Origin of the sequence: Microbulbifer sp. GL-2 (assembly GCF_007183175.1) — a bacterium.
GTDB lineage: Bacteria > Pseudomonadota > Gammaproteobacteria > Pseudomonadales > Cellvibrionaceae > Microbulbifer.
This window is the reverse complement of record NZ_AP019807.1, coordinates 1,052,672-1,110,342: the sequence shown is the minus strand read 5'-3', so window position 1 is coordinate 1,110,342 and position 57,671 is coordinate 1,052,672. Positions and strand designations below refer to the sequence as shown.

Here is a 57,671-nt window from a genome sequence, read left to right as displayed (position 1 = left end):
ACCTGCCTGAGCATCCGGAGTCTGTCCCGATCAATATGCTGGTAAAGGTGGCTGGCACTCCGCTGGAGGAGCAGAAGGATCTGGATCCCTTCGAATTTATCCGTTGTATTGCGGTGGCTCGTATCATGATGCCCATGTCTCACGTGCGCCTGTCTGCCGGCCGTGAGCAGATGAGTGATGAGATGCAGGCCATGGCTTTCCTGGCCGGTGCCAACTCCATTTTCTATGGAGAAAAACTGCTGACTACTGCCAACCCCGAAGCCAATAAGGATATGCAGTTGTTTAATCGCCTTGGAATCCAACCCGAAGAGTACCAGCAGTACACCGATGAATCCGGGGTGGAAGCGGAGCTGAGCGCCCAGATCAGCGAGCAGCAAAATGATGCTTTTTTCTACGATGCGGCCAAATGACCCTGGATCAAGCTCTGCGCCAGCGCCTCGATGAGCGGCGCCGGCGCAACCTCTACCGGGAAGTCAAAACCCTGGATTCTGTACCCAGTCCCCTGTTCAAGTTGGGTGCCCGCGAAATACTCGCTTTTAGTAGTAACGATTACTTGGGGCTGGCAATCCACCCCGAGGTAATTGCCGCACAGAAAGCCGGTGCCGAGCAGGGTGCCGGCGCTACCGCATCCCATCTGGTAAACGGACATTTGAAGATCCATCAACAGCTGCAGCAGAGACTCGCCGAGGTGACTGGGCGCGAGGCTGCGCTGGTTTTCTCCAGTGGTTATATGGCCAACGTAGGCACACTCTGTGCACTGTTGGGCCGCGCCGACAATATTATTTCTGACAAGCTCAATCATGCCTCTCTGATCGATGGTGCACGCCTGTGCGGCGCCAACAGTTTGCGTTTTCCACACAGCGACCTGAAAGGACTGCATCGCCAATTGCAGCGTGCTGCTGGGCACGGCGGTAATACCCTGGTGGCGGTGGATGGTGTCTACAGTATGGATGGTGACCAAGCGCCCCTTATCGAGATTGCCGGTCTGTGCCGGGAGCATGGCGCCTGGTTATTAGTGGATGAAGCGCATGGATTTGGAGTGATGGGCAGCGAGCAATTTCCCCTGGCTGGCAGCTGCGCTGCGGCGGGTCTCGATCAATCACAGGTGCCGGTCATTATGGGCACTCTGGGTAAGGCCGCTGGCAATGCCGGGGCTTTTGTCGCTGGCTCCCGTGTATTGATCGATTATCTGGTGCAGTTTGCCCGCCCCTATATCTATACAACCGGTATGCCACCGGCGGTGGCCGCTGGCAGTATTGCAGCAGTCGAGCTGATGTGTCGCAAACCCGAGTTAACACGGCGTCTGGAAGAGAATATTGCCCATTTCCGCCAACGAGCTGCACAGCTAAATTTGCCTCTGGCAGATTCCTCCACTGCTATCCAGCCCTTAGTACTTGGCTGTGAAGAAAAGGTTATGTCGGTGTCCGCAGAGCTGGAGCGTCGAGGTTTTTTGGTGGGGGCTATTCGCCCACCCACAGTGCCTGCAGGTACTGCTCGTCTGCGAATTACTCTGAGTGCCTTACATACTTACAGCCAAATTAATGCACTGCTCGATGAACTGGTATCAGTATTGCAGGAGAATACGGCGGTGCATTCGTGAGGCAGGTTGAAAACCTGGTATTCCTGCATGGTTGGGGGGTGATAACGGCCCTTGGCAGCCATTGCTTGAAGCCGTGCGCGAACAGCTGGGATTACCCCTGCGTTGTATCGAACTGCCCGGGTTTGGCGAGCGCAGGGATGAGTCCTGGCCGCACCTGGAAGTGCTTTTACAGCAACTCTATCAGGTGCTGCCGCAAAACTGTGTTCTGGTAGGGCACTCTCTTGGCGGTATGCTGGCCTTGCAGCTGGCGACCAGAGCGCAACAAAACAAAATCTGTGGAATTGTCACTATCTCTGCGAATGCATGCTTCGTGGAGCAGGATAACTGGCCGGGTATGCCCCGGCGTACCTTTGAGCGTTTTCGCGCCGCCTTTGTACAGGACCCCTACGGGACCTGGGAGCGATTTTGTGCCCTGCAGTCCCATGGTGACAACGCCATGCGAGCCTTGCTCAAGCACTTGAAAGGGCGCAGACCCAATATCAATGCCGATTCCTGGTTACATGCCCTGGATTGCCTGTCCCGGTTGGATAATCGCTACCTGCTACAGCACTTAGCGGTGCCCGCCTTACATCTGTTTGGCAAGCGGGATGCTTTGGTGCCCCTAGCGGCTGTGGAGGAAATTCAAGCCACTGGTGCCCAGGTAGAAATAATGGAGGGTTGTGGTCATAAGCCACACCTGTCGCAACCTTATCAGGTGGCTAAGCGATTGCGGCATTTTGTAGAAAGCCTGTCCCCAGCTGGAACCTCAGTGACAGAGCCCTTCGATAAGTCTGCGGTAGCCCGTTCATTCGGCCGCGCCGCCGCCAGCTATGACAGCAGCGCCCATTTGCAGCGAGCAGTGTGCCGCCAGTTGATGAAAATGTCGGAGCGTCACTGGACTCCCAGTACCATTGTCGATCTGGGCAGTGGTACCGGTTTTGGCAGTAAACTGCTGCGCCGGCATTTTCCCGAGGCGCGTATTGTTGCTTTGGACCTGGCGGAGGATATGCTGCGTTTTGCCCGCAATGAAAGGCCGCAGGCCGATGCTTATATCGCCGCAGATGCAGAGCTATTGCCCCTGGCGGACGGCAGTGTGGATCTGCTGTTTTCCAGTATGGCGCTGCAGTGGTGTTACCGGTTGCCGCAGCTATTCGCCGAACTTCGCCGGGTACTCTCTCCCGAGGGACGCTGCCTGGTGGCTACATTGGGGCCCGGTACCCTGGCAGAATTACGCGATAGCTGGGCGGAAGTGGATAGCGGCGTGCATGTTAATCGCTTCCTGCCATTGGCCAATTGGCGTGAAGCTGCGGCGCAGTCGCAACTAAAGGGTGAGGTGCTCGACGAACAGCGCCTGCTGTATTTCGATAACCTGCGCCAGTTGATGCGGGAATTAAAAGGCGTGGGTGCGCATAACATCAATCGTGCCGCCAAGCGCGGCATGACCGGTCGCACCAGAATACAGCGATTGGCGAAAGCCTATGAAGTCCTCAGGCAGCCCCAGGGGCTGCCGTTGAGTTATGAGGTGATTTACATGAAGCTTGTCCAGGAGACTAATCAGGGATAGATATCGATGGGGATGGGGGTCTTCACCAGGGCCCAGATTTCGTCCATCTCGCGGTTGGAGGCCACCGCGATGCAGCCATCAGTCCAGTTGTTGCGGCGCAGATGCCTTTCCATGTAGGCCCACCCGGGCTTGATGCCGTGGATCATGATGTCGCCGCCAGGACTGACGCCCATCTTGGCCGCCCGTGCACGGTCCTGTTTGTTTGGATAGGACACGTGAATAGATCGATAGAAGCGGCTGTTGGGGTTCTTCCAGTCCAGGGTGTAGCGCCCTTCGGGAGTGCGCTCATCCCCTTGGCGGACCTTGTGTCCCCTGGGATTATCGCCGAAGGAAACGGTGTAGCTTTTCACTACTCGGCCGTCGCGAATCAGCTGCATCAGCTTCTTCGACTTGTACACAACAACATGGTCGACAGGAGTTACTTTCGCTGAGGCGAGCAGTGGCATCACCAGCAGCAGGGCAAGAGTCAGGTATCGCATGGTCTCTAAGCTGTTTGAATGTTTTCAGTTATTTCGAGATTTTCCGCGTCCCTGCAGGGCAGTTTCCCCTTTTGGGGGAGTTATTTTGTCAGCGCAGCCCCGTGCCTTTGTTATCAGTGCTCGGCTTGATTTGTTCAAAATCTGCGCTACCCGTCTAAATTATCACCAACTGGGTGGCATGAAAAGTCACCACAAGAAAAAAATTAAACTTTTTTGATGAGGGGGCAGTGGCCATGGGCAGAACCTATTTTGTAGCCGGTACTGATACCGAAGTGGGTAAGACCTTTGTGAGTGCAGCCCTGCTCACTGCAGGCGCAAATGCGGGGTTACAGACCGCCGCAGTAAAACCGGTAGCCTCCGGCTGCGCGCGAACAGAAGAGGGGCTGCACAATGAAGATGCCCTGCTTCTGTTGGAAGCTATGACCTTGCACTTGCCCTATCAGCAAGTGAATCCTTTCGCCCTGGAACCCGCTATTGCCCCCCATATTGCCGCCATTGAGGCGGGCAAGCAGCTGAGCGTCTCGCGTATGGCCGGTGTTTGTCGTGGAGTGATGTCTGCCGGAGCCGACTTGGTACTGATTGAGGGTGCCGGAGGTTGGCGTACGCCGCTGGGGCCGAGGAGCTTCCTGTCCCAGCTGCCGAGGGAGCTGAATACTCCGGTGATCCTGGTCGTGGGTATGCGGCTCGGTTGTATTAATCATGCCCTGCTTACCGCCGAAGCTATCCGCCGTGACGGCCTGCCATTAGCGGGTTGGGTGGCCAACTTTGTCCGTGAGGGCATGACGCATGCGGAGGAGAACCTCGCTACTCTGGAGGCTCTGTTACCTGCGCCTCTGCTCGGTGTGGTGCCCTACAGCGAGGAGCGCGATTATCGCGAAGTGGCGAAGCACCTGGATATTCGACCACTGCTCCCCAACTGAACCCTTTTCCCCAGACTGTCTCCGTGGATCCGGATCGGCCCCAAACCAGTTGACTTTGCGCGTCTTCGGCCCTAGATTCAAACAAGCGTTTGAAACACTTGGATGAGGATTGGAAGCATGGCCGACTACAAGGCGCCCCTGCGGGAGATGAACTTCCTGCTGCATGAAGTCTTTGCTGCAGAAAAACTCTGGACGGAACTGCCCGGACTGGCTGGGGCTGTAGATCGCGAGACCGCCGATGCGATTCTCGAAGAGATGGCCAAGTTGGCTTCCAATACCCTGGACCCGATTAATCGAAGTGGTGATGAAGAGGGGTGTCACTGGAACGATGGCGTAGTGACTACGCCGGGCGGTTTCAAGGAAGCCTATGCGACCTTCTGTGAAGGCGGCTGGGGCGCCCTGTTAGGCAATCCTGAGTACGGTGGCATGGGCATGCCGAAGATGCTGGGTGCGCAGGTTGAGGAAATGATCAACGCCTCGAATATCTCTTTCGCCCTCTACCCAGTGTTGACCAACGGTGCCTGCTTGGCGATTGATGCCCATGCCAGCGAAGCGTTGAAGCAGAAGTTCCTGCCCAAGATGTACGAGGGTACCTGGGCCGGCGCCATGGATTTGACTGAGCCCCATGCCGGTACCGACCTGGGAATTATTCGCACCAAGGCAGAGCCCCGCGAAGATGGCAGTTACAGTATCAGCGGCAGCAAGATTTTCATCACGGGTGGCGACCAGGATTTATCCGAAAATATTATTCACCTGGTGCTGGCCAAGCTGCCGGACGCCCCCAAAGGCCCCAAGGGAATCTCCCTGTTCCTGGTGCCAAAATACAAGGTGGGTGAAGACGGCAGCATCGGTGAAAGCAACAATGTGAGTTGCGGCTCTATTGAACACAAAATGGGCATTAAAGCCTCCGCAACCTGTGCGATGAATTTTGATGGCGCCCAGGGTTGGTTGGTCGGTGAAGCTAACAAGGGCCTCGCCGCCATGTTTACCATGATGAACTATGAGCGGCTGGGTGTGGGTATCCAGGGCCTCGGAGCCTCTGATCGCTCCTATCAGAATGCCCGGGAATACGCTCGTGACCGTATTCAGAGCCGCTCTCCGGCTGGTGCCCAGCAGCCAGAGAAAGCAGCCGATCCGATTATCGTACACCCTGATGTGCGCCGGATGCTGCTCACCCAGAAAGCTCTGGTTGGCGGTGGCCGCGCTCTGTCCACATATGTGGCCCAGTGGTTGGATATTTCCAAGTTCGGCGAAGGTGACGAGAAGAAGAATGCCGAAGCGATGGTGGCCCTGTTGACCCCGGTGGCCAAGGCTTTTACCACCGATATGGGCCTGGACTGCACCGTGCTCGGCCAGCAGGTATTCGGCGGTCACGGCTATATCCGCGAGTGGGGCCAGGAGCAGCTGGTACGCGACGTACGCATTACCCAGATCTACGAAGGCACAAACGGTATCCAGGCTCTGGACCTGGTGGGCCGCAAGACTGTCGCCAACGGCGGTGCCCTGTTCGAAATCTTTGCCGCGGATGTGCAGAAATTTATCGACAGCCAGGTGGATCGAGAGGCAATGTCAGAGTTTGTACAGCCGCTGGCGGCTGAACTACAGCGTCTGCGTGCAGCGACGGAGAAAATGGTCGAAGCCAGTAAGCAAGATTCCCACGCTCCTGGGGCGGCCTCAGTAGAGTACCTGCACCTGTTCGGTTATCTGGCTTATGCCTTCATGTGGGCGAAAGTGGCCGCTGTAGCATTGGATAAGCAAGAGGCTGACAGTTTCTACAAGGGCCAGGTAAAGACCGCGCGCTTCTATTTTGCACGTCTGCTACCGCGCGCCCAGTCGCTGGCTTCCTGTGTCAGCGCCGGCAGTGCCACCCTGATGGACTTGGAGGAAGAGCTGTTCTGACAGACCTCCAGCCGAGTTCCATAAAAGCCCCGCATTGCGGGGCTTTTTTTGTGGAGTCATTTTTCGCTTTCTCCTAAACTCAGGGTAAAACAATAAATGAGCGAAAGAGCCAATGTCGGATATCCCCCAAAAAAAACTCTCTGAGGAAGACCAGGCCAGGGTTGACCATTACCTGCAGAGCGGTGTGAATAAAGTAGAACGCAAGCCCTTCAGGCCCTGGCTGTTGCTGTTGGTTGTTGTAGTTGCACTGACCATGTTGTCCCTGGTCAGTGTGTATATTGCAAAGACAAAAGGCGTGGTTTAAGGAGCCTGGTATGACTGATGAAAAGACTTTCCAGCCCCTGGATTTCACTCACCTTGATGATGATGAAATGCGCTTTCGCGCCGGTGAGTTTTTCCGGCTGATGCGGCGGCGGCGCTCAGTTCGCGACTTTTCTGCAAAACCCGTGCCCCGCGAGGTAATTGAGAATGCCGTGCGTGCAGCGGGGAGTGCCCCCAGCGGAGCCAATATGCAACCATGGCATTTTGTCGTGGTGGAGAGCGCAGATGTTAAACGCCAAATCCGCTTGGCGGCGGAAGAGGAGGAGCGTGAGTTTTACCAACGCCGCGCCTCAGAGGAGTGGCTTAATGCGTTGGAACCTTTGGGCACGGACGCGCACAAACCCTTTCTGGAAACCGCACCCTGCCTGATCGTAATTTTTCTGAAAAAATTTACCAGTGCGGGCAATGGTGAGCGGCTGAAGAACTATTACACTTCTGAATCGGTGGGTATCGCTACGGGTATGCTTATCGCCGCCCTGCACAATGCGGGTGTGGCAACTCTGACCCACACACCGAGTCCGATGAAATTTCTCAATGAAATCCTCAGCCGCCCGGTGGAGGAAAAGCCCTATATGATCCTGGTGGCCGGGGTGCCGGCGAAGGGCGCCCAGGTGCCGGCGATTGCCAGGAAGCCCCTGGATGAAATCGCAGATTTTATTTGAGTCTGAGTATTTTGCGCGAGGGGCTAGGCCCAGGCTAAAAATCAGTAAACTGGTAGGACTTGCGCTTAGGGTTCCATGTCAAAAATACTGATCTTAGAGGATGAAGGCGCTATCGCCGATTCCCTGGGTTACGTATTTTAGACTTAGGGCATTGCCATCCATAGGGTATCGGTTAGCAGGATATCAGCGGTTTTGAAGCAAGCAAGTGTTTGCACCGTTTCTCCGGGGTGCGGTAATTTTGCTAACCGCGCGCAATGCGGAAATAGAGGAGATGGTGAGTCTCGAAATCGGTGCTGACGACTACTTGAGGGGATTGCTTATGTATAACATGGGGCACCCCAAAAAAATTAGTTAACTTTAGAATGGATTTATGGTCGGATATTGGGCCTATGCAACGCGAAAAACCGCGATAGTTCCTCTAATCTTAGGAAGAGTGGTTTTTTTAACTCACCTGCACTGCCCATTTATCCGACTATATTATTGAAAGATTACTAATCCTGTTGCGCAATCTGTGCCGACCATTGCATCAAACGGCCTTGCGACATGTTTCTATTTTTTTCATCTCCTGTATTTATAAAGGTTGCCAGTTCAGTTACCAGGCCCCCCTTGCGCCATTCATAAAGGAAGCTCGCGAGTATATGGAAGGCTGCATCTGAACAGTTGGAAATAACTTGTAGCTGGCCGTTTGACCCCGCACCTTCCAGAGAGCTAAGTCTGTCCATCCATTTACCTGGAGCAAATGCATAATGAAATGTGGCTCCGCTATCATCGAGATGACTTCCAAAACCCTGGGTACCCAAAAGTTCTTGTTGCAGGAATCGCCTGAAATTGGTGTATTCTGTCTGGGTAACTTGCAAGCCATAATATTGCGCTGTCGGGTCTGCATTCATCCCCGTGTCATCACGCCAACGGCCTTCAATAGGGCGCATATTATTGTGACGTCCACCTACGGAGCCTGTGAATGCTTCCATCGAATTGTTTGGGTCCCAGCCTACAATTGTATCGATTACTCCGTTATTGCCGGTTATTAATGCAGTATGTCCATTCCAAGTTCTCCCCAAGGAGCTTTCTATTCCGCCGTTGCTTTGCCACTGGGCATAAAACCTGGAAAAAAAAGAACTGTATGATCGCAAACTGGACACAAAACAAATACCCGCAAAGTGCCCCTGACACGCTCTGGGATTAAAACCTCTTCCGCTCATCGCCTACATCCTCCATAATGACTGTGAATAAATTTCTTCAGTTTTGATGTTTTATTTTTGACGGTTTTATATCTTTCCAAAATTTCTATAGCAAACTCTGAATAATTATTTTTATTGATCAGAGCTAGATTGGAATTAATGGGTTCTATTTGTAATTTGAGATTATTTGATATCAAACTAAGACTGTCGTGTCAATAAGCGTAATGTCAATGGAGTTCTTTGAGGAGTATTTTGGTAGAGGGCAAAATCACGGATCTAGCATAGCTTGGAGGATACAAGGAGGCCATAGATATACCAGCACTTTGCAGATCAAACAGAAAGCCGTCATCAATTTGATGATACTAAATACATTTAGTAGAAAATATACGTCTATTTGCCACCATCTATAAATCATGGAGAATTATTAAAAAATTACACAGGCACTGTTAATTCAATATGCACATACTCAAAATATTCACTTAATTGATTTTTTCCCAGATATCCTGACTTTGGTGTGTTTTTGGAATTCGAAAATCCAAGATTAATTTTGTACAGCAAGTGGTCGAGTTCCATAGCGGTGGGTTGGCCATCGGCAGTACGTAAGTTGGTTAAGATGGTGTTGAAGTGCACCTGTTATTGCCTGAATCATCTGGTGCTCGAATCCGCCCATAAAAGTCCACGCAGTCCCCACACAATTTCCTTTTTAATTTCACCGGCATTCTATTTCAGGGGTTCCCATTCTACTGATAAAAGTTCGATACTGAGGTCTGACACATAAACTGAATTTTCGCCTTTAAATTAGGCGCTATTACTTTCCAGATGGTATTACTGTTGATTCCATTGACCATGATCGGAGGCTAATTGGACGAGCGGCAACAATACCGAAGGGAAGTATTGTGGGGTTTTACTCGCAGTTCGAGTTCTAGCCAGAAGATTATTGGGCCAATTCTGGTGCTGTAATATATCAGCACGGTACAGTATGAAAATTAGCGACTAGACTGGTGAGCATTGTCGGAAGTAGTGGTAAACCAGAGAACAGTTCTATTTTTCAGCGGAGTGTTTTGCTTACTATGCCGAACTGAGCACTGAAGGCCGCAAAGGGGAGTTTCTGAGGCGCTTCTGTACCACAGTGATAGCAAAATGAGTGATCAGTTTTACCTGCCACAGCGGTTAGGCTTGCGCGAAAACCTTGTCCAGAATCAACTTTCGATAGCTTTTCTCTCTGTTGTATCAGCGATATTCGCAGTATCTGCCACGATTTAAAATTACGCCTGAATGGTAAAACCTTGGGTCCGCTCCTGGCAATGCTCCTCCGATGACCAACCTATAGGGCGGGCAGACACTGGAATATGCCTTGGATTTGAATTTACAGGGTACGGACACTTGCAGCTGGCGCCGCTACTGTTTCGGGTTCCCGCCCAATTCTACGATGATCTCCCATTCATTTGCTTGAACCGGTTGTATCGACAAGCGTCCTTGCTTGAGTAGAACCATCTCCTCCAGGCCAGGATGTTTCTTGATTTCGGCCAGGGAGACTGGTCGTGTGAACTCAGCGCGCCAGGCTATATCCACACAGTACCAGCGCGGTTTGTCGTCGGCAGCCTTGGGATCGAAGTACTTGTTCTCGGGGTCGAACTGGGCTGGGTCCGGGTAGGCGGCACGTACCACTTCGGCGGTACCCACCACTGCTGGAACCCGACAGGCACTGTGGTAGAACAGCACCTCGTCACCTAGCGAAACCTTGTCGCGGAGGAAGTTACGCGCCTGATAGTTGCGGATTCCGTCCCAGCGGCCGTTGCCAGTCACTTCGGCGGCGAGGTCCTGCAGGCTGTATTCGTCGGGTTCAGATTTGAATAACCAGTATGTCATGCGGCAGTTTGTCCCTGTGCTGCGCCGGTTGGTGTTTCGCCGGCGATCGACGCCATTTAGTATGAACCCATACAAAAGTGTCAAATCGATGCCGTTATTTGGTGTCTTCAGCGGGAGATTATGGGAAACAAAGCATTTCAGTGGCTTTCACAGCGCCTTTCGAGCCATAAGTCCCAATATTGGGCCTTGCAGCTCAGTGGTTGGGCTGGTTATACCCTTGTGACCTTCATCAGCAGCTTTTTCTGGGTGAAGGACCACTGGGTCCATACGGGTTATATCGCTATGGCCACCACTGCCGGAATTCTGCTCAGTGGCTCCATGAGATATGGGTTTCAGCGTTTATGGAACAAACCGCCAGCGACACGCTTCCTGGGTTCACTGCTACTGGTTGTGCTTGTAGCAGTCCTGTGGGCGGCAATTAAGTTCGGCGGTTTTCTATGGCTCTACGGTAAGGCGAGCGATGAGCATCCAGTATGGCAGGCTACTTATTGGTTCTCCTACTCGTTTATGATCCTCACCACCTGGGCGGCGCTGTATTACGGCATCAAGTACTATCAGACCTCGCAGACACAGCAGGCCAAAACCTTGCGTGCCGAGTCCATGGCGCACCAGGCCCAGTTGAAAATGCTGCGCTATCAGTTGAACCCCCACTTTCTGTTCAATACGCTCAATGCCATCTCTACCTTGATTCTGGATAACGACGGGCGCACCGCCAACAATATGGTGACGCGGCTGTCACAGTTCCTGCGCCACTCCCTGGACAACGATCCTATGCAGAAAGTCACCCTGGCCAAGGAAGTGGAGGCGCTAATGCTCTATCTGGACATCGAAAAGGTGCGCTTTGCCGATCGCCTTGGGGTGCGCCTGGATCTACAGGGGGAGTCTCCGCAGGCGCTGGTGCCGAGTCTGTTACTGCAGCCTTTGGTGGAAAATGCGATTAAGTATGGTATCTCCCAGTTGGAGTGGGGCGGCGAGATCGGAATTAAGGCTCGGGTCTTTGCCGGCGAGCTTTTACTGGAAGTTACTGACAATGGCCCCGGTATGTCGGATAAGGAACTTGGCTTGATCGGCAAGGGGTACGGCGTTGGCATTCGCAATACCTGTGAGCGCCTGCGGGCATTGTTTGGCGATGATCAGAGAGTGCATTTCCGCAATCGGCCGGAAGGTGGCCTGTCGGTAAATATTCGCATTCCCTTCGAACAGGAATAATGAGATGAGTGCAGTTGAAAACCTGAGTGCAATTATTGTCGATGATGAACCCCTGGCGCGCCGCGGCCTTCGGTTGCGCTTGGAACAGATGCCGGGCGTCGAGGTGATTGCCGAAAGTGGCAATGGCCGCGATGCTCTGGAAAAAATTCTGGAGCTCAATCCCGATGTGGCTTTTGTGGATATCCAGATGCCGGGTATCAATGGTCTGCAGTTGGTACAGCAGATTCCCTTGGAAAAACTGCCCCAGGTAGTGTTCGTCACCGCCTACGACCAGTACGCAGTGGAGGCGTTTGAAGTCAATGCGGTGGACTATGTGTTAAAGCCTATCGAAGAGGAGCGGTTGGAGTTGGCACTGACGCGCGCTCGCGAAAAGATGTCCACCGCGGATATTGCCGAGCAGCGAGAACAGCTTCTTGAGGCCGTGGCTGATTTGACTAAGGAATCCCCCGAGGCGCTGGAGAAAAAACTGGTGAGTGGCCAGTTTGCCGGTAGTGCCTATCCAGACAAAATTGCGGTTAAGGACTCCGGTAAGATCACTCTGGTGCCGGCATGTGAAATTGACTGGATCGATGCCGCTGGCGATTACATGTGCGTGCACGCCCAGGGCGAAACCCATGTAATGCGCATTACCATGAAAGAACTGGAGCAACAGTTGGACCCGAAATTGTTTCAGCGTATCCACCGCTCTACAATTGTGAACCTGAGCCGCGTACGCGAAATTCGCGCGCACATCAATGGTGAATACCATCTGGTACTGGACAATGGCGAGTGCTTGAAAATGAGCCGCAGCTATAAAAGTAAAGTACAGCATTTCCTCTGACTTCCCTGCGGGCCACGTCATTAGAAAAGCATCGGGCGTGGCCTGGCCGACAATTCCGGGCACTTGATCGCAAGCCTCTTGTTTGCTGTTTTGAATCCTTTAGCTTTCATGCAGAATAATCCGGCGAGGGCCTCCTTGGACGAATAATGTGGCACAGGAAAGTGCAGCAACTGGGCCTGGGCCAGTGTGGACTTGGGAAGAAATGGTCTGTCCAAAAATCTGTTCAGCCTTTTGGGAATTCAATAAACAGGGGCGGGAAGCTCTATTTATTGTGTGGTTATAAATAAAAAATAAGGGCCTATGGGATGGCACTGACAAGAGCCGCGTTGAAGAATCCTGCAGCTGCCGGTGTGGCTGTGGTACTGGCCGTTTTACTGGGAGCTTTTCTCGCCAGTCGCCTGCCGGTCCAGCTCTTCCCCGATATTGAAAACCCGCGTATTGCGATCCAAGCCGGCTGGCGTGCTGCCGCACCGAAAGAGGTGGAGGCGGAAATTGTTGAGCCGATCGAATCGGTACTGCAGGGTCTCACCGGCCTGGAAACGATGGAAGTAAATGCCGGCCGGGGTGGTGCCTGGGTGAACCTGGAGTTCACTATGGGCACCGATATGGATAAGGTGCTGATCGATGTAATCAGCCGTATGAGTAGCCTGCCTCCACTGCCGCGGGATGCAGAGCCACCACGGGTGATGCTCGGTGGTTGGGGCGGAGATGCCACCGCACTCACTTATTTCTTTTTGCAGAAGCTTCCCGGAAATTCCAATAGTCTCGACGACTATGCCGGTTTAATTGAGGATATGTTGCGGCCGGAGCTGGAATCTGTGCCTGGAGTTTCCAGTGTAGAGGCCCAATCCGGGCGCGCCGCACAGGAGGAGCTGCAGGTTATTTTTGACCCCTGGAAGGCTGCCGAGCTGGGTATTCAACTTCCGGCGATCAGCCGCCAGCTTGCTTCGGCGCGGGATGTCTCAGGTGGTTTTACCGATGTCGGGCGGCGCCGCTACACACTGCGTTTTGTCGGTGAATACAAGCCGGCAGATTTATCCGAGCTGGTGCTGGAGTGGCGCGATGGCCAGCCTGTGCGCCTGGGCGATATTGCTGAGGTACGGGTGGGACCGTCCGAATCCCGCGGGGTGACTACGCAAAATGGTAATCCCGCGGTATCGATGCGTATTAATCGCACCAACGATGCCAATATGCTCGCCACCCTGGAGTTGGTAAAGCAAAAAGTCGCTGAGCTGAATGAAACCAAATTGAAGGATGAGCAACTGGTGCTGGTGCAGTCCTTTGATGCCTCTGTATTTGTATATCGCGCCCTCAATTTACTCGGCGGTAACCTGATATTGGGTATCCTGCTGGCCGTGGGGGTGCTCTGGTGGTTTATGCGTCGTATGCGTGCCACCTTGATTGTGGCCGCTGCCATTCCCATCTCTCTGCTCTCCACTTTTGTCGTGCTCTCAGCGGCAGGGCGCAGCGTAAATGTTATTTCCCTCGCCGGCTTGGCCTTCGCCACCGGGATGGTGCTCGATGCCGCTATTGTAGTGTTGGAAAATATTGTGCGCTTGCGCGAGAAAGGGCTCGGCCCTCAGGAGGCCTCGGAGCAGGGGGCAGGCCAGGTATGGGGCGCGCTGCTGGCCAGTACGGCTACTACTGTGGCGATCTTTCTGCCGGTCTTTTTCCTCAATAGTGTTGAGGGACAGGTGTTCGGTGATCTCGCCCTGACTATTGCTGTGGCTGTGGTGTTTTCCCTGCTGGCCGCTGTGGCCATTGTGCCGCTGGCGGCGAAACTGTGGTTGCCGCCAATTTCCAGCGAGGATCGCCTGGCCCATGTCTGGGAAAAAATCACTTCGCGGGTAATGGCCTTGACCAGCACTCGCACGCGTCGCTGGCAAGTGATCGGTGGTTTCCTGCTAGTGCCTATTGCCGCTACTTATTTCCTGCTGCCAAATCTCGATTACCTGCCGCCGGTAAAACGCGATGCGGTGGATGTGTGGATGAATTTCCCCTCATCTACCAATACCAAAACCATTGAAAAGGAAATCGTCAACGAGTTGGATCGGCGCATGGCGCCTTATATGAGCGGCGAGCGCGAACCAGCCTTGAAGAACTACTACATTATTTCCTGGCCCAACGGCGGCACTATGGGTGTGCGTGTTAAGGATATGGATCAGGCCAAAGAGATGGAACGGCTGTTGCGTGAGGAAATCCTGATAGATATTCCCGACTTCCAGGGTTTTGCCGCGCGCGGCAACCTGTTCGGCCAGTTTGGTGGAGACCGACGTATTGCCCTGCACCTGCAGTCCCGTGATGCGGATGGCCTGATGCAGGCCGCTGCCCGCGGTGTGGAAGTTATGGAGGAGGTTATGCCGGGGACACCTGTGCAGACCAATCCTGGCCTTAGCTTATCTGAGCCGGAGTTGACCGTGCGGCCCAACGATCGCGCCATGCTGGAGCAGGGCTGGAACCGCCAGGATATGGGCAGCTTGATCCGAACCCTTGGTAATGGTCTCTATGTGGGCGAATATTTCGATGGGGAAAAGCGTCTGGATGTGATTTTTAAAGCGCAGCCCTGGAGCACGCCTGAGCAGCTGCAGAACACTCCCCTGGTCACTCCGCGAGGTGAAGTTGTACCGCTCAACCAGCTAGCCAGTGTGGATCGCACTGTGGGGCCGGGTAACTTACGCAGAGTGGATGGCCGCCGTACCATTACCTTGAATATTGTGCCGCCGGATGATGTCTCCCTGGAGGAGGTGCGCGCACAGCTGGAGGAAGAAGTACTGCCGCAAATCCGCGAGGCCCTGCCCGATGATGGCAGTATCCTCGTGGGTGGTAATGCCAGTGACCTGGATAAGGCTTTGGTAACCCTGTCTCAGAATTTTGTCCTGGCCCTGCTGATCCTGTTCCTGCTAATGAGTGCACTGTTCCGCTCCCTGCGTGATGCCGGGTTGGTGTTATTGACGGTGCCACTGGCTACTGTGGGCGGAGTGCTGGCACTACAGTTACTGAATTTAATTGGCTTCCAGCCTCTCGATCTGCTCACGATGATTGGTTTTGTCATTCTGTTGGGATTGGTGGTGAACAACGCAATTCTGTTGGTACACCAAACCCGCGCTGCGGAGGATACCGGTGCCACTCGGGTAGAGGCTGTGGAGCAGGCGCTGCGTTTGCGTCTACGCCCCATCTTTATGAGCACCCTGACCAGTGTGTTTGGCATGTTGCCTCTACTGGTAGCACCGGGTGAGGGCAGTGTGATTTATCGTGGTCTTGCCGCGGTGATTGTCGGCGGTATGGCAGTTAGTACCTTATTTACTTTGATATTGTTGCCGGCCCTACTACAGACCGGACGTCTGCCCCTGCCGCAGTTCACCCGCCTGCGTCAGAGATTGGCCGTGAGGAGTTCCCAATGAAAAAATTATTTGCCGGTATTGCCCTAGCCGTGATTTCGGCCGGGCAAGTAATGGCTCAAAGTGGCGCAGTAGCGGTTACCGTGGATCGAGCACAGACTCGTGAGATGGCGCCTAGCCAGTGGTCCGCTGGGAAAGTGGTGAGTCGCCGGGATCTCCTTATTTCTTCAGAACTGGATGGCGTACTGGAATTTGTCGCCGAACCCGGCAGCCTGGTGAAAAGGGGGGAGCGTTTGGCACAGCTGGATGCCACCCACTGGCGACTGCAGTTGCGAAACAGTGAGAGTCGTATTGCTCAATTACAGGCCCGCCTCACTTATTTAGATGCCCAGTTACAGCGCTTGAGCAAGCTGGCAGAAACCAACAATACCTCCCGTGCGGTACTGGAGGAACAGCATGCCGAGCGCGAGGCCATGGCCCAGGACCTGCTGGCTGCGCAGATAGAGAGAGACAGGCGCGCTTATGAACTCTCCAAAACCACTATCGATGCACCATTCGATACTTTGGTCGCCAGTCGTGATTTGCAGGCGGGAGAATATGTGCGTACTGGCTCCGAACTGCTGCGTATCCTGGATATGTCTCAACTGGAAGTGGAAGCGGATATCCCACTGGCTGCCCTGCCGCTGATCGGTACCGGCGAAACCGTAGCAGTGCGTAGCGATGCGGTATCCCGCTCCGAGGTCGAGCGCGCGAGCGAACGGGTGTTTACCGGTCAGGTGCGTCAGTTTGTGCCTGTAGCCAGTGACAATTCGCGCCGGGTCAAGTTGATGGTTCAGCTTCCGCAGAGCACGCCACAACAATGGGATTGGATTGTTGGCATGCCAGTGCAGGTTGCCGTGCCTTTGTCCGAGGCTCGCGCGACCATGGTGGTGCCACGGGATGCACTGGTGTTACGCAATGGTGACACCTTTGTTTTCCGGGTGGATTCGGAGGATAAAGCAGAGCGCCTGTCGGTTCGTATTGGCAGTGGTGATGGCGAATGGATCGCTGTCTACGGCGGGCTTGCCAGTGGTGACCGGGTGATCGTGCGCGGTGCTGAGCGCCTGCAGCCGGGCCAGGAAGTAAAGATACTCTCGGAAGTGGTGCGAGATGAAGATGGCGCCAGTATTCAGGGGGATAGCTGACCGGTTTGGTAGTCACAGTCTTAATCAATTAAATTGGGGAACAGTATTCCATGACAATACACTTCTGCGACTATTAATTGCTCGTAGAGGTGTTTCATGCGTTTTCTGTTTGCGCTGCTGTTCCTGACCATCGCCTCAGCAACCCTAGCGGAGACGCAGGTGGAACGTCTCCCGGATGGGGCGCGTCTTATTGAAGCCAACGATGAGATCTATTTCTATGTGGGCGGCTACTTCTATCGCCAGGGGCCGGATGGCTATACGCGTGTGGAACCACCCCTGGGAGCGAGGGTTCCGGAGGTAGCCACGGGTACTTCTTTCTTTCTTGATGGTAAGGATTACCGCCGTGCCGGTAATGGTACCTTCTTCCAGTTTGACCCGAAGGACAATCAATATGTGGTAGTCACGCCACCCAATAACTGGCGCAATTACGGCCGCAACCCCCTAGCTCCTGAGGTGAGAATTTATCCTCGTGCCTACCCACCTAAATATGAATCCAAACGTCGTGTCAGTCATCTACGCAGCACGGGTAATTTGCGCCGCTCGGATCGCAATCGTGGCCGCCGTGAATTGTTTTGCCAAGCCAGAGCCGCGAATCTGGTGAGAAGTGTGCGCCGGGCAGGCAGGGTGTCTGTAGTCAGTTCCCGTGCGTATCGCAGGCAATACCTCAACTGCATGCGTGAGTATGGCCGCAGGCGTTTTTGATCCCACTGTGGAGTTGGGCAGCCGGGGCTAAGCGGCACTCGGCTACACTGAAACATATGCTCCCAAGGGGCGGGTTTTCCTCTCTGCGGATGTTTCTTCACGGATAGATGGTTTTTATGGTGGGCGCTGGCAGTTTTTTCCCCCTTCGTAAGACTTGTATTGAGCGCCCTCTGTTTCGCCTGTTCCCTCTTATTGCCTCCTTCTTTTTTCTCGCGTTGTTTTCCATTTCAACAGTAGCTCAGCTGCCGGGCACAAAACCCAAGGAATTCAAGCCGGAAATCCCCGATTTTTCCGACCCCTCTGCGGATTGGTGGACTGGCTGGAGCAATGCTTCACAGGAGCAGCGTAGTGAGTGGCTTGAGGCGCTGCAAGTTGCCTGGAAGGAGTGGGAAGAGGGTTTGCCGGAAGATGAGGAGGACCTGCAAAAGGGCGCACAGAAAATTACCCAGAGCTTGGAGGGGGTGATAATTACCTGGAAGAAACGCCAGGAGTACTTGAAAGTCGAGTTGATGCCGGAGGTGAAATTCCCGGAAACCCCCACCGTGCTCGACTGGGCACGCGCGGATGCGGCGATTAGTCGCGGCCGGCGACGCCTGAATGGAGTACAGCTGGAGGCGCGTCAGTTGCGGGACACGCGCTCCCAATCCCTTTCGCAGCTGCGCAGGCAAGTGATCGTGTTACGCGATGCCAAGGGTAGAGAGGAAGATGAGGCAGCACAGGCACTGCTGCTGGCACAGGTCAATCACCTGAATATTATTGAGCAGTTAGATACGGTAAACGATTTTCTTGGTACCTGGCAGGAAAAAATAGAGCTGGCTGAAGGCAAGTTGCGGCGCATGCTCGATGACCTGCAATACAGCGAGAAGGATGCAAAGGAACTCGAAAAGGCCATTACCGATACCGATAAAAAAATGGAGCGTATTGCTGGGACCCGTACCAGTATCCAGAGCACTACCGAGCCCTCCACTGACCCCGATACCAATATGAAAAGGGATCTCACCCTGATGCAGTTGGAGGTGGATTTACTGGAGGAACACCTGGGCAAGCGCAAGAGCGAGTTGCTGCAGTCTATCAATGGTGTATTGAATCCAGAGGCCGAGGAGCGCCCACTGATTGTCAGTCGCGAGTTGCTGGAGAACGCCAATGCGGTGATTGATGCGACCTCACGGGAGCTGGCGATTCGCCAGCGCCAAGTGGTGGCTTGGCGCGGTGAAGAAGAGAATGAGGATCTCAGCCGCTGGTGGAGTTACTTTGAGCGGATTGGTAGTGGCCTGGCGCGGGCCAACGATCTGGAGCAGGATATCCAGCGTTACGAGAAAGCGCAGCTCGAAGTCTACAGGGAGCGCCAGGGCTGGTGGGCCACAGTGCGTGAGCGCTTGTCCCTGGCCGGTCGGCAAATCTATAAACGCTGGCGTACGCTGGCTGACTACCAGTTATTTACCATTGCACAGAACCCCATCACCTTACGCTTGATTGCCAAGATGATATTTGTGCTGGCCTGTGCCTGGCTGCTGTCAGTGTTTACCAGAGCGTTCCTGCGCCGCCTGGTACGCAGGGAGCACGCCAGCGAATCCTCCATGTACAACCTGAGTCGGGTGCTGCACTACACCTTTGTTGCTGTGGCTCTCGTCATAGTATTGAGCATGCTGGGCCTCGACACCTCGAAGCTGGCCCTGGTAGCCGGTGCCCTGTCTGTAGGTATCGGTTTTGGCCTACAGGCAATATTCTCCAATTTTATCTCCGGGTTGATTCTGTTATTCGAGCGGCCCCTGAAAGTTGGCGACCTGGTGGAGTTGGAGTCAGGCGTATTTGGTCGTATACGCGATATCAATGTGCGTTCCACTCGTATCACCACCCGCGATAATGTGGATATCCTGGTGCCCAACACCGAGTTTGTCGCCGGCCGTGTGATCAACCACACCCTGGATGACCCGGTACGTCGAATTCATGTGTCTTTTGGCGTTTCCTACTCCTCCGATCCAGATCTTGTACGCGAGGCCGCACTGGAGGCCGCTGACCGGGTCAACATTACCCACACCGACTGGAAGCGTAAAACCGAGGTTTGGCTGATGGAGTTCGGTGATAACGCACTTAATTTCAAACTGGTGGTGTGGGTAAACAGTAATATGGTCACCTCCCTCGGGGACTCCTATGCGCTCTATAACCTGGAGTTGTTACGTGAGTTTCGTGAGAAGGGCATTGAGGTGCCTTTCCCGCAGCGGGATGTGCACCTACGCAGCTGGGACGTACCGGCTATTATCGCCCGCTCTGCGAGGAAATAGCTCAATCACACTGCGGCGGGTATTGAGTTCTGTCGATTATGCGTAGTATTTTCCAAGTGGTCAGAGTCAAAACCGGCTTTGGTATTTTCATTATTTATTGCTGCGTTTTGCTATCGGGCGCTCGTGCAATGACAACAAGGAAACGCCCGTGCTGATTATCCCGATCCAGAATAAGCCGGACTGGCGCCGCCCGCCGCTGATGTGCTTTGCGCTGATTCTCGTGAACCTGTTGGTATTCGTATTCTATCAAGGTGGGGATGAGGCTCGTTGGCAGGAAGCTGAGAATTACTATTTTGAAAGTGATCTGCCGGATTTGGAGGAGCAACGCTTCCTGATGTATGTCGATGAGATGCACCCGGAATGGCGCTTGCAGATGGGGGTGGAAGGGGAAGAGTTTGTCTATCGGGAGCTGCTGTGGAATCCCGAATTTCACCACTGGCTTTTGCCCAAATTGGAGCAAGAAGGGCAGACCCGTTGGTTACAGCAGCGGCAGCATTTTGCCGACTTACGCGACCGTATGAGCAGTATGGCCCTTGGGTTGACCCCGGCGGAGCCGAATATCGCGGGATTATTCGGGCACATGTTCCTGCATGGAAGTTGGGATCACTTGATCGGCAATATGGTTTTTTTGTTGCTGTTTGGCTTGTCGGTAGAGCTGGCTCTGGGTGGTCTCTGGTTTATCGGCCTTTACCTGCTCGGCGGTCTGGCTGCTGCCGGCCTGCATATGCTGGTGGAATCGGGCAGTCATGTACCTATGGTCGGTGCCTCTGGTGCGGTATCGGCAATCATGGGTATGTTTGTCGCTATTTATGGAGTGCGGCGCCTGCGCTTTTTTTACACGGTGGGTTTTATGTTTGGCGAATTCAGTGCGCCGGCACTGATGGTGTTGCCACTATGGCTGGGCAAGGAAATTTTCGGTTTTTTATATGGGGATGCTGGTATTGCCTATTGGGCCCATACTGGCGGCCTATTGGCCGGTTTTGTCTTGGCCCTGATATTGATTTATTGGCGCCCACTTGTACAGACTATGCCGCAAGAGGAGGAAGAACTGCCTTCACCACAAAAAAGTGCTCTTGCCCGAATTGACCGTTTCCAGGAGGAGGGCAAATTGCTGGAAGCCGCCGAGGCCGCAGCTGCAGCGGTGCGCCAGTACCCGGACTTCCTGCCATTGATTCAACGCTATATCGAACTGACTGCTATTAGCCCGGATAGTGAAGCTTTCCATCGTGCCAATTTGGCGCTATTCGCCCAGGCGGCTAACCTACAAATCGAAGCGCGTATTCTGGCGGCTGGATACCATAGTTACTTGCACGCGACCCAAAAACCACGTGCTCTGACTGCAAAAGCCTGCCTGTTAATGGCGCGCCGCGCTACTGAAGCGAAGGATTGGCCCTGGCTAGAAGAGTTGCTGCAGAGGTTGATCGCACGGGGGGTACAGCACCCGTTGATCCCCAAGTTGGGCACAGCTCTGGTGAGCTATTACCGGCGTATTGGCGAGGAGGGGCGGGCACGGGAAATGATCGAGCTAACACAAGGCGTAGAAATTCCAGGACAGCCTTAGGGTATATTTTTTCCAATTGACTGGGGGCAGTCCAGAAAGATTTGCTGCCCAGTAAAAGGTTGAATTGGCATAGGAGTGGTATGAGTAAATATATTCTTAAAAAAGAACAAATTCTGGAAATGGAAGGTGAAAAGAAAGTGCACTTTCTTAATCCTAACGCAGTCCGCCGTAATAAGCCCCTAGGAGATATAACTGGGATATCTGGTTTCGGCTTTCATATTATAGAAATAGAGCCAGGTTATGAATCAACAGAGTTTCACTGCCATAAATTTGAGGATGAGTGTGTATATATCCTGCAAGGGCAGGCGGAAGTGCAAATCGGAGATGGGACCTATAGCGTGTCAGAAGGGGACTTTGTCAGTTACCCGGCAGGTGGTCTGCCCCATGTAATGAAAAATACCGGCGATGAAACCCTGCGTTGTATTGTCGTGGGCCAGCGCCTGGATCACGATGTGGCTGACTACCCAAATAAAGATAAGAGGATTTACCGTAATAAGGGTTTACCCTGGGAGCTGGTGCATCATAAAGATATCGAGCACCCGCGATAACTTTAGCATCTGGTGACCTATGCCTGCCAAAATCCGTGTTTTCTATAACTCCGCCTGTCCCGTGTGTAACGCGGGTATCAGTGCTCAAAAGAAAAAGTCCAGCACCTGCCCAATCGCTTGGGAGGATGTGCATTTAGATAATGCTAAAGCAGAAGAGCTGGATGTGGAGCTGGAACTTGTACGTGAACGCCTGCATGTGATTGATGCGGAAGGGGAGTTGCGGGTAGGTTACGAGGCGTTCATTGCTATTTGGGAGAACTCCTCAAGTGAGCGCTGGAAAGCGACGGTATCAAAAGTCCCCGGACTGCGCTGGTGTCTTAACAAATCCTATAATGGCTTTGCCCGCTGTCTATATTTATGGAATCGGGCATTAAAGCACTGGTGATCTCAGGAAAGTCCCTCCCAAGAGAACCCTATAGAGCTTGAGCGAATCGGTAGGTGGAATTACAAGTGTTGCTTGATGGCTCGCTATTGCTGGGTATTCAACTTATGTCTTCTGCACTATTTAGCACTTTCCATAAGCTATCTACTTGGCTGCTAAGTGGGCTATCTGGAAATTTTTGCTTGATAAACTGGAGAAGCTTTCCAGCCAGGTCCTCGCGATTCAGTCCATCCATATATACCTGAGCTAACAGCAGGTAAGCGGCATCCAGTTGTGGGTAGTTTTCTTTATGCAGGTTGATTAGCAGCTGTGCCGCTAGTTGGTGTTTATGCTGTTGGTAGAGTATCTGGGCGAGAGCATGGCGAATCTCTGGTTTTTTTATCGGTGGTGCTGGCTTTGTGGCGAGATAGAGTTCGGCTGCCTTGTGCGATCGGTTGAAAAGTACAAATTTCTCCAGTATGTGTGGCCCGAGTTCCTGTAGTGCTTTCGTATCCTGGGTGGCGAGGAGCAAGCGATAGTAGCGCTCATTGAGAGCTTCGTCATTAGGGTAGCGGCGCAAGCCATCTACCAATGCCTGACGTGCAGCTTTAAAGTCGGATTCACGCATCAGGACCTGTGCCTCGGCCAAGGCTCGCGCCCGGTTAAATTGCTCCTCTTCCATATAGGCGCTGTCTTCATCGGGCTCAGCCACGATGCCAAGCTTCTGCTGCCGTGATAGACAGATATAGCCCATCATGGCACTGGTGACCGTATAAAAATAGGTAGTGGTAGCTGCAACCACCGGGCCAATGGCCCAATCAGGCAACTTGGCTGCGACAACGCCAAGCAGCAGATTGGGTGCCGCAGAGATCGCACTGGTTGTGAGCCACAGTAGCCAGTAAGGCCAGCCGATAATCAGGGTAAATTGTAGTAGCTTTAGTGGGTTGATTGCCGCTCGCAGGCTGTGTTCCAGAGCCAGTACGATCATGGCCGCAGGGGCTAAAACAGAAAGTATAAAGACGTATACCGCAAATACACCCACACCAAAAGGCAACAATTTAAAGCCGACAAAGCCTGCTACCAGAATCATTCCGACTACTTTGAGGAGGAGTGGTGCACTGTTGCCGTCGAGGGCACCAGTGAATGCAGGGGCTTCCAGTTCGCCACTGGCGAGTCGCTCAATGACTAACAGGTTATAGCGGCTAACCAGGGCGATAATCGCTACCAGTGCCACTATGGCTAAAAGTCCCAGCTCAGAGATCAGCAAACTGGCCCCGGCCGCCAGGGCTATTACGATCAGCGGCCCGGGTTTCAGCGCATAGTGAAAATAGAAAAGCCCCATTTGCCAGAATGGTCTGGCATTGTTACTGGCCCCGATATATTCAACAGGATTGCGGCACAGAGGGCACTCTGGTCCCAGAGCGTGATAGTTGGCGCTGGAGCCAGGAATACATTGGCCGCAGTATTTTCTATGGCAAGGTCGGCACTGCCAGGATGCGTCGGCGCTGGAGTGATAGTGGCAGGATTCAGCCATGAACATTCCCTACTGATCTTCTCTTCCTGAAGGTTTATTGTATTTTCCTTCGACAGTTTATCTGCCGTCTTGGTGGCGGCGCAATCGTCGAGTATTTTTGATGTACTGTTAGAATGCACAAAGAATCCCAAAAAATTGGCACATAAGTTTCAAAAAAGGTGTTGTATGACAAAGCTAATGCGCGTTCAGCTGGTTGAAGGTAAGGCGGATGAACCTTGGGGAGAGTCTGCGCTACTCAGCTTTCGTGGTGACGACGCTCTTATCCATATCGGTGCTGCCAAAGACTTGCCGCTAGTAGCAGCACAACGCGCGGCGCGTCGTCTGGATGGCATGGGGGTGACGGAAGTTGTCCTCAATGGTGGCGGTTGGGATATTGAAAGCCGTTGGGCTTTTTGGGCTGGTTACTTTAATCCTAAAGTTTCCAAGACCGTCAACTGGGGCACAGAAGACGGCGAGGAGTTGAAAGAGCTGTCTGCTCGCGAGAGTGCTGCTCGCTGGGTACGTGAGATCACCAATGGTACCCCGGATGATGTGTCCCCCCGGGTGCTGGCGGAAAGCGCTGCGGAAATGTTGCAAAAGCTCGCTCCCGAAGCTGTAAGCTACCGCATTATTGCGGGCGATGAGTTGCTGCGCGAGGGCTTTGTAGGCATTCATAATGTTGGCCGTGGCAGTGTGCGCGAACCGGTGATGCTGCAAGTGGACTACAACCCGAGTGGCGATGACAGTGCGCCAGTGGATACCTGCCTGGTGGGCAAAGGCATTACTTTCGATTCCGGTGGTTACAGTATCAAGCCATCCAGCAATATGGCCACCATGAAGTCTGATATGGGCGGCGCAGCCATGGTTACTGGAGGTCTTGCACTGGCGATAGCCCGCGGTTTGGATAAGCGGGTGAAATTGTACCTGTGCTGTGCGGAAAATATGGTTTCCGGTCATGCCTTCAAACTGGGCGATATCATCAAGTACAAAAATGATGTCACCGTGGAAGTGTTGAATACCGATGCGGAGGGACGTCTGGTACTTGCTGACGGATTAATCGCTGCATCTGAGGAAGCCCCCCGCTGGCTGCTTGATGCCGCTACCCTGACCGGTGCTGCAAAAATGGCCGTGGGACGTGATTTCAACTGCGTATTCAGCTTTAAAGATGACATGGCACAGAAGGTCCTGGATGCCGCGACAAAAGAAAATGAGAAAGCCTGGCGCCTGCCTCTTGAGCCCTTCCATCTGGAGCAAACCCCCTCCAGCTTTGCTGATATCTCCAATATTGGTATAGATGGCAGCCCTGGTGCCTCCACAGCAGCAGCTTTCTTGGCACGTTTTGTACCTAATGAAGGACGTAACTGGGTACATATGGATCTGTCTGGCTCTTACCAGCCCGCAGCAAATGACCTGTGGTCCACAGGTGCCAAAGGGCATGGAGTGCGCACTATTGCACGCTTTTTGTTGGAAAACTGACAGTAATTACCACTGAGAATTATTACAGTAAAGCTAAGAAAGCGCGTCCGCTACTGGGGCGCGTTTTTATTTGGGTTTTTATTGTTAAGCCCTTTTCTGGTAGCTGGAATTTTGGTTATTTACTGAGCCATGTTCCATTTCCAGCGAATGCTGTCTCAGTTAGAAAATCCAAATTCCTTAAGATACCCGTTGATACCAGGCTGTGATGCTGACCAGGGTGTTGGAGAGCTTTAGAAGGGGGAGATGTAAGTGAGCACCTCTGATACGATAGAAATGGATACAGCCAAGAAAATCCTCTGCGCTAACTGCCAGACAGAATTACTGGGGCCGCACTGCTATTCATGCGGCCAGCCAGTTCGCGGGATGGTCCGGCACTTTTCCTCAGTGCTCGGAGATCTATTTGATACTTTGCTAGCCTTGGATTCCCGTATCTGGAAGACGCTGCCATCATTGCTTTTCCGACCAGGATTTCTTACTGCTGAATACTTTGACGGACGTAGAGTACGTTATGTCAGTCCGGTACGATTATTTATTTTTCTTTGTGTGACCACATTTTTTGTTGTTCGCCTGAGTAGTGATTGGAGTATCAACTTCGGATTAGATACGAATTCAGAGCAGGCAATTAGCAGTGCTGAACAGAAAGTAAATAATGCATTGATAAAAGTGGATGAGGTGAAGCAAGCCAGTGCCGATAATCCAGTGTTGAAAGCTGAGTTAAATAAAGTACAGTTGTATTTGGATAATGGGGTTGAGGAATTACAAGATGGAATTGCAGTTGTTGATAACGAAATAGATGAACCAACACCGGTAACGAAAGCCAGCATTAATTCTGGTCTTAAGCAGGCTATCACTGAAGTTGACCGGGAATTCCTGCAGATGGATGGATTGCCGGAGGGACTGTCCAATTGGCTTAATACGGAGGTTGCCCGGGCACAAGAAAATATCGAAAGAGTATCAGATGACCCCAACCGTTTCAAAAAGGCCTTTCTAAGTGCTTTGCCATCCACTTTACTGCTTATGGTTCCTCTATTCGCCATAATGTGCTGGATAATTTACCTATTTAAACGCCGCTTATATATGGAACACCTGATCGTCGCATTGCACAGTCATGCGTTTATCTGTTTCGTATTATTATTGACTACCCTGTTGGTAAATATTCAAGACTGGCTAGATAATTACAGCTGGATTACGATTCTGTGTAACTGGACCCTACTAGTACTGATAGTGTGGATACCTATCTATCTCCTGCTAATGCAAAAAAAAATCTACCAGCAGGGTTGGATTATGACTTTGATAAAGTATTGCACTTTGGGTATTTCATATCCGTTACTGTTAATTTTGGGGGCGACCCTGACAGCCCTATACACTCTTGCCGAACTTTAGTAATTGCATGTAATTGGATAGTGCTGAATGCTGATTAAATATAATTTGTTAAAAAGTTAAATAACTTTAACTTCTTGAATATTCCAGGCCTAGATAAAAATTAACCAGCATGATAATGATATATAAATGGGTGAGGTAGAGTGATCACCTTTATAAAGAAAGTCAGGTGCTCACAAAGCATTACCATAGTTGAATAAAAGCTTTGAATATGTATACACATTGATAATATTAACCTGGCTTTTTATGGCGCTGATAGTATTTGGAATATTTCAGCGGTATCTATTTTGGAGTCTTTCCTGGATGTTATCAGGGGAATCTTTCCCCTTGGTATGAGTGTTTTGGGGTAGTGTTTCCAATGCACTATTCAATGCATAGCAGTTTCCTTGCCTCTAGTGATATCAATATGAGCGGTTATCCCCTGTATAACCATCTTCCTCCTGTTTGTGCCTTCACCTAATTGCGTGAAAGCTGGATGTCACCCCTTCAAAATTAAGTCATAAAAGGTTTTATGTGTCGATTATATTTGTAGGTGATAGAAAAGTTCATGGTATTTTCAGTTTGTTCGAATTGTAATTGTTTGATACCTCTTGTCATAAAAAAGGTTTTTGGCGTAAAAATAGCCAAAGTTTAATTTCAATAAAGTGATTTACAGGTTCATGATGATTGCCATTTAAGATCTTTCGATATAGATGCTTTTCCTAACCTGTATTTTTTAATAACCTTAATTAAATTTTTATAGCGTTCAAATAATGAAAAGAAATTTTAATGTTTGTAGGGCAAAGTATTTTCTATAAATGACTGTGCGCAAACTTAATTTGCGCCAACATTTTTCGGGCTTATATGGATGTTAAAAAAGTTGATTTACAATCGGTCCGATCATTGGCACTGTCTTACAGCTGTAAGAACGAGTACAGTCACTGGATGCAAATAACTTTTAGGGAGGATGGTATGTTTAGGCAACTATTTAGTTTCTTAGCCACATTAATGACATTATTTTTGGCATCAATCACTTATGCAGATCCTATTCAGGACCTGAGTATGCAAAACTATAAGGCTGGCTGGTACCCCAATTACTGGCAAGGTCAGGGTCCGCTGACCTGTCGTAGAGCTTGTGCAATTTGGGTTGGAGCTGTATCGGAATCGGAAATGACTAAGGAAATGACCGATGAATTTGAACGCACTAATGTGTGTAAAATTACTCGCGACCCTGAAATCATTGAAAAACCTATTAATGATCCTTTATCCCACTGGCTGTATGGAAACCAGTTTGACGATAAAGCCAACTGTTATGCTGGAACGCCCTTTGGTGTAGTCGAAGATGACCATTATATGTGTTTATGTGTCTGTGAGAAGCCTGATCTTATAGTAAGTAAAATTCATGACCCTGTTTGGGATAATGGTGCTGGTCAATCTTTGATTGCTGTGGATATCACCAATGTGGGTCAATCAACAGCAGCGGCTAGTTTTGCCCGTTTGATTGATCCCGGAACCCTTGCTAACGATGTACAGGCAACTCCCGCCCTTGCTTCCGGTGCAACGGTAACAATTGTCTTTACCTTGAACTACTGGGTATTTGACCCCGATGCGGTGCTGGAAGTGACTACAGACTATAAGAATACGGTTGACGAATGCGACGAAACCAATAATACCCTGATATATAGCAAGCAGGGCTAAGCTTTAGTAATGTCTTCTACCCCCTCAGCTTCGGCTGAAGGGGTGGCACTGCAGACAATATTCAAGGCTTTCTGATTTAGCGGGCCAGGAAAACGTTGATAACCTGGCAGTTTTCTTTATTGACCGTTGCAGTAGGTGAACCACCATCTCTGAGTTTTTCGTCGAGCTTTGTGGGAACCACGACATACATTCGTGGGTAACTGCGTACTATGTAATCCTTTATATTATTACTTTGCCAAGGATATTCTTGGGCGATAGCGGCAACTCCCCTGGTAAGGGCAATACCATCAGTACAGATATTCTGTGGATTAGCCGTAGCAAGTAGGGAAAAAAGTACAAGTGAACTATACATGTAAGATCTATCTATAAGTGAAAGTCCAGTTGGGGACTCTCCGATTTTTGGGGAGTATAGCTCAGTTTCATGGATGCCTGCACCTACACTTGTTATCCATCTTTATTGCTCGTTGGTTTCCTATGATAAAGCCGGCTTATTCTTATCTGTTTTTAACTAGAGGATATTTATATCATTGCGACTCTGATTCCCTCTGAGTTTTCCAGGTATGGATTTCAGTAGAGCTTTTCAATAAAGGCCTAGTATTCACGATAATTCATTCCAAAATATTAATTCGAGATTTTCTTAAGGTATCAGTTTGCTCGCCAAGTATTGTGATAATCCGGGGTTGATCAGGAAGGGAAGATTGATTTTCAAAATGCTGCTGCAGATTCTAAACAAAATTGGCACTAAATTCTGTTCATTTGAAAGCATATGGTTTCATTTTCTTCTAGTTTAATATGGTTGAAATTATCTGCTTGAGCGCTTTATGTAGAAGTTTTATGGGGCTTGTTATTTGTTTTTAAAGTGATTGCGAATAAATTATATTTGTTGATTTGGTCGGATAATTAGTGGTTCTTATGCTTTATCTTTAGGGTTCTGGTGGTTGGTAAAGTGATTATTTCAATTAGCACTTTCTTGTTTTTCATTCTTTAATTTAATTATTGTTTTTTATTGCGATCGCAATTCAATTATTAAAAATAATATCAGTCTTCCATTCAGAGTTGTGAGTTTTAGCGGATCTTTAGCTTTAGTCAAGTTTAATTGACTAATTCTTCTTGTTGGAACTTTAGCAATGTCTCAATGATTTGTTAATTGGTGTTTGCTCTGCTCTGTATCAATGTTAGGGACTTGGTCGTTCCAAATGAAATAGGGGACATTTTTGAAATTGATAAGTAAGTGGTTTCGTTATAAATAGGCCAATTCATGGCGATAGAAATGTCTTAATATGTCGTAATTGTGTCCTAGACGACATATCTTTATGGGTACAATTGACCCATGGAGGTACTGCTATGACCAAGAAGATTGGGTTTTTTATTGCCGATGGTTTCCAGGCTTTGGACCTGTTTGGCCCGCTGGACGCGTTTATGGAGGTTAACAGTTTTGTTAGTGATGCCTATACCTGCTGCTTGATTGGTCTTGATGCAGGCCCGGTAAAAACGGTATATGGTCAGTCGCTCGCTGTGGACAGTGATATCTATCAGCTGCCCCAGATTGACTACCTGGTAATTTGTGGGGGGACCGGGATGCGTGAGCTGGAGTTGAGTGCTAAGCAACTCAACACCCTGAGGCTAATCGCAGACGCTGCCAGTAAGGTGATGAGTGTTTGTACTGGTGCATTTGTACTTGCCAAGGTGTTTCCCGACCAGAGCCACAGGATTACTACGCACTGGCGGCACTGCCAGGAGCTGTCTTTGCAGGCGGTAAATTATCAGGTGGAGGCAGACCCTCTATTTATAGAAAGCGAGGGTGTATGGTCTTCTGCGGGCATTTTGTCGGGTGTTGATCTAGCCCTGGAAATCATTCGGCAAGATCAGGGCAATACTATTGCAGCAAGTGTTGCCAAGGAGCTGGTAGTCTACTTGCAACGCAGGGGGGGCAATCTCAATATTCGGATCTCTTGCAGGTACAGTCCAGTGATAGTATGCGTCTCAACCCGCTGCTGGAATGGTTGGCTGAAAATTACCAGAGGCCCATTACCGTTACAGATATGGCTGATAAGATTGCGATCAGCGAGCGACAGTTAACTCGTTTGTTCAAACGACACCTGAATAGTACCCCCAGTCATTATTTAAACCAGATACGCCTTAAAAGGGCACGGGACTTGATAACTTGTGAAACTTTGAGGTTGGAACAGGTGGCACTTCAGGTAGGTTTTACCAGCTATGATAGTTTCCGTCGTGCTTTTTATGGCCAGTTTGGTGTTTCCCCCTCTTATTTCGGTAGAAATCTCAGATGAAAAACAGCTTAATTATAAGTATTGGATTATTCCTACTCACTTGTAAAACTTACGGGCTTGATGTCAGGGAAATAAATTTGTGGGCTGAAGACATACGTCAATTACAAGATTTGATAAAAACACAGCATATCAGTCCATTTGTCAATACAGGGGAGCGGGAATTTGACGCTCAGCTTGATAAGCTGGTTGTTAACTTGCCAAGTCTGAATGAGGCGGAAATTGAGGTGGGTATAATGCGTTTAATGCGTAGTATTGGAGATGCGCATACCTCCTACAATATTATGTCTGGCCCACATAGACATTATCCTTTTCGATTTAAATACTTTGAAGAAAAATTGAAGGTAGTGAATGCTTCAGAGAGATATGCTTTTTTATTAGGTGCAGATCTTACTGGTATTAATGGTTATACTTTAGAGCAACTTCAGCAACAGCTCGCACCTTATGTAAACTATGTAGAGAACCCTTATAGCTACAAGGCATCATTTAGTTTTCATATCACCCTAACTAATTTTCTATATGGTACCGGTGTCAGTAATAAAGCGGACTCTGTAAGTTATCAATTTATGAAAGACGGAAAATCTACCTCCGTGAATGTAGACTCTGTATCAATGAAAGAGTTTGCAAGACTGAGATCCCATTACACAAGATTAATGCCAAAAATCCATTTTTCTAAAATTGAATTGCCGGGCATTATGCTTGCTATTTTGGAAAAATATGATACTGCTTATCTTGATTTCGATAGGTACCCACAGTTCGAGCAGCTACGGGAGCACTGTAGAGAGCTTACCAGAGTTATTCAAGAAGGGAGAGCTCGAAATCTGGTGATTGACTTTCGTGGGAATAATGGTGGGGATTTTTACGTTGGACTAGCGCTGTCTGCTTGTATCCAGGAACTGGACCAGTTCGACTGGCACAATGGGATTTTTGTTATGATAGATGAGGGCACCCAGTCAGCAGCGATGATTAATGCGGCACAATATCAGCAAATCCTTAATGCCACCCTTGTGGGGAGCCCTAGCGGTGCAGATCCCAATATTGCCACAGAGGCGAATCTTTTCAGGTTAAAAAATTCTCAAAGAGCTGTGAGTATTTCCAAGCGTTACTACCGGGTTATTCCATCACCCAGTGATGCCTTATACCCTGATCTTAATATGAAAACTAGCTGGGAGGACTATAAGCATGGCAAAGATGGGGCGTTACTGAAGTTATTAAACCATATTCAAGAAAAGGACGGCGGGAGCTTAGCGCGGTCAGAATAAAGGGAACTTTTCGTAGCGCCTTAGGTATACAGATTACTTAAGGCGCAGCTCTAATTTTTGGAAAGCTAAATTACCACTCCACACAGATTTTGCCAAAATGTGAGCCACTGGTCTGGTAATCAAACGCAGCTGCGAGCTCACTCATGGCAAAAGTCTTATCGATAACCGGATGAACCTGGTTGGCTTCGAGTGCGACAACATAATCCTGTTGATCCCGGCGGCTACCGACAACCAACCCCTGCAAACGTGCCTGTTTGGCCATCAGTAAGGCTGTGGGAACCTCACCAGACCTGCCGGTTAGCACTCCAATCAGGGAGATATGACCACCAACTCTTACTGCCTGGATTGACTGCTCCAGAGTGCCTGGGCCGCCGAGTTCGATAATATGGTCTACGCCTTTGCCTTCGGTTAACTCCATTACCTTTTTAGACCACTGTGTATGAGTTCGGTAGTTGATGCCTTGGAAGGCTCCCAATTTTTTGGCGCGCTCTAGCTTTTCATCTGAAGAGGAAGTGACTATAACTTTCGCACCCAGCATATTGGCGATCTGAATGACTGCGATTGATACACCACCAGTGCCTAAGGTTAGTATGGTGTCACCGGGCTTAACTTTGCCGTCTACCACCAGCGCTCGCCAGGCAGTGAGACCTGCTGTGGTGATGGTTGCAGATTCTGCATGAGTCCAGCCTTTGGGGGCCAAGGTAAATGCATTTTGACTTCGCACAACAAATTCAGCGGCCATACCATCAATACCATCGCCGGGCGTATTGGCAAAAGTACCTACTGATGCTCCTGCCGACCCCGCCGGCCACTGTGGGAAAAAGCACGACACTACAGAATCGCCGACTTTAAAATCAGTAACCCCTTCACCAACTGCATCCACGGTACCGCCACCATCGGACATTAGAATGCGACCGTCTTCGCTGGGGATACTACCATTTGCAACCAACAGGTCGTGGAAGTTAAGAGAGGATGCGCCAATGGCAACTCGAATTTGTCCTGGTCCTGGTGCTCCTGGATCTGTGATATCACTGAGCGAGATATTCTTCAGGCTGCCAGGTGATTTCAGTGTTAATGCCTTCATGATTCCTGTCCTTTTTCCTTAAGTGCTGCTGCCACCAAGCCTTGTAACCAATCCTGGTGGCCATTGATCATAGGATTGGGTTTAGCTTTTGCTAATTCAATAGCCGGTAAACCATTCTGTGTTTCCTGGGTGAGGATACGTACACGATCGCCAGACAGATCCTCAATTAACCAAGCGTGGTGAACGTCGAGGCGAGTATCTCCCTCTCCGGCCCACCCATGCCATGCCACCCGTGCGGGTTGGCCTTTAACAGGGGGAATATACTCTATACAGCGCGCTTCTACCGGAAAACCGAAGGTTTCAAATGAAAATTGCGCACCTATTTTTAATTCAGGTCCCTGTCCATCCTGGAACTGAATATTGGTAGAGTTTGCATAGTAGCTGGGCCACAGGGAAGGGGTATTCAGCAGTGGCCATATATCTGCTGTCATCAGCCCGGCAATAATCACTTCATTGGAACAATAGTTATCGGTAAATCCTGGAACAAAGCCTTGGGGCCAAATAATCTCGCTCATTGTGATTTCCTTTAATACGGCACCGGCTCACACATGTCTTTCTCGTAAATTCACCGGTATCTAGTTAGCCCTGCAGGTGTATCCCAGGGAGTTAATACGATCATAGTGAATGTGATATATAAGTCTAATAGAGAATTATAATTTTAGATATAAATTAATCTTATATCTAATTATAAAGTCTGGCACTTTTGATAGCTGCTAAAAACATAATTTTAGAGATTCAAAGTGTATGAGGTGAGAATAATTTAGTTAATAATGTACATTTGCTACCCTAACTAACTGCTATAAATAGTTAGCTGTTATGCAACCCTTGGATAACTGGTTATAGTTAATGATGAATATTCTGGATGGAAGCCGATGGCTGGCGACTTTGATTATATCTTTGCTGATGGCAAATTTCGCGTATTCGGATAGTTACGAAACGGGTAATGAACGAGATTGGCTATTAAATGCAGGAAGTGACAAGGACCGCTTGATTTTATTGCAAAATTATCTAGGTGGATTTTCAATTTCAATGTGGGAGGTGGGTTATCGTTATAAAAGTATCTATTCTTCTCTGCAGGATGAAAATTTTGATCTTGCCATTTATCATTGGAAAAAAATAAAAAATGCTATTGAGAGAGGTTATCTCAAACGTCCTGCTCGCAAGGATAATGCTGAATTTATTTTTCTCAAGCCAGTATTTGGAAAGGTACTTAATTCATTTGAAAGTAGGGATATAAAACAAGCCTGGCTTGGCTTCTCCACTGGTCGCTCGGCTTGCATGGCATGCCATAAAGCTGAAAATATTCCATGGATGAACAACCAGCCTCTTTTTAGGAATACTGTTGCTCCTAAGTAAATAGAACTTATGTTTAGGAAAGTTAATGTAGAGATTTGAGGCTGGATATCGCTTGGAGGGGTATAAAAAGTAAATCTGTATTGATTTTTACGAGAAAATGATCTTTTAAGACTAGCGGGCTCGATGTCTTTGTAAAAAAGTTGCATCTAAATTATTGACTTATACTATTTTTCAGTAAAATGCATGTAAATACGATTGAATCACTGTTAATGATTATCGAGAGAAACGCGAGCTGAGTGGTTTTCATGATTATTAATGTCTATATTAGCTCAGACTTGATCTGACCACTATCGGGTTTTTAGTAGGTGACTCTTTCAAGTCAATGTTACCAAAACCAGTAACCTCTCTATCATAAGAGAGCTAATCAAGATTTTGCGGAGTTAATCTAGCTTAATCCAAATCAAAGAGCCATCCATGGCTCTAAGTATAAATTTCTGCTGCTAAATAGTTTCCGGTTTATTTTTGTTTTCTGCCTCCGATGTAGGCACATCAATATGACGAAAAACAATCCTGTCAACTTTGAATTTTTGTGAACGACCTGACATAACCAGTTTATATGTCTCGCCGGATTTTAGTTTATAAACGGCTACACGTTTATTGTCATGACCACCTGGATCAAAATGATTACCTGATACCCAGACAAACTTATTGTGTTCTCCACCAAAGAACTTTGTATCTCGCTTTAATAGTTCAAGGGGAGCATCTTTGCCATGGCTGTTCCCAGCATTTGGTCCTGCTTCATAATCACCTTCTAATCGAAAGTAAGCATCATTTGCAATATCCGTACGGAATTCGCCATTATAAGTTAAGTTTTCTTTTGCTGCATGCAGGTGCAAATAATACAAGCCACTTCTTGTAACATTGAAGGTGTATTCTAGAGGAGATTTTGGTGGACCATTTAATGGTGTATTGCCATTAAACTCAAGATAACCACTTCCGGTATGATCACCTATATTTGTTTTCTTTAACCATTCACCTAAATTTGAATAGGTATTTTCTACCTCGATAATAACCAGGCCATTTTGTTCTGTGTAGTCACCTTTTGGCTGACCGGGATCTATTTTATTGAAATTCCAGATAGGACCAATATGACCGCACCCATCTTTACCAATATCTACACGGCCAGGACAATAATCTTCATCACCTGCATCATTTGCTGGACCGTTGCCGCATTGTACGTCATTGTATTTTGGGCGACCAGACGATCCAGGTCCTGGTCCGATTAAAGCACAGGCCTCTTTAACTGTCATATATCCTTGGTCAGTCGAGACCATGACATCGGCAATATTATGGTCAAAGTTTGAATCACAGAAACATTGATCACCAATGGAGTAGCTGTCTTTCCAGTTAATTTGCGGCTCGAGCAGAACATCACTGGGATTAATCGGAATAATTTGCACAATATCCGGATGTACATCGTTGTTTGCGTCATCCGCTTTGATTATTACAGCCCAATCCTGGTTGTTTTCCGTTGGGGCATTTCCAATGCTATGAGTCCCTATTCCGTCAAGTTGGTTACCTGTTGACAATTGGCCAGTTCTCGGATTAAACCAGTGAACATTGTAAATATTAGCATTTGAAATCTCAATATTGGTCGTACCACCTTCGCGCAAGTAGATCAAGTAGGCACTACCGCTATCTGAAAGGACCCAGTCGTTATTGGTTGAAGTTACTTCATTATCTACATTTAGACTGTGTAGATTAACTTCAAATTGGTTTTGCAGAATATCATTAAAAAATCTTACAAAGTGACCAGTTTGCTCCCAATGGTTATTAAATTCTCTCAGGTTCTCTACGGCTAAATCATACGCATGACCGGAACCAGGATTTTTTAAGTACCACTCAAATCCGGCACCACCTCCCATGACACTGCCCCACATCCAATTGACCCGCTGAATTTGAGTAACATCAGAATGTGGAACCGGTGCTTGTCCACCTGATGCTTCAGTGAAGGTAACATACCAGAGATGGTTATTATTTTGAGATTCATTTAGCCACTTCCTACTCATCTGATAAGGGGCATTTCGATGATTTGCATCGCTAGGAATGTCACCAATCTGAATACTTGGACCATCAAAGTTACTATCTCCCAACAAAGGACGATAGTGTTTGTCCCATTGCCCACCATAGGTATGAAGCAGAGTGGGATGATCGTAAGGGTCAACATCTTTTAAGTATTTAGCAAAAGCTTTATGTTGTTCTTGGCTAAGGGTTGTTTCTTCCCCCATGTTCCACTGCAAGGCGGGGTGATGACCAAAACGAGAAATCATTTCACGATAGTATAATTTTCTTTCAAGTCCTAAATTACCATTGTTCAGAATCTTATTATTTTCTGTTTCCTGGGTCATAAAGTGAATCAACATACCTTTTCTGGTCATGTGATCCATTACAACTTCCCATTGATCCAATTTGCTGACATCAAAAGCGCGATGATTACCATCGTATACTGACCATGGGTGGGCATCACAACCGTCACCACTTTCTGTGTTTGCCATGATGTAAATTGCATTAACATTTTTTTCTGCAATATAGTTAACCAGACCGATGATATTTTTCCCTTTGTCACCCTTCCAGGTAGGATCTCCATTATTCCAATCATCATGATGGGGCTCGAAATTATGTAAAATCCCTTTACAGGATCCCACGTTCTGGTTTTTTGTCGTGTTATCAAAATCGGAATAACCAAAAATATTTTCAGGGCTGTCCATTCCACCTTCGATGTATACCGATTTGTCTCCTAAATGTTGTAGGTAACGGGTTCCTTTTTTATGTACCAGTAACCCCTTACTCCTCATATCAAGTGCAGGTGCTGTGGATTGTAATATAGGAAAATGACCGCTTTCACCATCAAATGAGATGGCATTACCTGCATTAGTATCTAGGTCAACCGCAACTTGGCTTCCTTGTCTCATGGATATTTTAAAAATCCATTTGCCTGAAGTTGGCGGTGAAAAGTAGGCACGCCACTTTGTTCCCTCTGTTGCACCAGTATTGGCAGCATCACCATCAGCGGCAAAATGCCCAGGCACGGTATAAGACAGATTGCCTTGTGTGAATATGGCATTAAACCGATAGTCGGTAAAAGTGGCATCATTATTTTCTGATGCAAATAAATCATCACAGGTGATTGTGACACGGTGCCATTTTTCTAGAGTACCAGAGACAGTACAGTGTTCACTGTTACTGATATCATCTGGGTCGACAGGTCCTGGTGGGTCCGTAGGGTCTGTTGGATCGGTTACATCGTCCTGTTTCACTGTAAATGAAATAGAGGTACTGGTACCGGCTGAACCTGTACCGTTATCCTGCGAATAGGGAGTTGCTGTGAGAGTGTAATTACCGATTGTGGGGATCCAATGATTAAAATTACCTTGATCATCACCAAATAGAGCATAGGGCGGTTCGCTTTCAATCATACCGTACGTCTGAGCGCCCGTTAACTCAAATACGATGCTCTCTGCCTGATCACTGTTTGCGCGTATATTTAATTGCCTCCCAACCTCACTTAGATTGATCTCTGCACCGTTAGATAGCAAAAGAATATCTGAATTTGATTGTGAATTTACCAATGTAATTGATGATATTATTAGACCCTCATCTGGGTTTGATGGATTAGGGTTGGTGGGATTTCCATTATCTGGATTTACCACAGGAGGATTAATATCATCATCGGATTTGTCGGATGACGAACCGCCACCACAACCCGCTAATACGGCGCTAATCAGAACTGCCAGAGGCAAGCTGCTGTTATTCATTTCTAGTATTCTCAACTTTAGAAGAAAATAATTGTTTACTAATTACAGACATTAATAGATATGTAGAAACTGGCTACTACATGCAGCACTGGTTAGATAATAAATCGCATATATACATACCGGCCGTGAATTCAGTCACATGCAGCCAGGACTAGTTCCACAGCTAATAGTTTGATGAAAAAAAAAGTTTATTTTCATTTTTTAATAAGGCTTATTTCTAATTCAATGATATCCAGTTCACACTTGCTGGCTCTTAAGAAAAGGATAAAATTTATATAAATATCTTTATAGGAGTAATTATTTTATTCTTCTTGGAAGCCTGAAGCGTCTAGGAAAGTTGAAAATATAGTATTGTCCGACCAGTCTATATTTATTTCTAGGGAAGTATCCATCGTAAACATATGAAAACGATATTCTTGCACCTGGATATACTGAGTATGCTTACTCACCAGTATAACGTAGAAAAAATAAACTTTAGTGTTGTGATACCTCTCATATCAGTAGACGGCTATTACCATAAATGCATATTATCGATATATAAATGAATGGACCATTTGGGGGTAGCCAATTTTCCTAGACATTAAATATATTAATAAAGTTCTGTAGGTCGTATGAAAACTGGCGTTGATATGTTTAATTTGGAATAAACTATTAAGTAGAAAGTTCTTCTGTTTATGTGCCAGTAGTGTCTCGTGCGGACAAGTTAGAGTTTGGTATGCTGTGACAAGTATTGAGCTTATACACCAATGGAGTAACTATTTAGCTGCCTTAGGAAAAGTTGGATATCATTTATTAGTCAAATTTCTGTTTTTTGGGGCATCAATTTTCCCCTAATGTTCAACTAAAACTAAAAATATGCTTACCAGCACATTAAAGAGTTATTGTTTGCTTAAGTGACTAAATCTTGCCTTGCTGTATCTAATCATTGGCCAGTAAAAATTGGTTGAAATTCACACTTTGAATGTTGAATTCATACTATAATGCGTCACTTTAAACATTAGGTTAATCAGTTGATAAAAATAATCTAGTTATAATTTTTGACTGATTCAATAGATAGTTAGCAGTACAAAAGATTCAGTATGACTACCAACATTCAGGAAAAATATGCTTCTGAGCCAACAGGGTTGGCAACTTCGACTTATCGCCACGTACAATACTGGCAACAATTAGGGTTTCCTAAAGATAGGTTAAAGAATATATACGGTGAGCATTACCCTAAGTTACAGAGCTTGCAACATCGTGTACCGGTCAGGCTGACAGGGCAAGCACTTCAAGATGTATCCGACTACTTCAGCGATAAAACAATAGCATTTCGTACCGGTCTAGATGTATCAATTTCCAGTATTCAGGCATTTGCTCATGTCTTAATGGCTTGCCCTACCGTTCGCCACCTTGTCAGCCTTGGTACTCAATTTCAGCAACTTGGCACACAGGGTTATCAAGGGTTATTCAGCAAGGGGGCTGAACGCTCCAGCTTTGATATTTTAATACCTAGCTTTTCTCCATTTACCGAGCAACAAGTCGAAATGAATATTGGAATCATCTTCAAACTAGTTTCAGATATTGTTGTCGATTATGAAAGCTGCCTCCCGGTAATTCATTTCGCTCATCATAACCCGGCATTGATGAATAGCGCAGTATCATTAATTAATGTTCCCATTGAGTTCGGACATCAAAAAAATTGCATCAGTTTTGACAACTCTATTCTTGATAAAGAATTATGCAGTCCAGGTAAATCCTCTCTTGATTTTAATAAATTGACCGCTAAAAAACAACTTCAGAAGATGAAGTCAGATGAATCTTTGCCTGATCGATGCAAGGATATTATCAAAGATTATTTACCTGAGGGGGCGGCCAGCCTGGATTTTTTGGCGGACATTCTACAAGTTAATAAACGCTCTTTGCAGATTCGTCTAAACACACAAAACACGTCTTTCAGGCGTATATTAGATTTAGCTCGCAAAGAGAGGTTGGATTCTCTTGATGTCAAGTCCATGGAAAAAATACAAATTGCAAGAGCGCTGGGATTTTCGACAATAATTGCTTTTGAGGATTCTTACAAACGTTGGAAAAATATTTAATCTTTAAATTCGTGCACAGAATGTGATTATATGATGAGCGGTATTGATGTCTTTGAATAATATCTTGATCCACTGAGATTAAGCTTGCATAGTTTATGGAGCAAAATTACTAGTAACTCTATTACTTTCCATCAAGTTGGCGTGAGATACAGTTATTAGTTTTTATTATCTACTTCCCCGGGAGCTTAGGAAAATTCTATAGAGCCTATACCCCGATAAATATTGACTGATATTCTTGTCGGCATAATGTTTCAATTGAGAACTTGGGGGAAGTATTCGATCCTCTGCAGTTGATTTGAATATGCTATTTAATTGTCGGGATGGTGGAGGAAGCCCTGTAATCTGCACAACAGCTGACAAAATAGTTTAACTTAAATGTTGAAAAACGATTTACGGATATATCTATCGGAGTTCTCACGGTATTTTGATGAGGCTTTTCCCAAACAAATGAAGCCGGAGGCTGGGCCTGAAAATGTGAATAAGTTTGTCATTAGTAAAGGGTTTCTTTAGAGCGCCTTTCGAAAAGAATTGAAGAGTAATTCTTAATTGTATGGAAAGGCGAAAAGAGATCATCGTAAACGTAACAAAAGCTCGCTACAGCATAAAATGAACCTGGTACTTTCAGCGCCGCACCTCAAAAAGTCGCCCAGTTGGACTGATCCCATATTATGGCGGAACCAAATATCTTAAAACCGGCTCGGAAGAGGTGGGAATTTACGGAGTGCTTAGCAAAAGGTGAACTGAAACTTAGAGGCTACAAGTCGTCATGCTGATATAACTGATAGATTTTTTGTATGAAATGCTGGGCACTAGTGATCGTAAGATATCGTATTGCGACAACTTACCGCTGCATTTACTCACAGAGTAGGAGGCTTACAGATAAAATGGTGGGCCCTCCGGGACTCGAACCCAGGACCTGCCGATTATGAGTCGGATGCTCTAACCAACTGAGCTAAGGGCCCACACATTGCTTGCGGGGATCGTTGCAAGCGGTTGGCAAAAGTACAAGATTTTCCCTTTCAAATCAACGTCTTTGTGGCAGAGATTTCCTTCTTTGGCATTTGCTAAATGCTGAAATTTTTATCGGCTATTTTTCGTACTCACTCTGATGTGCCGATTACTTCAGATTCAGAGCCATGAAATTGATCAATTTTAATTGTTGGTACGCCAGTCTGATTTAGAGTACTCAACTGGTACGTTTGTTCTGATTAAAAAATGGAAGGTTGGACCCTCCCCGTTTTTTACTGTCGGGCACAGTCAGATCAGCAGCTTGGGTATCACTATGCAACCCCAAACTATCAGCCATGAGACCAAGGCAACGGCTACGGCGGCAGAGCCTGTGTCTTTGGCGATCTTGGCCAGCGAGTGCTTCTCCGGGCCTATTCGGTCCACAGTGGCTTCAATGGCGCTGTTGATTAGCTCCAGAGGTAGTACCACCAGGCTTACCGCGACCAGTATGGCACGCTCTGCCGGTGTCTCACCGACCCAGAGGGCCAGCGGGAGAATGAAGATGAGGAGGATGACTTCTATGCGGAAGGCTTCTTCATTGCGCCAGGCAGCGGCGAGTCCCTCACTTGAATACCTTGCGGCGGCAATCAAACGGGCGACGCCTTTCTTACCGGGTTTGTTGATGACTTCTTCAGACTTTTCCTGCTTGTTGGCGACTTCTTTTTGCATGCTGCTCTCCTGCCATCCGTAGGCCCTTGCGGGTGGTCTAGATTGTGTCACATAAAAAAGCCCGGTCGAACCGGGCTTTTTTGTTGGTGCTTACTCGTCGAGGAAGCTCCGCAGGTGCTCTGATCGAGACGGGTGTCGCAGCTTGCGCAGCGCTTTGGCCTCAATCTGTCGGATACGCTCGCGGGTTACATCGAACTGCTTACCCACCTCTTCCAGGGTATGGTCGGTATTCATGTCGATACCGAAGCGCATGCGTAATACCTTGGCTTCACGCGCTGTCAGGCCGGAGAGTACAGAGCGGGTAGCATCGTGTAGACCGGTCTGGGTAGCGGTGTCCACCGGAGAGGACTGGTTTTGGTCTTCGATAAAGTCACCCAGGTGCGAGTCTTCATCGTCACCGATAGGAGTCTCCATGGAGATGGGCTCTTTGGCGATCTTGAGGACTTTGCGTACCTTGTCTTCCGGCATTTCCATGCGCTCACCCAACTCTTCTGGAGTGGGCTCACGACCCATCTCCTGCAGCATCTGGCGACTAATCCGATTGAGCTTGTTAATAGTCTCAATCATGTGAACCGGGATACGGATGGTGCGTGCCTGATCTGCGATAGAGCGAGTGATAGCCTGGCGAATCCACCAAGTGGCATAGGTGGAGAACTTGTAGCCACGACGGTACTCAAATTTGTCTACCGCTTTCATCAGGCCGATGTTGCCCTCCTGGATCAGGTCCAGGAACTGCAAGCCGCGGTTGGTGTACTTCTTGGCGATGGAGATCACCAGGCGAAGGTTGGCTTCCACCATTTCCTTCTTGGCACGGCGTGAGCGGGCCTCACCGATGGACATGCGGCGGTTGATCTCTTTGATCTGACCTACGTCCAAACCGGAACGCTCCTGGCATTGGGCCAGTTTGCGTTGTGCGCGCACGATGTCCTCTACTACATGACGTAGGGCATCGGAGTAGTCGCGCTTCTTCTTGATGATCGCCGGAATCCAATCTTCATTGGTCTCATTGCCGGGGAATTCCTTGATAAAGGTTTTACGCGGCATGCGTGCACGCTTGATACACAGGCTCATGGTGATGCGCTCTTGCCTGCGCACACTGTCGAGGATATTGCGGACTTCGCCATAGAGTGGATCGAACTGGCGAGGGGCCAGTTTGAAGTAGCGGAAGACTTCAGCCACAGCTTCGAGGGCTTCACCGGCTTCTTTGGAGTCGCGGCCGTGAGCTGCAATAGCTTCGTCGGCGGCTTTCTGTGCGGCGATCAGCGCGTTCATACGCTCGGCCAGCTCTTCCGGATCCAGGCCGCCGGCGTTTTCTTCTTCCTCGTCGTCGTCGGAAGAATCGTCCCCGTCAGCGGAGGAATCGCCATTCTTATCACTGGATTCGCTGCTGCTGGCTGCTGCTGGCTGGCCTGCCTGGGCTCCAGGGGGAACGTCTTCGGCGGGGTCGAGCCAGCCGGCTATTACGTCGGGGACGCGACGCTCTTCTTTTTCGATAAGCGCATGCTCATCAATAATCTGCTGTACGGCGCCAGGCCAGTAGGCGAGAGCGGCCATCAGTTCGCGCAGTCCCTCTTCGATACGCTTGGCAATGGCGATTTCGCCCTCGCGCGTGAGCAACTCAACGGTGCCCATTTCGCGCATATACATGCGTACCGGATCGGTGGTGCGGCCTACGTCAGACTCTACTGCGGCTAGTGCTGCGGCGGCCTCGGCGGCGGCGATTTCATCAGCGGAGCTGTCGCCTTCGGCCATTAACAACTCTTCGGCATCTGGTGCGCTTTCGAACACCTTGATACCCATGTCGTTAATCATGCCAATAATGTCTTCCACCTGATCGGGATCAGAAATATCTTCCGGTAGGTGGTCGTTTACCTCGGCATAAGTGAGATAGCCCTGCTCTTTACCGCGGGCGATCAACTCCTTAATGCGAGAAGTCTGTTGCTGGGTTTTGTCGGTCATGCACAACCCTGAATTCTGGGGATGAAAATACGGGACAAAGACGCGGGATTATAGCGTATATGCACTAGCAATAACCACTTTAGCTGTCAAGCGACGGCCAAGTGCGACGTTTAGGGTGCTGGGGTTCCCGTTCCCGCCCGGCGGGGGAGAGTGAATATAGTGTTGAGCCCACAGTTTTCAAGGGGTTAATGCAGATTAATTGTCTTTTCTTCGCCAGTTGGCTAATAGTGCCAGTTGTTCTTCCTGGCTGAGCTGGGTTCCGCTTTTCAATTGGGCGAGCAGATTTCGCTTGCGCTGCTTGTCAGCGGATTGCGCCAGGCGCTGCAGGCAGTCGCTGAATTCGGTTTGCGGATCGTATTCCAGGTTACTGCTGCCCTGGGCGAGCTGACGAACGCCAGATACTAGCTGCGAGGCAGCGAGTTTGGCCAAGGTGTCGCAGGACTCGGCGCCGTGGTGCGCGCGCCAGTATCCAAGCAGCTGATTGAGGTTGTACTCGGGGCGGCTCCTGAGCAGCTCTACAAGTTGGGCAAACAGGGCGAGATCGGGATCACTGCTACTGCGAAAGTGTTCCAAATCCTCAATTTGGGCCGAAAGCTGTGGATGATGCAGGAGGAGAGCGATCAGCATTCGCTCCGGCGGCAGACGATATTGGCTACTGCGGCGCAGGCCGTTACCTGCCTGTGGAGAGGTCACTTCCAGATAGGGATCACTCTCGCGTGGCCAGGGCTCAGGTGGTGTGCGGTGCTGGATGTCCTGGTTGGACTCTAGCGGTGCCATGTGTTCCTGTTCGGCGGCAACGGCATGCTGGGGTTGGGCCTGCTGAACTTGGGCGCTGCGCGCCTTTTCAGCATGGATAACCTCTTGCAGGGTCTCTTTGTCGAGGCCTGTGCGCGAAGCGAGCTGCTGGAACATCAGCTGACGGTAGACGCCTTCCGGCAGTAGATCCAGTAGGGGTGCGGTCAGTTTGGATAGGCGCGCGCGGCCATCCATGGTCTGCAGATTGATATCTTCGCTGAGCAGGTCAAAGAGGAAGTCCTCCAGCGGCAGGGCTTGCTCTTGAATTAATTGCTGGAAGCGCTCCCCGCCAAGCTGGCGTACCAGGGTGTCTGGATCCTCTCCCTCCGGCAATAGCAGAAAACGCAGGCTGCGCCCATCCTGCATATGTGGCAGGGCGGATTCCAGGGCGCGACGTGCTGCGGAGCGACCGGCGCGGTCGCCATCAAAGCAAAATAGCAGCTCGGCGGTGTGGCGAAAGGCCAGTTGGATATGCTCTTCACCACAGGCGGTGCCCAGTGTGGCTACGGCACAGCGGATATCGAACTGTGCCAATGCGACCACATCCATATAGCCTTCCACCACAATCAGGCGTTCGAGATCGCGGTTGGCCTGGCGCGCTTCCCAAAGGCCATAAAGTTCACGGCTCTTGTGGAAGATCGGGGTTTCCGGTGAGTTCAGGTATTTGGGTTTGTCGTCGCCCAGCACCCGTCCGCCGAATGCAATGGTGCGGCCTCGCTGGTCGCGAATCGGAAAAATTATGCGGTTGCGGAAGCGATCGTAGTGGTGACGCCCGCCAGGCTTGGTGTTGCCATCGCTGTCCTGGCGGCGGATAGCAAGGCCCGCCAGCTCCAGTTGGTCGGCTTTCTCGGGGGAGTCAGCCAAGGAGTTCAACAGGTTATCCCAGCCCGGCGGTGCCAAGCCGATGCCGAAGTCCCGGGCAACCTCACCGGATACGCCGCGGTTTCGCAGATAGGCTACGGCATTGCCGGCAGCCGGGTGGCTGCGCAGCTGCTCGCGATAGTAGTCGGTGGCTTTCTCCGTGAGCTGGTAGAGAGATTGGCTCTCCCTCTGGCGCTTCTCCTGCCCCGGTGCCAGCTGCTCACGGGGCACCTCAAGACCGCGGGTCGCCGCGAGCTTTTCCACCGCCTCGGGGAAGGGCAGGCGGTCGTACTCCATCAGGAAGCCGATGGCATTGCCATTGGCGCCACAGCCGAAGCAGTAGTAAAACTGCTTGTCCGGGCTTACGGTGAATGATGGGGACTTTTCATCGTGGAAAGGGCAGCAGGCGGAATAGTTTTTGCCGGTTTTACGCAGTTTGACTCGGCTGTCCACCAGCTCGACGATATCCGCCCTTGCGAGCAGATCATCGATAAAGTGCTGGGGGATCTTGCCGGCCATGTGCTCTATGCTCCGCGATCAGCCCAGCTGGGCTTTCACCAGCTTGCTAACCGCACCCATATCCGCACGGCCCTGTACCTGGGGCTTTACCTGGGCGATGACCTTGCCCATATCCGCCATGCTGCTGGCGTCGGTGTCCCGCACTGCAGTGGAGACGATCTCGCTAATCTCGGCTTCGCTCAGTTGCTTGGGCAGAAACTCCTGAATTACCTGGATCTCGGCCTGTTCCACCGCTGCCAACTCGTCGCGACCGGCTTTTTCGTACTGGGTGATAGAGTCGCGGCGCTGTTTGGTCATTTTGTCTAATAAAGCGAGGATGCGGGCGTCATCCAGGTCGATACGCTCATCCACCTCAACCCGCTTGATCTCGGCATTGATCAGGCGCAGCGTGGCCAGGCGCTCCTTGTCTCGCGCCTTCATGGCGTCTTTGGTGGCCTGGGTCAGGGTGTCCTTGAGTGTGCTCATAGTGAGTGTTCCGGAATTGGCGTTGAATTATAGAATTGGGATGCTAAGGATAGCGCGTCCGGAGCGAAGGGAGAATGCAAACCGTAAAACGAAAAACGGCGCGCGAGTATGGCTCGCACGCCGTTTTATAGGACCGCTACGGGGCTTAGCCCGTCCGGCTGCCTCGCTGCGACAGGCTTAATGCTGCCTGCGGCTCTTAGTAGAGGCGCTGGAACTTGCGGTTTTCGCGCTGAAGCTTCTTGGCGTGACGCTTTACAGCGGCAGCGGCTTTGCGCTTACGCACAGCAGTCGGCTTCTCGTAGAACTCGCGACGACGTACTTCAGACAGTACGCCTGCTTTTTCACAGGAGCGCTTGAAGCGGCGCAGAGCGATATCGAAAGGTTCGTTGTCTTTAATTCGTACAGAGGGCATTAGGATACCTGTTAAAAATTCGTTTCTCTCGGCCATTCCGGCAATGCTCTCGCAGTTGCATCCGGTGGCCGGTTCACAGCGAGGGCGCAAATTCTAAACACTCCCCTACGGGATCGCAACCCCATTTTCCAGTATGATAACCGCCCCTCGAAGCAGTCACGAGTATGAGATCAAGTGCGCGTCCTCGGTATAGAAACTTCCTGCGATGAAACTGGCGTCGCTATCTACGACTCAGAATCCGGTCTGCTTGGCCATGCCCTGTTCAGCCAAGTCGACCTGCATGCCGATTACGGTGGTGTGGTTCCGGAGCTGGCGAGCCGCGATCATGTGCGCAAGCTGCTGCCTCTGGTACGCCAGGTCATGGCCAAAACGAATACCAGGCACTCTGATCTGGACGGTGTGGCTTTTACCGCTGGCCCCGGTTTGGTAGGTGCACTGATGGTAGGTGCCTGTGCCGGCCGTGCTCTGGCCTACGGCTGGGATATCCCGGCGGTGGCGGTGCATCATATGGAGGGGCATCTATTGGCACCGATGTTGGAGGAGAACCCTCCCGCTTTTCCTTTTGTGGCACTGCTGGTATCCGGTGGCCACACCCAGTTGGTGGAAGTGCGCGGCCTTGGTGATTACGAGCTGATGGGTGAGTCTTTGGATGACGCCGCCGGTGAAGCCTTTGATAAAGCGGCAAAGATGCTCGACCTGGATTACCCCGGCGGTCCGCGTTTGGCTGCCCTGGCCGAGAAGGGGGATCCCAAGCGCTTTACCTTCCCGCGCCCGATGACCGATCGACCCGGGCTGGATTTTAGTTTTTCCGGCCTTAAAACCTACACCCTGACTACGGTGCGTCAGCACGCCCTCGAGGATGGCCTGCCGGATGAGCAGACCTGCGCGGATATTGCGGCGGCCTTCCAGGAGGCGGTAGTGGACACCTTGGTGATTAAATGCCGCCGCGCAATCAAGGCGTCCGGGTACAAAACGCTGGTCATTGCCGGTGGGGTTTCCGCGAATAAACTATTGCGCGAACGCCTGGAAACAAGCCTGAGCAAAGATGGTGCCAGTGTCTATTACCCGCGCCATGAATTCTGTACGGATAATGGCGCTATGATCGCCTTTGCCGGTAGTCTGCGCCTGAAGGCCGGTGAGCAAAGCGACCTGGCAGTGGATGTGCGCCCGCGCTGGCCGATGACCGAATTGCCCAAGACCGAACTTTAGGAAACTGCAGGGGCATCCAGGTAGTAAGTAGTAAGTAGTAAAAAGAAAAGAGCCGATAGATGGATATTGTTTATATACGGGATTTAAAGGTGGATACCATTATCGGGATCTACGACTGGGAGCGGGAAGTGCGCCAGACAGTCAGCCTCGATCTGGAGATGGCTTTCGATATCAGCGAGGCGGCGCGCACAGATAATATCGAGTACACACTCAACTACAAGGCGGTGGCCAAGCGCTTGATCGCTTTTATTGAAAGCAGCGAGTTCCTGCTGGTGGAGACCATGGCGGAGCAGGCTGCGGCAATTGTCAGGGAAGAGTTTTCTGTGAGCTGGTTGCGACTACGTTTGTCCAAGCCGGGCGCTGTCAGAGGGTCCAGGGATGTGGGTGTTATTATTGAGCGTGGCGAGAGGCCGGCAAAAGGTGCAGCAGCGATGTCTGCGGGAGTGTAAACGTGGCTCAGGTGTATCTCAGCCTCGGCAGTAATATCAATCGCGCGCAATATATCCGCGCAGCGCTGGACGCCCTGGCTGGGCATTTTGGGGAATTACAGGTGTCCCGGGTCTTCGAAAGTGAAGCGGTGGGTTTCCAGGGCGATAACTTTTACAATCTGGTGGTGGGACTGCAAACTGACCTGCCGGTAGGGCAACTGGCTCTTTGTCTGCGCGGTATTGAAGATGCCAACGGCCGTCTGCGCTCCGGGCCCAAGTTCAGTGCGCGCACCTTGGATATTGATACCCTTACCTATGACCACCTGACTGGCACTGTTGACGGGGTAAAATTACCTCGAGGTGAGATCGTAAAAAACGCCTTTGTTTTACAGCCTCTGGCGGAGATTGCTCCAGAAGTATTGCATCCGGTCGAGCAGAAAACTTACCGTCAGCTGTGGGATGAGTACAACCAGGCTTCGCAGAAATTGTGGCCGGTAGAATTTATTTGGCCGTGATTGCGCGCTTCCCTGCGTATCGAAAAAAGCAGCCGAAGGGCTGCTTTTTTGGTTTCTGGAAGGGCAGAAACCCTTTCATCTACTGGAGCCATCCGGCAACAGTATCAATATAGCCAGCTGGCAAAATATGGTTCCCGGCGAAGATCCTATGCCGTTTACTGTTTGCATTTATAAGTTCAAACAGCTCTCTGTTTTGTTCTTCTGTTGCATATTCATCGCTATCGGCGGTGATTAGCAGAAGTTCCTTTGCCCGGCTATGGGCGACCAGGTTTATCAGCGCTACTGCGGCAACTTTATTATCGAGATAAGGTGGCACCATACTGATTACTTTTTGAATATTCTCTTCCAGTGCGCTGAGTAGCAGTACGATTTGCGCTCCCATACTGTAACCGGCGAGATTGATATTGGTTTTATCGAGCTGGGGCTGCGTTGAAATCCAGTCGATCAAAACCCGATAATCCAGTACGGTTTTGCGAATCATATTCCCGTAGGCGGTTTTATCGCCAAAGTAGTGCAATTTTTTCATGATGCTGCTTAGGGGCAGTTCCGGGTCTTTGCGACTGCCGTGATATCGTGCATCAATGGCGATAACCGCATAGCCTTTACTGTTGGCAATATCGGTAATTTTATTGACCTGGGTGATTGTCGGGCGCCCTTTGTAGGAGTCCCACCACCAGCGTTCGTGGCTTCTTCCCATTGCGGAAATACCCAACAAAACCGGATAGCTGGGTTTTTCAGTCTGGGGATAACGAATTTGCCCATTTACCCTGTCGCCGTCAAAACTTGTAAAAGAGAAGCTGAACTGCCTGTTGCCAAGCGGTGTTAGGTAAAAATCAATATTCTGCGGAGCCTGGTAGTTGTAGGAAGAAACAATCTCTTCATAACTCATGGGTTCCTCCTTCAGCGCAATAAAGAGGTACCAGTAGAGAGCCATTGAGGCGACAGCCAAAATGCCAAGGAGTAGCGCTTTAATAATTTTGGTGGATGTCCTTTGCGTAAAACCGATCTCCAGTATTTATGGGGGAGAGGTTAAGCAAGGGCAGGTAAAATTTGGGTGAGGTTGGGGAGAGGTGATGATTTTCGGCACAAATACTAAAAAGGGAGAAGGAAAGAATGCACCGCGCTCGGGACCCTATGAGGCATGGATGCCGATTAGGAGCTTACAAGGATGTATTCACGGCGTGTCTCGAGTGCGGTGTATTCTTTCCTTCCGCCCCAGTAGTAATTGCTAACAGAAAGCAGCCGGGTAGGGCTGCTTTCTGTTGCGTTGGCCCTTAACTGAGGCTCATCAGCGATTCCTTGGTAAATGGCGTGATTTCCTCGGCGCGGTTCTCACGCACTTTGACCAGCCAGTTGGGGTCTTGTAACAGTGCACGGCCAACAGCGATCAGGTCGAACTCCTGGTTGTTCATGCGGCGGGTCAGTTCACCCAGATCGGTTGGATTGGCGGTACCACCCATGCCTTGGTTATTACCGCCGATAAAATCATCGTCGAGGCCGACACTGCCTACAGAAATTACCGGTTTGCCAGTCAGTTCCTTGGTCCAGCCTGCCAGGTTAAGATCAGAGCCCTCGAACTCCGGCACCCAGAAACGTCGGGTTGAAGCGTGAAATATATCCACTCCGGCTTCAACCAGCGGTGTCAGGAAGCGTCTTAGCTCTTCGGGGTTTTGCGCCAACTTGGCGTCGTAGTCTTGCTGTTTCCACTGGGAGTAGCGCAGTACTATGGCAAAGCCTTCTCCCACGGCTTCACGCACCGCTTTTAAAATTTCCACAGCAAAGCGGGTGCGGTTTTCTATGGAGCCGCCGTATTCGTCATCCCGTTGGTTGGTGCCCTCCCAGAAGAACTGGTCGATCAGGTAACCGTGGGCGCCGTGAATCTCTACACCGTCGAACCCAATTTCCTTGGCTGCTTTCGCCGCTTCAGCAAAAGCTTGTACAACTTCCTGGATATCCTCTTTGTTCATCGCCTGGCCATTGGGCTTGCCAGGTTTGAACAGGCCTGAGGGAGAGTAGCCTGGCACTGATTTATCCGGGCCTATGCCCTCTTTGCGCACGGAGCCTACGTGCCATAACTGCGGGATAATCTGGCCACCGGCAGCGTGTACTTCGTCTACTACCTTTTTCCAGCCGGCGAGAGCGGCTTCACCGTAGATTGCCGGTACATTCTCGTAGCCGTTGGCGGCTTTATGATTAACGAAAGTGCCTTCGGTAATAATCAGTCCCACTTCACCTTCAGCTCGGCGGCGGTAGTAGCCGGCCACTTGGTCATGGGCGGCATAGCCCGGTGACATGGTGCGGGTCATGGGGGCCATGGCGACCCGGTTGCGCAGCTTTAGGGATTTATGCTCGAAAGGACGCAGCAGGCTGTCCAGGGAACCACTCATATTTCTCTCCTGAATTGCTCGATTCAACACTGGGACTTACTGGTCCCACTAGGTCACAACTAAAACGGTTGCGTTATAAGACCTTATTTTAAGGCTGAGTTCAATATCTGGTTTCGTATTGCAACTCTTTTGCCGGTATACTGGGGGTATGTCACGTAAACGCTTTGATGATCTTGATTGCTCCCTGGCCTGCGCCCTGAATGAGGTGGGGGACTGGTGGTCGCTGCTGATAATTAAGCAGGCGATGCTGGGTACCCGCCGTTTTGTGGATTTCCAAAGAAACCTTGGAATCGCCAAGAATATCCTTGTGGATCGGTTGTCCCGCTTGGTGGAAAACGAGGTGTTGGTGCGCTTTGATGCGGGTGAGCACGGCACTCGCTACGAGTACCGCTTAACGGAAAAAGGCCGGGACCTGTTTACGGTGGTAATCGCCCTGCGCCAGTGGAATCTACGCTGGAACGGCAATAAAGATGGGATGCACCTGGTCGATAAAAACAGTGGCGAGCCTATCTCCGAAGTGGCTGTGCAGAATGCCCAGGGACAAAAACTCAGCATCCGCGATGTATTATTTGTGGATGAAAATGGCCAGCCCCTAGAGCAGGCTGGCTAGGAAGCTTTTCTTCGGTTTTGTTAGCCCTGATTCTTGGATAGCAGCCTGATAATGTCCAGGGTCTTGCTGGGTTCCCAGCGCATAAAAGAGACAACGCCGTGCATGGCCAGTAAGCGCTGGTCTATTTCCCCTTCCTCCTGAAGCTTTTGTAATTTCTCTGCGGCCTTGGTAAAGCCGTGCTGCTCATAAGTGAGTAGTAATTTGACAGTCTGCTCCGCCGGGGTGACTTGACGAGGAACTGGGGTATACCCCATCCCCCTTACCATACTCTCAGCCGCCAGCCAGGTGGACCAGGGGTTTTGCCCGGTAATAAGCTGGCCATCCACGCTGACTTGCTCCAGGTAAGTGGGCCCAGCCTGAAAAAACGCGCCTTGCTCACGTAAGCGATCCTCAAGCAGGAATGGAAATCGTTGCTCGGCGTCAGGGATAAGAAAAAGCTCCTCTTCGTTAGTAAAAGCACTGATCTGCCGATCGGCGATTAAGGGCTTGCCATTATCCAGGGTGACATTGGCAAGGGCTGCTGGCCCGTGGCATACCGCTCCGATAATTTTGCCGCTGTTATAGATTTCCCGCACCAGGGACTGGATATGGGGATTGTCGGGGAAATCGAACATGGTGCCTTTACCACCGACAAAAAATACTGCCTGATAATCCTCTGCTGATACCTGATCGATAGGAATACTGTTGTTGACCTTTTGTTGTGCCTCCGGGTCATTGAGAAAGGCATAGTCGAAAGGCCCCAGATCATCTTTATCGATTACCGCAGGCGGTTTGCCGCCTTTGGGACTGGCAATATCGACAATAAATCCGTTGGCTGAAAAGATGTAATAGGGGCGTGCCAGTTCAGTTAATTCATAACCAGTTGCCTTGCCACTATCTCCCATCGTTTCAGTACTGGTGACAACAGCTAAGATTTTTCCTCGGCTTTCCCTGGGTAATTGTTGTAAATACGGCAGGTCACTTACTGTCGTAGTGGAAAAATCCTGCTCTTGGGGTGGGGTTAGGCCCTTAACCCAAATAATAAAAGCAAAAAATACGGACAGAGTCAGTGCCAGGGAAATAACAATTTTCTTCAACATATTAATCTCCAAAATTGCAGTTGCAGACGGAAAATTTCTAGTGAGTTCGTAGGAGAATAAGGGATGGAAGGTGAAATTCAGGTGAGATTGTAATTGCGAAATAGGAAGAAAGAATAAACTGCGCTCGAAATCGTATAAGGCATGGGCGCCGATTCACTGTGTGTCTTGAGCGCAGTATGTTCTAGCGGTAAAAATATGAACCTTAGCAAGCTACTGTGTAAAAGACAGAGCGCACTGATAAATATTGTTTCGACATTGGATAGAGATGATCCAGTTTAAGGCTTCACAGATTCTCTTGGCCAGGAAAAGGCCTTGACCAATACCGTCACTGCCTTCCCTCTTTTGGCCGGGTAAGAGGGAGGTTTCTAGATCTAATTGGTTGTCTGTGGCGTTCTCAAAAAATAGTGTGTCCCCCTTATAGGTAATAACCAACTCAGGGCTGGTAGCGTGCTGTAATGCATTGCTGATTAAGTTGTCGAATAGCAGACTTACCAGGTGTCGGTTGGCCAGGACTCTGACTTTGTGCCCTAACTTTAAATCAACATTAAAATTCTTTTGTACAATTAGCTGGTGTTGAGCTAAAAGACGTTCCTCTAGTAAAGCGCGCAAAGGGATGTCTTCCGACTGTAGAGACTCAGAGCGGGCGAGGGCTAATAGTGTCTTAACGGTTTTTTCCATACCGGTAACAGTTTCTAATAGCTCATTTTTCTCAGCTTTAGTCATTTCCCGATTTCGACTGAGAGCCAGTGTGCTTTTCAGGATGGTTAGCCCGGTGCGCAATTCATGGCTTGTATCCCTGGTAAATTCAGTTTCCCTGCGCAATGTTAGCTTGAGTTGGTTAAGTGTATCTTGCAACGTGCTTGCGAGATAACCGATTTCATCTTGTTCATTGTTATAGGGCAGGGAAATTTGAGAATTGCAGTTTCTCTGCTGCTTAACCGCTTTAGCCAGGGTTACTACAGGTGCGATGGTTTTACGGGAAATGCGAAAAGCACAGTAGAGGGCTAAGAGTAGGGTCAAGATACAGGCACTGGCAAAGAGCCAGAGAAGTTGTGAGGATTGCCTCGTAACAGTGAGTAATTCACTGACTTCAGCCACGAGAACTACGGAGTTATTGTCCGGAAAATGTACTCTGCGTAGATGGAAGTGATGTTCCGTATCACTAAACCATTCAGCTTTTTCTGCATGGCTTGGTAGGGCAGTGCGCAGTTCGGTCGGAATAACTTTGCTTTCAGTGTATAGCGTTAAATACGGTAGGCGTGGCTCTGGGATTGCTTTAGCCAGTTTTGCCTGCTGTTCGAGGTAGCGGACCTCCCCGGCCAATAAGTTATCGAGTAAATGGTCTTCAACTACATAGGCCACCATCATGCAAATGGCAAAAAACACCAAGCATAGCAGCAGGGTAAAACTGCCAAAAATAGCGAAGACCTTCCTCTGTAAATTACTGGTTTCGCGCATTGGGAATTTCCAACTGATAACCGAGGTTGGTGATGGTTTTCAACATTGGAACCTGGAAAGGCTTATCCAGTGTTTGGCGAAGACTATAAATGTGGGATTTTAAGGCGTCTGTTTCCGGGGGTTTGTCACCCCAAATATGGTGGATTATTGCCGAGCGACTTACTGGTGCTGGTGACGCCTGGGCGAGCATAGTGAGAATGCGAAAACCGATAGTTGTCAGGGGCAGAGGTTGTTTATCCCGGTAGGCGGTTTGCTGGCGCTGGTTTATCTGTAAATCACCGACCTTAATTTCTTCACTGGTATGTAGCTGGTGCCTGCGTGCCAGGGCGCGGCATCTCAGTATCAGTTCCCTTGGCTCAAAGGGTTTACATAAGTAGTCATCGGCACCGATACCAAATCCGAGCTCTTTATCTGCGATAGCATCGCGGGCAGTTAACATCAGAATTGGCATGTTAACTGGCGCTTGTGCCTTGATCTTTTCACAGACCTCCAGGCCATCCATATCCGGCAGACCCAGGTCGAGAATGACCAGGTCGAAGATTTGTTCCAGGGCCAGCTGTAAGCCCTGGCGACCCCGGTGAGCATAATCTATCTGCCAGCCCTCAGCATGTAGGAATTCGGCAAGCTGGCGTGCGATAGTGGGGTTATCTTCAATCAACAATATCTTCAGTGAGGGCACCGGCAAACCTCTTGTGACAGAGTAAGTTGCCAAACATTCTGACAGAGTGCCGGTGAAATTGAAGTGAAGCCCCGCTCTAGATATTGAGGTTGCGGCCGCCGTCAACGGCAATAACCTGGCCGTTGATATAGGGGGCGTCACAGACCAGGAAGCGCACGGTTTTGGCGATATCGCTAGGGTCACCGGTTCGGGCCAAAGGAATGCGCTGGGTAATTTGTACTTTCTTGGCTTCGTTAGTCGCCTCTTGTTCTGGCCAAAGAATGGCACCGGGGGCGACTGCATTGACCCGAACCTGGGGCGATAGCTCCAGCGCGAGGCTTTTTGTCAGCATTACCAGGCCAGCTTTGGCGGTGCAGTAAATGGAGTGCTCGGGCATTGGGCGCTCGGCGTGGATATCTGCCATATTCACAATACAGCCAAGTCGCTGGCTGAGGCTTTCATGTAGCGCTTGGCTGAGAAAGAAGGGCGCTTTGAGATTACTGTCTATCAGGCGGTCCCAATCTTCCTCTGTGGCTTTTCCCACGGGAGTGGGGTGGAAGGCTGAGGCGTTGTTCACCAGGGCATCAATACCGCCCCATACTTCCTGAGCACGCCGGGCGAGCGCCGAGCAGGCTTCGGCACTATCCAGTCCACTGTGTAATACCACAGCGGAATTGGGGCGGAGTTTGTTCAGTTCTTTTGCGAGGGCGCGAGCGGCATCCGCCGAGTTGCGGTAGTGAATAACCACCCGGTGGTCTTTATGCAGCTCTTCGGCAATGGCGCGGCCCAATCGTGCGGCAGCGCCGGTAATCAACACATTACGCACTGTAGTTATCCTTTATTATGGCGATCGCTTTAATACGCTCTCGATCCAGTGCCTGTCCCAGCTTGGCCCCCTGGTAGCCCTGCTTGATTAGCGCTTCGGCAGTCACTGCAGCTGCCACTTCGCGGGCCGCACGCAGGAAGTCAGCTTGTGGATATTTCCGGTTTTCAAGCCCCAGGCGGCCGCGGGCATCCGCCTCACAGGCGCACAGGAACTTCTCAAACCGCTCGGGGCGTCGCAAGGCATCCAGACTGCGGATCATTTTCATAATGGTCTGTGGGCGCAATTCGAAGGCCCTGTGGCAGTGCAGGTGATATTCACAGACCCCGACAGCCAGTGCAGTCAGCTCTTTTGGTGTACGCCAGCGCTCACAGACTGCACGCACCAAGGGGACACCGGCGGACTCGTGACCGTGGTGGCTGGGCAAAATCTCCTCTGGTGTTAATCCCTTGCCCAGGTCGTGTAGCAAGACAGCAAAGCGCACTGGCAGCTCTGCGCAGGCTGAGCGCAATGCCATTAATACATGCTCGCCAGTATCTACTTCAGGGTGGTGTTTGGGGGGCTGAGGTACGCCGAATAACTGCTCCAATTCAGGTAAAAGAATCGCCAGGGCCCCACATTCTCGCAGTACCTGGATAAAGGTATCGGGGGCTGGTTCAATAAGGGCACGGCTAACTTCTTTCCAGATTCGTTCTGCCACCAGGTATTCCACCTCACCGGCCTCAACCATCTGACGCATGAGCGCCATAGTCTCCGCTGCAACAGTAAATCCCAGATGGTGGTAACGCGCTGCAAAGCGGGCCACCCGCAGGATGCGCAGAGGGTCCTCTGCGAATGCGGGGGAAACATGGCGTAGCAGGCGAGCGTGTAAATCAGCTTGTCCCCCGTAGGGGTCAATCAGGGTACCGTCCTTCGACTCGGCTATCGCGTTGATAGTGAGGTCGCGACGTAGCAGGTCCTCTTCAAGGGTAATGCTGGCATCGGCATCAACGGAAAAACCGCCGTAGCCGTGCCCACTCTTACGCTCAGTGCGGGCAAGGGCATATTCCTCCCCGGTTTCAGGGTGCAGGAAAACCGGAAAATCCTTTCCTACTGGACTATATCCCATGTCTAGCATGTGTTCTGAGTTGGCTCCAACTACAACCCAATCATGCTCAGTAACCGGGCGGTTGAGTAATTTGTCGCGTACTGCGCCACCGACAAGATAGATCTTCAAAGGAATTGCTCCGGGGCTGGAGAAACCGGTTTCCCGGTGAAGGGTTGCACTGCCATAAATCCATTGGTTCCGGCGCTGCCCACTTACCAGGGAATCGGGCAGAAATTTTAAGGAAGGAGGGTTTTAGAGTTCGGCAAGATAAAAAAAAGGCCCCGAAAAAACAAGGGGGCCCAGGGTCTTAGGGTATTCGCTTAGCAAACATCTAATTGCCAATAGTGGGGTATTTGACTTACCGGCCACCCCACTGGA

Annotated in this window: 48 protein-coding genes and 1 tRNA gene (1 of these 49 cut by a window edge); 28 read left to right on the top strand and 21 right to left on the bottom strand. The window is 50.0% G+C overall.

The annotated features are described in order from the left end of the window. The 3 genes in view from bioB to bioC are tightly spaced (at most 31 nt apart) and all read left to right on the top strand, a layout consistent with a single transcriptional unit that may run on beyond the window. Nucleotides 1–410, top strand: the final stretch of a protein-coding gene (bioB, locus tag GL2_RS04880; RefSeq protein ID WP_143729547.1) for a biotin synthase BioB. Its footprint begins 658 nt before the window's first position; 410 of the gene's 1,068 nt are visible here — the last part of the coding sequence; the start codon falls outside the window, past its left edge; the stop codon is at nucleotides 408–410. Beyond that, entirely contained in the window at nucleotides 407–1,600 is a 1,194-nt protein-coding gene (gene bioF / locus GL2_RS04875) for an 8-amino-7-oxononanoate synthase (protein ID WP_143729546.1), read from the top strand. The genes bioB and bioF overlap by 4 nt, the downstream gene beginning before the upstream one ends. Before the next feature lie 31 nt (nucleotides 1,601–1,631). Continuing rightward, nucleotides 1,632–3,143: a malonyl-ACP O-methyltransferase BioC gene (bioC, locus tag GL2_RS04870; RefSeq protein ID WP_232053768.1), complete on the top strand. Its 1,512-nt coding sequence runs from the start codon at nucleotides 1,632–1,634 to the stop codon at nucleotides 3,141–3,143. Here bioC and GL2_RS04865 read toward each other — a convergent pair. Then, nucleotides 3,134–3,622, bottom strand: coding sequence for a murein L,D-transpeptidase family protein (locus GL2_RS04865; protein WP_143729545.1), 489 nt, complete (start codon nucleotides 3,620–3,622; stop codon nucleotides 3,134–3,136). The two genes, bioC and GL2_RS04865, sit on opposite strands and share 10 nt — an antisense overlap. Before the next feature lie 233 nt (nucleotides 3,623–3,855). On the opposite strand from GL2_RS04865, the gene bioD reads away from it, so the two are divergent. The 4 genes from bioD to GL2_RS04845 all read left to right on the top strand — a co-directional run bounded on the left by bioD (nucleotide 3,856) and on the right by GL2_RS04845 (nucleotide 7,424). Continuing rightward, a complete protein-coding gene (bioD, locus tag GL2_RS04860; RefSeq protein ID WP_143729544.1) occupies nucleotides 3,856–4,542 on the top strand; it encodes a dethiobiotin synthase in 687 nt (228 codons plus the stop codon). A gap of 117 nt (nucleotides 4,543–4,659) precedes the next feature. After that, the gene (locus GL2_RS04855; RefSeq protein WP_143729543.1) at nucleotides 4,660–6,441 is read left to right on the top strand and encodes an acyl-CoA dehydrogenase C-terminal domain-containing protein; all 1,782 of its coding nucleotides are present in this window, start codon (nucleotides 4,660–4,662) and stop codon (nucleotides 6,439–6,441) included. Nucleotides 6,442–6,553: 112 nt separating this feature from the next. Next, nucleotides 6,554–6,745, top strand: a complete 192-nt coding sequence (locus GL2_RS04850) for a DUF3094 family protein (RefSeq protein WP_143729542.1) — start codon at nucleotides 6,554–6,556, stop codon at nucleotides 6,743–6,745. Between the two features lie 10 nt (nucleotides 6,746–6,755). Then, a complete protein-coding gene (locus tag GL2_RS04845; RefSeq protein ID WP_143729541.1) occupies nucleotides 6,756–7,424 on the top strand; it encodes a nitroreductase family protein in 669 nt (222 codons plus the stop codon). A gap of 491 nt (nucleotides 7,425–7,915) precedes the next feature. Here the strand turns inward: GL2_RS04845 and GL2_RS04840 are convergent, their stop codons facing one another. Together GL2_RS04840 and GL2_RS04835 are read right to left on the bottom strand one after the other, a co-directional pair. Next, nucleotides 7,916–8,395: a hypothetical protein gene (locus GL2_RS04840; protein ID WP_143729540.1), complete on the bottom strand. Its 480-nt coding sequence runs from the start codon at nucleotides 8,393–8,395 to the stop codon at nucleotides 7,916–7,918. A gap of 1,608 nt (nucleotides 8,396–10,003) precedes the next feature. Then, nucleotides 10,004–10,474: an EVE domain-containing protein gene (locus GL2_RS04835; protein ID WP_143729539.1), complete on the bottom strand. Its 471-nt coding sequence runs from the start codon at nucleotides 10,472–10,474 to the stop codon at nucleotides 10,004–10,006. 120 nt (nucleotides 10,475–10,594) lie between these two features. On the opposite strand from GL2_RS04835, the gene GL2_RS04830 reads away from it, so the two are divergent. The 9 genes from GL2_RS04830 (at nucleotide 10,595) to GL2_RS04790 (ending at nucleotide 22,503) form a co-directional block, all read left to right on the top strand. Further along, on the top strand, nucleotides 10,595–11,683 hold the full coding sequence (locus tag GL2_RS04830; protein WP_143729538.1) for a sensor histidine kinase: 1,089 nt from the start codon (nucleotides 10,595–10,597) through the stop codon (nucleotides 11,681–11,683). Nucleotides 11,684–11,687: 4 nt separating this feature from the next. Continuing rightward, nucleotides 11,688–12,503 (top strand): LytTR family DNA-binding domain-containing protein, encoded by an 816-nt coding sequence (locus GL2_RS04825; protein ID WP_143729537.1) that lies wholly within the window; start codon nucleotides 11,688–11,690, stop codon nucleotides 12,501–12,503. 305 nt (nucleotides 12,504–12,808) lie between these two features. Continuing rightward, nucleotides 12,809–15,904, top strand: a complete 3,096-nt coding sequence (locus GL2_RS04820; protein WP_143729536.1) for an efflux RND transporter permease subunit — start codon at nucleotides 12,809–12,811, stop codon at nucleotides 15,902–15,904. Further along, complete coding sequence (locus GL2_RS04815; RefSeq protein WP_143729535.1) at nucleotides 15,901–17,025, top strand: efflux RND transporter periplasmic adaptor subunit; 1,125 nt, start codon at nucleotides 15,901–15,903, stop codon at nucleotides 17,023–17,025. Before GL2_RS04820 ends, GL2_RS04815 begins: the two co-directional genes overlap by 4 nt. Before the next feature lie 96 nt (nucleotides 17,026–17,121). Beyond that, on the top strand, nucleotides 17,122–17,727 hold the full coding sequence (locus GL2_RS04810; RefSeq protein WP_143729534.1) for a DUF6515 family protein: 606 nt from the start codon (nucleotides 17,122–17,124) through the stop codon (nucleotides 17,725–17,727). A gap of 107 nt (nucleotides 17,728–17,834) precedes the next feature. Further along, complete coding sequence (locus GL2_RS04805; protein WP_232053767.1) at nucleotides 17,835–20,009, top strand: mechanosensitive ion channel domain-containing protein; 2,175 nt, start codon at nucleotides 17,835–17,837, stop codon at nucleotides 20,007–20,009. Between the two features lie 148 nt (nucleotides 20,010–20,157). Next, the gene (locus GL2_RS04800) at nucleotides 20,158–21,570 is read left to right on the top strand and encodes a rhomboid family intramembrane serine protease (RefSeq protein WP_143729533.1); all 1,413 of its coding nucleotides are present in this window, start codon (nucleotides 20,158–20,160) and stop codon (nucleotides 21,568–21,570) included. A gap of 80 nt (nucleotides 21,571–21,650) precedes the next feature. Continuing rightward, entirely contained in the window at nucleotides 21,651–22,118 is a 468-nt protein-coding gene (locus GL2_RS04795) for a cupin domain-containing protein (RefSeq protein ID WP_143729532.1), read from the top strand. Nucleotides 22,119–22,137: 19 nt separating this feature from the next. Beyond that, nucleotides 22,138–22,503: a DUF393 domain-containing protein gene (locus GL2_RS04790; RefSeq protein WP_143729531.1), complete on the top strand. Its 366-nt coding sequence runs from the start codon at nucleotides 22,138–22,140 to the stop codon at nucleotides 22,501–22,503. 97 nt (nucleotides 22,504–22,600) lie between these two features. Here the strand turns inward: GL2_RS04790 and GL2_RS04785 are convergent, their stop codons facing one another. Further along, nucleotides 22,601–24,013: a hypothetical protein gene (locus GL2_RS04785; protein WP_143729530.1), complete on the bottom strand. Its 1,413-nt coding sequence runs from the start codon at nucleotides 24,011–24,013 to the stop codon at nucleotides 22,601–22,603. Between the two features lie 165 nt (nucleotides 24,014–24,178). On the opposite strand from GL2_RS04785, the gene pepB reads away from it, so the two are divergent. From pepB to GL2_RS04770, 3 genes are all read left to right on the top strand, one after another. Then, the gene (pepB, locus tag GL2_RS04780; protein WP_143729529.1) at nucleotides 24,179–25,468 is read left to right on the top strand and encodes an aminopeptidase PepB; all 1,290 of its coding nucleotides are present in this window, start codon (nucleotides 24,179–24,181) and stop codon (nucleotides 25,466–25,468) included. A gap of 249 nt (nucleotides 25,469–25,717) precedes the next feature. Further along, the gene (locus GL2_RS04775) at nucleotides 25,718–26,851 is read left to right on the top strand and encodes a DUF3667 domain-containing protein (RefSeq protein WP_143729528.1); all 1,134 of its coding nucleotides are present in this window, start codon (nucleotides 25,718–25,720) and stop codon (nucleotides 26,849–26,851) included. 948 nt (nucleotides 26,852–27,799) lie between these two features. Continuing rightward, entirely contained in the window at nucleotides 27,800–28,525 is a 726-nt protein-coding gene (locus tag GL2_RS04770) for a CARDB domain-containing protein (protein WP_143729527.1), read from the top strand. 76 nt (nucleotides 28,526–28,601) lie between these two features. On the opposite strand, the gene GL2_RS04765 is transcribed toward GL2_RS04770, so the two are convergent. Continuing rightward, nucleotides 28,602–28,877, bottom strand: coding sequence for a hypothetical protein (locus GL2_RS04765; protein WP_143729526.1), 276 nt, complete (start codon nucleotides 28,875–28,877; stop codon nucleotides 28,602–28,604). A 992-nt stretch (nucleotides 28,878–29,869) separates the two neighbouring features. On the opposite strand from GL2_RS04765, the gene GL2_RS04760 reads away from it, so the two are divergent. Genes GL2_RS04760 through GL2_RS04755 form a run of 3 tightly spaced genes read left to right on the top strand, consistent with a single transcriptional unit; the run spans nucleotide 29,870 to nucleotide 32,075 of the window. After that, the gene (locus GL2_RS04760; protein WP_197736524.1) at nucleotides 29,870–30,604 is read left to right on the top strand and encodes a GlxA family transcriptional regulator; all 735 of its coding nucleotides are present in this window, start codon (nucleotides 29,870–29,872) and stop codon (nucleotides 30,602–30,604) included. Beyond that, nucleotides 30,502–30,816, top strand: a complete 315-nt coding sequence (locus tag GL2_RS22295) for a helix-turn-helix domain-containing protein (protein ID WP_370452112.1) — start codon at nucleotides 30,502–30,504, stop codon at nucleotides 30,814–30,816. Before GL2_RS04760 ends, GL2_RS22295 begins: the two co-directional genes overlap by 103 nt. Continuing rightward, the gene (locus tag GL2_RS04755; protein WP_143729525.1) at nucleotides 30,813–32,075 is read left to right on the top strand and encodes a S41 family peptidase; all 1,263 of its coding nucleotides are present in this window, start codon (nucleotides 30,813–30,815) and stop codon (nucleotides 32,073–32,075) included. Before GL2_RS22295 ends, GL2_RS04755 begins: the two co-directional genes overlap by 4 nt. A 70-nt stretch (nucleotides 32,076–32,145) precedes the next feature. Here the strand turns inward: GL2_RS04755 and GL2_RS04750 are convergent, their stop codons facing one another. Further along, on the bottom strand, nucleotides 32,146–33,159 hold the full coding sequence (locus GL2_RS04750; RefSeq protein WP_143729524.1) for an NAD(P)-dependent alcohol dehydrogenase: 1,014 nt from the start codon (nucleotides 33,157–33,159) through the stop codon (nucleotides 32,146–32,148). Beyond that, nucleotides 33,156–33,674 carry an SRPBCC domain-containing protein gene (locus GL2_RS04745; protein WP_143729523.1) on the bottom strand — a complete coding sequence of 173 codons (519 nt, stop codon included), beginning with the start codon at nucleotides 33,672–33,674 and terminating at the stop codon, nucleotides 33,156–33,158. Before GL2_RS04745 ends, GL2_RS04750 begins: the two co-directional genes overlap by 4 nt. Nucleotides 33,675–34,005: 331 nt before the next feature. Between GL2_RS04745 and GL2_RS04740 the strand changes: the two genes are divergently transcribed. Then, nucleotides 34,006–34,515 carry a hypothetical protein gene (locus GL2_RS04740; protein WP_143729522.1) on the top strand — a complete coding sequence of 170 codons (510 nt, stop codon included), beginning with the start codon at nucleotides 34,006–34,008 and terminating at the stop codon, nucleotides 34,513–34,515. A gap of 440 nt (nucleotides 34,516–34,955) precedes the next feature. Here GL2_RS04740 and GL2_RS04735 read toward each other — a convergent pair whose 3' ends face one another. Then, nucleotides 34,956–38,270: a DUF5060 domain-containing protein gene (locus tag GL2_RS04735; protein ID WP_143729521.1), complete on the bottom strand. Its 3,315-nt coding sequence runs from the start codon at nucleotides 38,268–38,270 to the stop codon at nucleotides 34,956–34,958. A 1,079-nt stretch (nucleotides 38,271–39,349) separates the two neighbouring features. Here GL2_RS04735 and GL2_RS04730 point away from each other — a divergent pair. Beyond that, a complete protein-coding gene (locus GL2_RS04730; protein WP_143729520.1) occupies nucleotides 39,350–40,351 on the top strand; it encodes an AraC family transcriptional regulator ligand-binding domain-containing protein in 1,002 nt (333 codons plus the stop codon). Between the two features lie 885 nt (nucleotides 40,352–41,236). Here GL2_RS04730 and GL2_RS04725 read toward each other — a convergent pair. The 6 genes from GL2_RS04725 to rpsU all read right to left on the bottom strand — a co-directional run bounded on the left by GL2_RS04725 (nucleotide 41,237) and on the right by rpsU (nucleotide 47,039). Beyond that, nucleotides 41,237–41,313 (bottom strand) — tRNA-Ile (locus GL2_RS04725). A 295-nt stretch (nucleotides 41,314–41,608) separates the two neighbouring features. Further along, a complete protein-coding gene (locus GL2_RS04720; RefSeq protein WP_143729519.1) occupies nucleotides 41,609–42,028 on the bottom strand; it encodes a diacylglycerol kinase in 420 nt (139 codons plus the stop codon). Between the two features lie 90 nt (nucleotides 42,029–42,118). Beyond that, on the bottom strand, nucleotides 42,119–43,987 hold the full coding sequence (gene rpoD, locus GL2_RS04715; protein WP_143729518.1) for an RNA polymerase sigma factor RpoD: 1,869 nt from the start codon (nucleotides 43,985–43,987) through the stop codon (nucleotides 42,119–42,121). Nucleotides 43,988–44,182: 195 nt separating this feature from the next. Continuing rightward, nucleotides 44,183–46,162, bottom strand: coding sequence for a DNA primase (gene dnaG / locus GL2_RS04710; RefSeq protein ID WP_143729517.1), 1,980 nt, complete (start codon nucleotides 46,160–46,162; stop codon nucleotides 44,183–44,185). A gap of 18 nt (nucleotides 46,163–46,180) precedes the next feature. Continuing rightward, nucleotides 46,181–46,627 carry a GatB/YqeY domain-containing protein gene (locus GL2_RS04705; RefSeq protein WP_143729516.1) on the bottom strand — a complete coding sequence of 149 codons (447 nt, stop codon included), beginning with the start codon at nucleotides 46,625–46,627 and terminating at the stop codon, nucleotides 46,181–46,183. 196 nt (nucleotides 46,628–46,823) lie between these two features. Beyond that, the gene (gene rpsU / locus GL2_RS04700; RefSeq protein WP_020411530.1) at nucleotides 46,824–47,039 is read right to left on the bottom strand and encodes a 30S ribosomal protein S21; all 216 of its coding nucleotides are present in this window, start codon (nucleotides 47,037–47,039) and stop codon (nucleotides 46,824–46,826) included. 174 nt (nucleotides 47,040–47,213) lie between these two features. Here rpsU and tsaD point away from each other — a divergent pair, with 174 nt between their 5' ends. From tsaD to folK, 3 genes are read left to right on the top strand one after another with little or no spacing between them, the layout of a single operon-like run. Next, nucleotides 47,214–48,248 carry a tRNA (adenosine(37)-N6)-threonylcarbamoyltransferase complex transferase subunit TsaD gene (gene tsaD, locus GL2_RS04695; RefSeq protein ID WP_143729515.1) on the top strand — a complete coding sequence of 345 codons (1,035 nt, stop codon included), beginning with the start codon at nucleotides 47,214–47,216 and terminating at the stop codon, nucleotides 48,246–48,248. A gap of 59 nt (nucleotides 48,249–48,307) precedes the next feature. Beyond that, a complete protein-coding gene (gene folB / locus GL2_RS04690) occupies nucleotides 48,308–48,697 on the top strand; it encodes a dihydroneopterin aldolase (protein ID WP_143729514.1) in 390 nt (129 codons plus the stop codon). A gap of 2 nt (nucleotides 48,698–48,699) precedes the next feature. Next, nucleotides 48,700–49,191, top strand: coding sequence for a 2-amino-4-hydroxy-6-hydroxymethyldihydropteridine diphosphokinase (gene folK, locus GL2_RS04685; protein ID WP_143729513.1), 492 nt, complete (start codon nucleotides 48,700–48,702; stop codon nucleotides 49,189–49,191). A 79-nt stretch (nucleotides 49,192–49,270) separates the two neighbouring features. Here the strand turns inward: folK and GL2_RS04680 are convergent, their stop codons facing one another. Together GL2_RS04680 and GL2_RS04675 are read right to left on the bottom strand one after the other, a co-directional pair. Beyond that, nucleotides 49,271–50,080 carry an alpha/beta hydrolase gene (locus GL2_RS04680; RefSeq protein WP_172621060.1) on the bottom strand — a complete coding sequence of 270 codons (810 nt, stop codon included), beginning with the start codon at nucleotides 50,078–50,080 and terminating at the stop codon, nucleotides 49,271–49,273. A 385-nt stretch (nucleotides 50,081–50,465) separates the two neighbouring features. Then, the gene (locus tag GL2_RS04675; RefSeq protein WP_143729511.1) at nucleotides 50,466–51,578 is read right to left on the bottom strand and encodes an NADH:flavin oxidoreductase; all 1,113 of its coding nucleotides are present in this window, start codon (nucleotides 51,576–51,578) and stop codon (nucleotides 50,466–50,468) included. Between the two features lie 148 nt (nucleotides 51,579–51,726). On the opposite strand from GL2_RS04675, the gene GL2_RS04670 reads away from it, so the two are divergent. Continuing rightward, a complete protein-coding gene (locus tag GL2_RS04670) occupies nucleotides 51,727–52,188 on the top strand; it encodes a helix-turn-helix domain-containing protein (RefSeq protein WP_108731589.1) in 462 nt (153 codons plus the stop codon). 20 nt (nucleotides 52,189–52,208) lie between these two features. Here the strand turns inward: GL2_RS04670 and GL2_RS04665 are convergent, their stop codons facing one another. The 5 genes from GL2_RS04665 to GL2_RS04645 form a co-directional block, all read right to left on the bottom strand. Then, nucleotides 52,209–53,267, bottom strand: a complete 1,059-nt coding sequence (locus GL2_RS04665; RefSeq protein WP_143729510.1) for a type 1 glutamine amidotransferase domain-containing protein — start codon at nucleotides 53,265–53,267, stop codon at nucleotides 52,209–52,211. A gap of 210 nt (nucleotides 53,268–53,477) precedes the next feature. Beyond that, complete coding sequence (locus tag GL2_RS04660; RefSeq protein WP_143729509.1) at nucleotides 53,478–54,725, bottom strand: sensor histidine kinase KdpD; 1,248 nt, start codon at nucleotides 54,723–54,725, stop codon at nucleotides 53,478–53,480. Continuing rightward, nucleotides 54,709–55,404, bottom strand: coding sequence for a response regulator transcription factor (locus GL2_RS04655; protein ID WP_143729508.1), 696 nt, complete (start codon nucleotides 55,402–55,404; stop codon nucleotides 54,709–54,711). The genes GL2_RS04660 and GL2_RS04655 overlap by 17 nt, the downstream gene beginning before the upstream one ends. A gap of 76 nt (nucleotides 55,405–55,480) precedes the next feature. Continuing rightward, complete coding sequence (locus GL2_RS04650; protein WP_143729507.1) at nucleotides 55,481–56,209, bottom strand: pteridine reductase; 729 nt, start codon at nucleotides 56,207–56,209, stop codon at nucleotides 55,481–55,483. Then, entirely contained in the window at nucleotides 56,202–57,422 is a 1,221-nt protein-coding gene (locus GL2_RS04645) for a multifunctional CCA addition/repair protein (protein WP_143729506.1), read from the bottom strand. Before GL2_RS04645 ends, GL2_RS04650 begins: the two co-directional genes overlap by 8 nt. Nucleotides 57,423–57,671 lie beyond the last annotated feature (249 nt).

What these genes read in the sequence shown, in the direction of transcription:
- GL2_RS04665 (WP_143729510.1), bottom strand. Translation starts at nt 53,267, where the DNA reads ATGTTGAAGAAAATTGTTATTTCCCTGGCACTGACTCTGTCCGTATTT.
- GL2_RS04810 (WP_143729534.1), top strand. Translation starts at nt 17,122, where the DNA reads ATGCGTTTTCTGTTTGCGCTGCTGTTCCTGACCATCGCCTCAGCAACC.
- folB (WP_143729514.1), top strand. Translation starts at nt 48,308, where the DNA reads ATGGATATTGTTTATATACGGGATTTAAAGGTGGATACCATTATCGGG.
- dnaG (WP_143729517.1), bottom strand. Translation starts at nt 46,162, where the DNA reads ATGGCCGGCAAGATCCCCCAGCACTTTATCGATGATCTGCTCGCAAGG.
- GL2_RS04705 (WP_143729516.1), bottom strand. Translation starts at nt 46,627, where the DNA reads ATGAGCACACTCAAGGACACCCTGACCCAGGCCACCAAAGACGCCATG.
- GL2_RS04765 (WP_143729526.1), bottom strand. Translation starts at nt 28,877, where the DNA reads ATGTATAGTTCACTTGTACTTTTTTCCCTACTTGCTACGGCTAATCCA.
- GL2_RS04835 (WP_143729539.1), bottom strand. Translation starts at nt 10,474, where the DNA reads ATGACATACTGGTTATTCAAATCTGAACCCGACGAATACAGCCTGCAG.
- GL2_RS04660 (WP_143729509.1), bottom strand. Translation starts at nt 54,725, where the DNA reads ATGCGCGAAACCAGTAATTTACAGAGGAAGGTCTTCGCTATTTTTGGC.
- GL2_RS04790 (WP_143729531.1), top strand. Translation starts at nt 22,138, where the DNA reads ATGCCTGCCAAAATCCGTGTTTTCTATAACTCCGCCTGTCCCGTGTGT.
- rpsU (WP_020411530.1), bottom strand. Translation starts at nt 47,039, where the DNA reads ATGCCCTCTGTACGAATTAAAGACAACGAACCTTTCGATATCGCTCTG.
- GL2_RS04675 (WP_143729511.1), bottom strand. Translation starts at nt 51,578, where the DNA reads ATGAGTGGTTCCCTGGACAGCCTGCTGCGTCCTTTCGAGCATAAATCC.
- bioD (WP_143729544.1), top strand. Translation starts at nt 3,856, where the DNA reads ATGGGCAGAACCTATTTTGTAGCCGGTACTGATACCGAAGTGGGTAAG.
- GL2_RS04750 (WP_143729524.1), bottom strand. Translation starts at nt 33,159, where the DNA reads ATGAAGGCATTAACACTGAAATCACCTGGCAGCCTGAAGAATATCTCG.
- GL2_RS04825 (WP_143729537.1), top strand. Translation starts at nt 11,688, where the DNA reads ATGAGTGCAGTTGAAAACCTGAGTGCAATTATTGTCGATGATGAACCC.
- GL2_RS04755 (WP_143729525.1), top strand. Translation starts at nt 30,813, where the DNA reads ATGAAAAACAGCTTAATTATAAGTATTGGATTATTCCTACTCACTTGT.
- GL2_RS04720 (WP_143729519.1), bottom strand. Translation starts at nt 42,028, where the DNA reads ATGCAAAAAGAAGTCGCCAACAAGCAGGAAAAGTCTGAAGAAGTCATC.
- GL2_RS04805 (WP_232053767.1), top strand. Translation starts at nt 17,835, where the DNA reads ATGGTTTTTATGGTGGGCGCTGGCAGTTTTTTCCCCCTTCGTAAGACT.
- GL2_RS04730 (WP_143729520.1), top strand. Translation starts at nt 39,350, where the DNA reads ATGACTACCAACATTCAGGAAAAATATGCTTCTGAGCCAACAGGGTTG.
- GL2_RS04670 (WP_108731589.1), top strand. Translation starts at nt 51,727, where the DNA reads ATGTCACGTAAACGCTTTGATGATCTTGATTGCTCCCTGGCCTGCGCC.
- GL2_RS22295 (WP_370452112.1), top strand. Translation starts at nt 30,502, where the DNA reads ATGCGTCTCAACCCGCTGCTGGAATGGTTGGCTGAAAATTACCAGAGG.
- GL2_RS04845 (WP_143729541.1), top strand. Translation starts at nt 6,756, where the DNA reads ATGACTGATGAAAAGACTTTCCAGCCCCTGGATTTCACTCACCTTGAT.
- rpoD (WP_143729518.1), bottom strand. Translation starts at nt 43,987, where the DNA reads ATGACCGACAAAACCCAGCAACAGACTTCTCGCATTAAGGAGTTGATC.
- GL2_RS04855 (WP_143729543.1), top strand. Translation starts at nt 4,660, where the DNA reads ATGGCCGACTACAAGGCGCCCCTGCGGGAGATGAACTTCCTGCTGCAT.
- GL2_RS04795 (WP_143729532.1), top strand. Translation starts at nt 21,651, where the DNA reads ATGAGTAAATATATTCTTAAAAAAGAACAAATTCTGGAAATGGAAGGT.
- GL2_RS04840 (WP_143729540.1), bottom strand. Translation starts at nt 8,395, where the DNA reads ATGGAAGCATTCACAGGCTCCGTAGGTGGACGTCACAATAATATGCGC.
- GL2_RS04745 (WP_143729523.1), bottom strand. Translation starts at nt 33,674, where the DNA reads ATGAGCGAGATTATTTGGCCCCAAGGCTTTGTTCCAGGATTTACCGAT.
- GL2_RS04735 (WP_143729521.1), bottom strand. Translation starts at nt 38,270, where the DNA reads ATGAATAACAGCAGCTTGCCTCTGGCAGTTCTGATTAGCGCCGTATTA.
- GL2_RS04770 (WP_143729527.1), top strand. Translation starts at nt 27,800, where the DNA reads ATGTTTAGGCAACTATTTAGTTTCTTAGCCACATTAATGACATTATTT.
- GL2_RS04865 (WP_143729545.1), bottom strand. Translation starts at nt 3,622, where the DNA reads ATGCGATACCTGACTCTTGCCCTGCTGCTGGTGATGCCACTGCTCGCC.
- pepB (WP_143729529.1), top strand. Translation starts at nt 24,179, where the DNA reads ATGACAAAGCTAATGCGCGTTCAGCTGGTTGAAGGTAAGGCGGATGAA.
- GL2_RS04760 (WP_197736524.1), top strand. Translation starts at nt 29,870, where the DNA reads ATGACCAAGAAGATTGGGTTTTTTATTGCCGATGGTTTCCAGGCTTTG.
- GL2_RS04680 (WP_172621060.1), bottom strand. Translation starts at nt 50,080, where the DNA reads ATGAGTTATGAAGAGATTGTTTCTTCCTACAACTACCAGGCTCCGCAG.
- GL2_RS04830 (WP_143729538.1), top strand. Translation starts at nt 10,595, where the DNA reads ATGGGAAACAAAGCATTTCAGTGGCTTTCACAGCGCCTTTCGAGCCAT.
- GL2_RS04850 (WP_143729542.1), top strand. Translation starts at nt 6,554, where the DNA reads ATGTCGGATATCCCCCAAAAAAAACTCTCTGAGGAAGACCAGGCCAGG.
- GL2_RS04740 (WP_143729522.1), top strand. Translation starts at nt 34,006, where the DNA reads ATGATGAATATTCTGGATGGAAGCCGATGGCTGGCGACTTTGATTATA.
- bioF (WP_143729546.1), top strand. Translation starts at nt 407, where the DNA reads ATGACCCTGGATCAAGCTCTGCGCCAGCGCCTCGATGAGCGGCGCCGG.
- GL2_RS04785 (WP_143729530.1), bottom strand. Translation starts at nt 24,013, where the DNA reads ATGGCTGAATCCTGCCACTATCACTCCAGCGCCGACGCATCCTGGCAG.
- GL2_RS04815 (WP_143729535.1), top strand. Translation starts at nt 15,901, where the DNA reads ATGAAAAAATTATTTGCCGGTATTGCCCTAGCCGTGATTTCGGCCGGG.
- GL2_RS04820 (WP_143729536.1), top strand. Translation starts at nt 12,809, where the DNA reads ATGGCACTGACAAGAGCCGCGTTGAAGAATCCTGCAGCTGCCGGTGTG.